Annotated in this window: 57 protein-coding genes and 1 pseudogene; 34 read left to right on the top strand and 24 right to left on the bottom strand. The window is 65.7% G+C overall.

The features are described 5' to 3' along the window. The 6 genes from JWP83_RS04800 to JWP83_RS04775 form a co-directional block, all read right to left on the bottom strand. The coding region (locus JWP83_RS04800; RefSeq protein WP_297726550.1) for a hypothetical protein at positions 1-419 on the bottom strand (419 nt) is incomplete at its 3' end. A gap of 21 nt (positions 420-440) precedes the next feature. Continuing rightward, positions 441-1,151 (bottom strand): hypothetical protein, encoded by a 711-nt coding sequence (locus JWP83_RS04795; RefSeq protein WP_297726547.1) that lies wholly within the window; start codon positions 1,149-1,151, stop codon positions 441-443. After that, complete coding sequence (locus tag JWP83_RS04790; RefSeq protein ID WP_297726544.1) at positions 1,148-1,276, bottom strand: hypothetical protein; 129 nt, start codon at positions 1,274-1,276, stop codon at positions 1,148-1,150. The genes JWP83_RS04795 and JWP83_RS04790 overlap by 4 nt, the downstream gene beginning before the upstream one ends. A gap of 16 nt (positions 1,277-1,292) precedes the next feature. After that, entirely contained in the window at positions 1,293-2,102 is an 810-nt protein-coding gene (locus JWP83_RS04785) for a CbbQ/NirQ/NorQ/GpvN family protein (RefSeq protein WP_297726541.1), read from the bottom strand. After that, complete coding sequence (locus JWP83_RS04780) at positions 2,099-3,628, bottom strand: MorD protein (RefSeq protein WP_297726538.1); 1,530 nt, start codon at positions 3,626-3,628, stop codon at positions 2,099-2,101. Before JWP83_RS04780 ends, JWP83_RS04785 begins: the two co-directional genes overlap by 4 nt. 205 nt (positions 3,629-3,833) lie before the next feature. Then, positions 3,834-4,538 (bottom strand): hypothetical protein, encoded by a 705-nt coding sequence (locus JWP83_RS04775; protein WP_297726535.1) that lies wholly within the window; start codon positions 4,536-4,538, stop codon positions 3,834-3,836. Positions 4,539-4,816: 278 nt separating this feature from the next. Between JWP83_RS04775 and JWP83_RS04770 the strand changes: the two genes are divergently transcribed. Then, complete coding sequence (locus JWP83_RS04770; protein WP_297726532.1) at positions 4,817-5,920, top strand: dihydrodipicolinate reductase; 1,104 nt, start codon at positions 4,817-4,819, stop codon at positions 5,918-5,920. A gap of 54 nt (positions 5,921-5,974) precedes the next feature. On the opposite strand, the gene JWP83_RS04765 is transcribed toward JWP83_RS04770, so the two are convergent. Continuing rightward, positions 5,975-6,574, bottom strand: coding sequence for a TetR/AcrR family transcriptional regulator (locus tag JWP83_RS04765; RefSeq protein ID WP_297726529.1), 600 nt, complete (start codon positions 6,572-6,574; stop codon positions 5,975-5,977). Between the two features lie 210 nt (positions 6,575-6,784). Here JWP83_RS04765 and JWP83_RS04760 point away from each other — a divergent pair, with 210 nt between their 5' ends. The 3 genes from JWP83_RS04760 (at position 6,785) to JWP83_RS04750 (ending at position 9,561) form a co-directional block, all read left to right on the top strand. After that, entirely contained in the window at positions 6,785-7,573 is a 789-nt protein-coding gene (locus JWP83_RS04760) for an SDR family oxidoreductase (protein WP_297726526.1), read from the top strand. A 72-nt stretch (positions 7,574-7,645) separates the two neighbouring features. Beyond that, positions 7,646-8,728: a dihydrodipicolinate reductase gene (locus JWP83_RS04755; RefSeq protein ID WP_297726523.1), complete on the top strand. Its 1,083-nt coding sequence runs from the start codon at positions 7,646-7,648 to the stop codon at positions 8,726-8,728. A gap of 14 nt (positions 8,729-8,742) precedes the next feature. Next, positions 8,743-9,561 carry a mycofactocin-coupled SDR family oxidoreductase gene (locus JWP83_RS04750; protein ID WP_297726520.1) on the top strand — a complete coding sequence of 273 codons (819 nt, stop codon included), beginning with the start codon at positions 8,743-8,745 and terminating at the stop codon, positions 9,559-9,561. Positions 9,562-9,566: 5 nt separating this feature from the next. On the opposite strand, the gene JWP83_RS04745 is transcribed toward JWP83_RS04750, so the two are convergent. After that, positions 9,567-10,193, bottom strand: a complete 627-nt coding sequence (locus tag JWP83_RS04745) for a TetR/AcrR family transcriptional regulator (protein ID WP_297726517.1) — start codon at positions 10,191-10,193, stop codon at positions 9,567-9,569. Positions 10,194-10,419: 226 nt separating this feature from the next. Here JWP83_RS04745 and JWP83_RS04740 point away from each other — a divergent pair, with 226 nt between their 5' ends. Both JWP83_RS04740 and JWP83_RS04735 read left to right on the top strand, forming a co-directional pair. After that, positions 10,420-11,502, top strand: coding sequence for a cytochrome P450 (locus JWP83_RS04740; protein ID WP_297726566.1), 1,083 nt, complete (start codon positions 10,420-10,422; stop codon positions 11,500-11,502). 2 nt (positions 11,503-11,504) lie between these two features. After that, the gene (locus JWP83_RS04735; protein WP_297726563.1) at positions 11,505-12,506 is read left to right on the top strand and encodes an SDR family NAD(P)-dependent oxidoreductase; all 1,002 of its coding nucleotides are present in this window, start codon (positions 11,505-11,507) and stop codon (positions 12,504-12,506) included. A 3-nt stretch (positions 12,507-12,509) separates the two neighbouring features. On the opposite strand, the gene JWP83_RS04730 is transcribed toward JWP83_RS04735, so the two are convergent. Together JWP83_RS04730 and JWP83_RS04725 are read right to left on the bottom strand one after the other, a co-directional pair. Further along, entirely contained in the window at positions 12,510-13,364 is an 855-nt protein-coding gene (locus tag JWP83_RS04730; protein ID WP_297726514.1) for a hypothetical protein, read from the bottom strand. Positions 13,365-13,427: 63 nt separating this feature from the next. Further along, a complete protein-coding gene (locus JWP83_RS04725; protein ID WP_297726511.1) occupies positions 13,428-14,117 on the bottom strand; it encodes a hypothetical protein in 690 nt (229 codons plus the stop codon). Between the two features lie 80 nt (positions 14,118-14,197). Between JWP83_RS04725 and JWP83_RS04720 the strand changes: the two genes are divergently transcribed. The 6 genes from JWP83_RS04720 to JWP83_RS04695 all read left to right on the top strand — a co-directional run bounded on the left by JWP83_RS04720 (position 14,198) and on the right by JWP83_RS04695 (position 19,694). Further along, positions 14,198-15,727 carry a carboxylesterase/lipase family protein gene (locus JWP83_RS04720; RefSeq protein ID WP_297726509.1) on the top strand — a complete coding sequence of 510 codons (1,530 nt, stop codon included), beginning with the start codon at positions 14,198-14,200 and terminating at the stop codon, positions 15,725-15,727. A gap of 19 nt (positions 15,728-15,746) precedes the next feature. Continuing rightward, a complete protein-coding gene (locus tag JWP83_RS04715; protein WP_297726506.1) occupies positions 15,747-17,777 on the top strand; it encodes a phosphotransferase in 2,031 nt (676 codons plus the stop codon). Next, on the top strand, positions 17,774-18,274 hold the full coding sequence (locus JWP83_RS04710) for a gluconokinase (RefSeq protein ID WP_297726560.1): 501 nt from the start codon (positions 17,774-17,776) through the stop codon (positions 18,272-18,274). Before JWP83_RS04715 ends, JWP83_RS04710 begins: the two co-directional genes overlap by 4 nt. Before the next feature lie 3 nt (positions 18,275-18,277). Beyond that, the gene (locus tag JWP83_RS04705) at positions 18,278-18,622 is read left to right on the top strand and encodes a DUF2784 domain-containing protein (RefSeq protein ID WP_297726503.1); all 345 of its coding nucleotides are present in this window, start codon (positions 18,278-18,280) and stop codon (positions 18,620-18,622) included. Between the two features lie 85 nt (positions 18,623-18,707). Beyond that, positions 18,708-19,097, top strand: a complete 390-nt coding sequence (locus JWP83_RS04700) for a hypothetical protein (RefSeq protein ID WP_297726500.1) — start codon at positions 18,708-18,710, stop codon at positions 19,095-19,097. An 18-nt stretch (positions 19,098-19,115) separates the two neighbouring features. Continuing rightward, entirely contained in the window at positions 19,116-19,694 is a 579-nt protein-coding gene (locus JWP83_RS04695) for a zeta toxin family protein (protein ID WP_297726497.1), read from the top strand. A 7-nt stretch (positions 19,695-19,701) separates the two neighbouring features. Here JWP83_RS04695 and JWP83_RS04690 read toward each other — a convergent pair whose 3' ends face one another. Further along, the gene (locus tag JWP83_RS04690) at positions 19,702-20,682 is read right to left on the bottom strand and encodes a DoxX family protein (protein ID WP_297726494.1); all 981 of its coding nucleotides are present in this window, start codon (positions 20,680-20,682) and stop codon (positions 19,702-19,704) included. A gap of 97 nt (positions 20,683-20,779) precedes the next feature. Here JWP83_RS04690 and pncA point away from each other — a divergent pair, with 97 nt between their 5' ends. Next, on the top strand, positions 20,780-21,340 hold the full coding sequence (gene pncA / locus JWP83_RS04685) for a pyrazinamidase PncA (RefSeq protein WP_297726491.1): 561 nt from the start codon (positions 20,780-20,782) through the stop codon (positions 21,338-21,340). Beyond that, positions 21,340-22,158: a ketosteroid isomerase family protein gene (locus JWP83_RS04680; RefSeq protein ID WP_297726488.1), complete on the top strand. Its 819-nt coding sequence runs from the start codon at positions 21,340-21,342 to the stop codon at positions 22,156-22,158. The genes pncA and JWP83_RS04680 overlap by 1 nt, the downstream gene beginning before the upstream one ends. 2 nt (positions 22,159-22,160) lie before the next feature. On the opposite strand, the gene JWP83_RS04675 is transcribed toward JWP83_RS04680, so the two are convergent. Beyond that, positions 22,161-22,511: a DoxX family protein gene (locus tag JWP83_RS04675; protein ID WP_297726485.1), complete on the bottom strand. Its 351-nt coding sequence runs from the start codon at positions 22,509-22,511 to the stop codon at positions 22,161-22,163. Positions 22,512-22,679: 168 nt separating this feature from the next. Here JWP83_RS04675 and JWP83_RS04670 point away from each other — a divergent pair, with 168 nt between their 5' ends. From JWP83_RS04670 to JWP83_RS04650, 5 genes are read left to right on the top strand one after another with little or no spacing between them, the layout of a single operon-like run. Continuing rightward, entirely contained in the window at positions 22,680-23,342 is a 663-nt protein-coding gene (locus JWP83_RS04670; protein ID WP_297726482.1) for a sigma factor-like helix-turn-helix DNA-binding protein, read from the top strand. Continuing rightward, positions 23,332-24,654 (top strand): sugar ABC transporter substrate-binding protein, encoded by a 1,323-nt coding sequence (locus JWP83_RS04665; RefSeq protein WP_297726479.1) that lies wholly within the window; start codon positions 23,332-23,334, stop codon positions 24,652-24,654. Before JWP83_RS04670 ends, JWP83_RS04665 begins: the two co-directional genes overlap by 11 nt. After that, positions 24,651-25,586 carry a carbohydrate ABC transporter permease gene (locus JWP83_RS04660; protein ID WP_297726476.1) on the top strand — a complete coding sequence of 312 codons (936 nt, stop codon included), beginning with the start codon at positions 24,651-24,653 and terminating at the stop codon, positions 25,584-25,586. Before JWP83_RS04665 ends, JWP83_RS04660 begins: the two co-directional genes overlap by 4 nt. Further along, the gene (locus tag JWP83_RS04655) at positions 25,573-26,415 is read left to right on the top strand and encodes a carbohydrate ABC transporter permease (protein WP_297726473.1); all 843 of its coding nucleotides are present in this window, start codon (positions 25,573-25,575) and stop codon (positions 26,413-26,415) included. The genes JWP83_RS04660 and JWP83_RS04655 overlap by 14 nt, the downstream gene beginning before the upstream one ends. Positions 26,416-26,417: 2 nt before the next feature. After that, the gene (locus tag JWP83_RS04650) at positions 26,418-27,488 is read left to right on the top strand and encodes an ABC transporter ATP-binding protein (RefSeq protein WP_297726469.1); all 1,071 of its coding nucleotides are present in this window, start codon (positions 26,418-26,420) and stop codon (positions 27,486-27,488) included. A gap of 78 nt (positions 27,489-27,566) precedes the next feature. Here JWP83_RS04650 and JWP83_RS04645 read toward each other — a convergent pair whose 3' ends face one another. After that, positions 27,567-27,854: a DUF3349 domain-containing protein gene (locus tag JWP83_RS04645; protein ID WP_297726467.1), complete on the bottom strand. Its 288-nt coding sequence runs from the start codon at positions 27,852-27,854 to the stop codon at positions 27,567-27,569. A 212-nt stretch (positions 27,855-28,066) separates the two neighbouring features. Here JWP83_RS04645 and JWP83_RS04640 point away from each other — a divergent pair, with 212 nt between their 5' ends. The 7 genes from JWP83_RS04640 (at position 28,067) to JWP83_RS04610 (ending at position 33,144) form a co-directional block, all read left to right on the top strand. After that, positions 28,067-28,903 (top strand): DUF3097 domain-containing protein, encoded by an 837-nt coding sequence (locus JWP83_RS04640; protein WP_297726464.1) that lies wholly within the window; start codon positions 28,067-28,069, stop codon positions 28,901-28,903. A 327-nt stretch (positions 28,904-29,230) separates the two neighbouring features. Then, positions 29,231-29,755, top strand: coding sequence for an OsmC family protein (locus JWP83_RS04635; RefSeq protein WP_297726461.1), 525 nt, complete (start codon positions 29,231-29,233; stop codon positions 29,753-29,755). Positions 29,756-29,786: 31 nt separating this feature from the next. Further along, a complete protein-coding gene (cynS, locus tag JWP83_RS04630; RefSeq protein ID WP_297726458.1) occupies positions 29,787-30,260 on the top strand; it encodes a cyanase in 474 nt (157 codons plus the stop codon). Continuing rightward, the gene (locus tag JWP83_RS04625) at positions 30,257-31,324 is read left to right on the top strand and encodes an acyl-CoA dehydrogenase family protein (protein ID WP_297726454.1); all 1,068 of its coding nucleotides are present in this window, start codon (positions 30,257-30,259) and stop codon (positions 31,322-31,324) included. Before cynS ends, JWP83_RS04625 begins: the two co-directional genes overlap by 4 nt. 10 nt (positions 31,325-31,334) lie before the next feature. After that, positions 31,335-31,964: an RNA polymerase sigma factor gene (locus JWP83_RS04620; RefSeq protein WP_297726451.1), complete on the top strand. Its 630-nt coding sequence runs from the start codon at positions 31,335-31,337 to the stop codon at positions 31,962-31,964. Further along, positions 31,961-32,230: a hypothetical protein gene (locus JWP83_RS04615; RefSeq protein ID WP_297726448.1), complete on the top strand. Its 270-nt coding sequence runs from the start codon at positions 31,961-31,963 to the stop codon at positions 32,228-32,230. Before JWP83_RS04620 ends, JWP83_RS04615 begins: the two co-directional genes overlap by 4 nt. Continuing rightward, positions 32,227-33,144 carry a formate/nitrite transporter family protein gene (locus JWP83_RS04610; RefSeq protein WP_297726445.1) on the top strand — a complete coding sequence of 306 codons (918 nt, stop codon included), beginning with the start codon at positions 32,227-32,229 and terminating at the stop codon, positions 33,142-33,144. Before JWP83_RS04615 ends, JWP83_RS04610 begins: the two co-directional genes overlap by 4 nt. Positions 33,145-33,300: 156 nt before the next feature. On the opposite strand, the gene JWP83_RS04605 is transcribed toward JWP83_RS04610, so the two are convergent. Genes JWP83_RS04605 through JWP83_RS04595 form a run of 3 tightly spaced genes read right to left on the bottom strand, consistent with a single transcriptional unit; the run spans position 33,301 to position 36,904 of the window. Continuing rightward, the gene (locus JWP83_RS04605; RefSeq protein ID WP_297726441.1) at positions 33,301-34,848 is read right to left on the bottom strand and encodes a bifunctional 3-(3-hydroxy-phenyl)propionate/3-hydroxycinnamic acid hydroxylase; all 1,548 of its coding nucleotides are present in this window, start codon (positions 34,846-34,848) and stop codon (positions 33,301-33,303) included. Then, positions 34,845-35,780 carry a fumarylacetoacetate hydrolase family protein gene (locus tag JWP83_RS04600; protein WP_297726438.1) on the bottom strand — a complete coding sequence of 312 codons (936 nt, stop codon included), beginning with the start codon at positions 35,778-35,780 and terminating at the stop codon, positions 34,845-34,847. The genes JWP83_RS04605 and JWP83_RS04600 overlap by 4 nt, the downstream gene beginning before the upstream one ends. Beyond that, complete coding sequence (locus JWP83_RS04595; protein WP_297726435.1) at positions 35,777-36,904, bottom strand: VOC family protein; 1,128 nt, start codon at positions 36,902-36,904, stop codon at positions 35,777-35,779. The genes JWP83_RS04600 and JWP83_RS04595 overlap by 4 nt, the downstream gene beginning before the upstream one ends. Before the next feature lie 100 nt (positions 36,905-37,004). Here JWP83_RS04595 and JWP83_RS04590 point away from each other — a divergent pair, with 100 nt between their 5' ends. Continuing rightward, entirely contained in the window at positions 37,005-37,658 is a 654-nt protein-coding gene (locus JWP83_RS04590; RefSeq protein WP_297726432.1) for a TetR/AcrR family transcriptional regulator, read from the top strand. Here JWP83_RS04590 and JWP83_RS04585 read toward each other — a convergent pair. Beyond that, positions 37,655-37,876, bottom strand: a complete 222-nt coding sequence (locus JWP83_RS04585) for a hypothetical protein (RefSeq protein WP_297726429.1) — start codon at positions 37,874-37,876, stop codon at positions 37,655-37,657. The two genes, JWP83_RS04590 and JWP83_RS04585, sit on opposite strands and share 4 nt — an antisense overlap. 185 nt (positions 37,877-38,061) lie before the next feature. Next, the gene (locus tag JWP83_RS04580) at positions 38,062-39,417 is read right to left on the bottom strand and encodes an acyltransferase (protein WP_297726425.1); all 1,356 of its coding nucleotides are present in this window, start codon (positions 39,415-39,417) and stop codon (positions 38,062-38,064) included. 83 nt (positions 39,418-39,500) lie between these two features. Here JWP83_RS04580 and JWP83_RS04575 point away from each other — a divergent pair, with 83 nt between their 5' ends. Both JWP83_RS04575 and JWP83_RS04570 read left to right on the top strand, forming a co-directional pair. Continuing rightward, entirely contained in the window at positions 39,501-40,472 is a 972-nt protein-coding gene (locus JWP83_RS04575; RefSeq protein ID WP_297726422.1) for an aldo/keto reductase, read from the top strand. Further along, positions 40,472-41,455 carry an NAD-dependent epimerase/dehydratase family protein gene (locus tag JWP83_RS04570; RefSeq protein WP_297726556.1) on the top strand — a complete coding sequence of 328 codons (984 nt, stop codon included), beginning with the start codon at positions 40,472-40,474 and terminating at the stop codon, positions 41,453-41,455. Before JWP83_RS04575 ends, JWP83_RS04570 begins: the two co-directional genes overlap by 1 nt. A gap of 9 nt (positions 41,456-41,464) precedes the next feature. Here JWP83_RS04570 and JWP83_RS04565 read toward each other — a convergent pair whose 3' ends face one another. Next, positions 41,465-42,559 carry an NAD(P)-dependent oxidoreductase gene (locus tag JWP83_RS04565; protein ID WP_297726419.1) on the bottom strand — a complete coding sequence of 365 codons (1,095 nt, stop codon included), beginning with the start codon at positions 42,557-42,559 and terminating at the stop codon, positions 41,465-41,467. 64 nt (positions 42,560-42,623) lie between these two features. Further along, positions 42,624-42,821 (bottom strand): annotated as a pseudogene (locus tag JWP83_RS04560) (nuclear transport factor 2 family protein); the annotation flags it as partial. A 174-nt stretch (positions 42,822-42,995) separates the two neighbouring features. On the opposite strand from JWP83_RS04560, the gene JWP83_RS04555 reads away from it, so the two are divergent. The 5 genes from JWP83_RS04555 (at position 42,996) to JWP83_RS04535 (ending at position 47,012) form a co-directional block, all read left to right on the top strand. Then, entirely contained in the window at positions 42,996-44,015 is a 1,020-nt protein-coding gene (locus JWP83_RS04555) for an NAD(P)-dependent alcohol dehydrogenase (RefSeq protein WP_297726415.1), read from the top strand. 39 nt (positions 44,016-44,054) lie between these two features. After that, positions 44,055-44,420 carry a DUF1801 domain-containing protein gene (locus JWP83_RS04550; protein WP_297726413.1) on the top strand — a complete coding sequence of 122 codons (366 nt, stop codon included), beginning with the start codon at positions 44,055-44,057 and terminating at the stop codon, positions 44,418-44,420. Positions 44,421-44,675: 255 nt separating this feature from the next. Then, complete coding sequence (locus tag JWP83_RS04545) at positions 44,676-45,548, top strand: hypothetical protein (protein ID WP_297726410.1); 873 nt, start codon at positions 44,676-44,678, stop codon at positions 45,546-45,548. A 249-nt stretch (positions 45,549-45,797) separates the two neighbouring features. Beyond that, on the top strand, positions 45,798-46,139 hold the full coding sequence (locus JWP83_RS04540) for a DUF732 domain-containing protein (RefSeq protein WP_297726407.1): 342 nt from the start codon (positions 45,798-45,800) through the stop codon (positions 46,137-46,139). A gap of 81 nt (positions 46,140-46,220) precedes the next feature. Next, positions 46,221-47,012, top strand: a complete 792-nt coding sequence (locus JWP83_RS04535) for an SDR family oxidoreductase (protein ID WP_297726404.1) — start codon at positions 46,221-46,223, stop codon at positions 47,010-47,012. A gap of 85 nt (positions 47,013-47,097) precedes the next feature. On the opposite strand, the gene JWP83_RS04530 is transcribed toward JWP83_RS04535, so the two are convergent. The 4 genes from JWP83_RS04530 to JWP83_RS04515 all read right to left on the bottom strand — a co-directional run bounded on the left by JWP83_RS04530 (position 47,098) and on the right by JWP83_RS04515 (position 52,288). After that, positions 47,098-49,992, bottom strand: a complete 2,895-nt coding sequence (locus JWP83_RS04530) for an RND family transporter (protein ID WP_297726401.1) — start codon at positions 49,990-49,992, stop codon at positions 47,098-47,100. After that, positions 49,989-50,423 (bottom strand): MmpS family transport accessory protein, encoded by a 435-nt coding sequence (locus JWP83_RS04525; protein ID WP_297726398.1) that lies wholly within the window; start codon positions 50,421-50,423, stop codon positions 49,989-49,991. The genes JWP83_RS04530 and JWP83_RS04525 overlap by 4 nt, the downstream gene beginning before the upstream one ends. 241 nt (positions 50,424-50,664) lie before the next feature. After that, positions 50,665-51,273, bottom strand: a complete 609-nt coding sequence (locus JWP83_RS04520; protein ID WP_297726553.1) for a TetR/AcrR family transcriptional regulator — start codon at positions 51,271-51,273, stop codon at positions 50,665-50,667. Positions 51,274-51,358: 85 nt separating this feature from the next. Beyond that, on the bottom strand, positions 51,359-52,288 hold the full coding sequence (locus JWP83_RS04515; protein WP_297726395.1) for an alpha/beta hydrolase: 930 nt from the start codon (positions 52,286-52,288) through the stop codon (positions 51,359-51,361). Positions 52,289-52,509: the final 221 nt, after the last annotated feature.

Genomic DNA, 52,509 nt, shown 5'->3' with positions numbered 1-52,509 from the left:
GCGGCGGCCTGGCGGGCCAGTCGCTGCTCGTGGATGCGGACGAGTTCGCGGAAGCCGAGCCGGTGATACTTCGGTATCGGTTGAATGCCCCACTGGTCCTGGGCGGTGGCCTTGCCCTGGGCGCCCTCGGGCGGTCCGAGCGGCGGGTACGGGAACTTGCATTCCAAGGTGTCGTCGGAGTAGCGGACCTTGAGCAGTTCGCTGCAGATTTGGGTGAGGCTCAGTGTCGGGTAGCCGTAGTAGATCGCCATGAAGGGCAGCGTGAAGGCGCCTTCGATGACCAGGGCGACCAGGCATACCAGCACTGCCCGCTTGATCCATTTGTGCATGTTCGCGTAATACGGTGTGGTGCCCGGCGGGAGCCCATCGGCCGGGTCCGTGTCTTCGGTGGACGCCGGTGTCGGCGAAGGTGAAGTCATGGTTGTGCTCCTTAAACTTGTTCAGTCGGAGAAGATTTCACGGTTGACCGTGTGCAGATACGGGATCGCGAGGAACGGCGTGATGTAGAAGATGTCGTAAAGCCACCAGCCGATCACCGGGAAAACGACACCGGCGTAGCGCACATCGGCGTACATCGTCATGTTGAACACGTAGGCGGACCAGATCACCACGCCCATCCAGCAGGTGACGACCATCCACTGATGACCCCACCGCTTCATCTGCAAAAACCCGATCGCCGCGGCCACCCGCATGGAGAACACCGTGAGGATCAGCCCTGCCACGTAGGCCTTCTCGCCCGGCCCCGCCGCGCCACCGACCCACAGCTCGTTGTAATGCCAGAAGTAGCCGGCGTCGAACATGTTGCCCCACCCGACCATCAGCACACGGTTGATCAACGTGTGGTTGGCGACCAGGTCCAGGGCCCAGCCCAGGCTGTTGAGCATTCCGTCGATCAGGACCAGATAACCGATCAGAGTCACGATCATGGGCCGGACAGACAGGCCGGCGTGCAGGGCTTGGCGCTGCAGCCACACCCCACGCATGAAAATGGGGAACCCGATCAGCCCCGGCGCCCACATGCCCATCAGGGCGGCGCCGATGATCATCCACTTATCCGCACGCCGCTGCGCTGTGCGGGATTCGTCGTGGTGATCCTCGAGGCTTACGGCGGATCCTCCAGCTGAAAGCCGGTTGAGCAGAGGAAGATTCACAGATCCCACCACCCGCGGGCAAATGACATATAGAGCTGGATTCCGAACATCACCGCCAAGTAGCCGTAGATGAGGATTTGGAAGACGATGAGCGCCGTCTTACGTTTCCGCTCTTTCAGATCCATGCCAACCGGCTCCTTCCTAGCTCAGCGTGTTCGACATGTCGACGGCGGCCAGGCTGGCCGCCGCCACTTCACGTAGACCGTCGGTGACCGCGCCGTCGGTGCTCAGTGGCGCGAGTATGCACGCGTCGGCCGCATCCAATTCGGTTGCGCCTGCGGCGATCAACTGTGCGGCCGTGACCAACACCCTGGTCGACGGCGGCTCGAAGTGAAAGGCTTCCTCGGCGGTGCGGATCGCAACCGCGCATCCGACCAGTCGCCGCGCCGTGGCCGTGGGAATCCCGGCTTCGGCGACGATCACTTCGGCTTCACGGTCGGGAGGCAGATACTTCATCGCGAGCGTGACGAACCGCTGGCGGAACGACGGTTTGAGCTCCTTGAGCGAGCTGCGGTATGCGGGGTTGTACGAACACACCAGCATGAAGGTGTGGGGCGCCTTCACGACCTCGCCGGCGCGGTCGAGGTACAGCGATCGCCGGTGATCGGTGAGCGAATGCAGGATCGCCAACGAGTCGTGGCGCGCCTCGACGACTTCGTCGAGGTAGCAGATCGCGCCGGCTTTGACCGCCCGCGTCAAGGGGCCATCGGTCCACACCACGTCGCCGCCGGTCACCATGAAGCGGCCGACGAGATCGGAGCTGGTGAGATCGTCGTGGCAGCTGATGGTGACGACGGGTCGCTGCAACAGCAGGCCCATGTGCTCGACGAACCGAGTCTTGCCGCACCCGGTCGGACCGGTGAGCATCACGGGCAGGCGCCGCTGAAAGGCCTGCTCGAACAGCTCGACTTCGTTGCCGTTCGCGAAATAGGTATCGGTGGAGGCGTTCATGCGGCGACCAGTTCACGATGGACATGAGCCAATACCCGCGGAAGCTCCTCTACGCGTCGGATCCGTTGCGACCGACGAGGACCGAATACCTCCGGGAGGGGATCGACTCTCGTCGGTCCCACGCCCAGGTAGTACATCGACACACCGGCATCGCTGGCCTCCTCGACGGCGTGCGCGGCGTCCGCCCAGGCATAACGGCCCTCATAACCTTCATCGGAGATCAGGCCGTCGCCGATCATGATCAGCAGGCGCCGTTCGGAGGCCTGCGCCAGCAACCGGCTCGTCAAATGGCGAATTGGCGCACCGAGTCTGGTGTATCCGCGCGTGGACAGTCCCAGCCCGCTCGGCGGCACAAACCGGCGCTCTTGGAAGTCCTTCAGGCAGCGCACTTCGACTCGATGACGGGTATTTCCCGTGAATACGAAGACGCCGTGACGCTCGCGTGCCAGCGTCATGGCACGCGAAAGGGCGTCGGCGCAGGCCAATTCCAGCTTGAAAATTCGCCCGCCGTGCACCCCCAGCGACGAACTGCCGTCGAGCAGCAACGCCGTGGTGACGTCTCGGCCGCCGGGCAGCAAGTCGCGGAATATCCTCGGCTCCTTGGCCTCGCCGGTCGTGAGGTCGATGTAGTGGCTGACGTATTGGTCGACATCGAGGTCGGAGCCGTCTTCGAGGCGGTTTGTCATCGCCCGGTGGGTATGTTCTTCGAACCACTTGCGTACGTCGACGGTGACGGGGGCCGCGCGACGGATGCGCCGGGCATCTGCGCTCTCGACCACGGCGACGTGATCGCGCATGAATCGCTGCGTCCACGCGTTCCATTCGGGGTAGGGAATTCCGGGCCGGTAGTGCGGAGTGAGGTCGAAATCATTGTCTTGGGGCCGGCTCGGTGGCGGCAGGTTGGGGTTGCGGACGCCCCCGTCGCCGCCGACGGGAACTGAATACGGCCGCGGAACCCGCTGCTGCGTTGTCGTCCAGGGCATCCTGCCAAAGCTGCGTCGCAACGTGTCGGCCCATCCCTGCGACATCGTGTAGGCCAGCGGCAAGTTGCCCAGCAGTGGATGAACCACCAAAGCCCGCCCCGTGGCTGCCAGCGCGAATGCCCGGTTGAGCATCTGCTCGGCGTTCATGTCTCCGGCTTCGGTGTGGACGTCCGGTAGTACTCGTTGCGCCTCGGGTAGCAGGCCCGGCCATCGTGACGCTATCCAGCCGAGGGCGACGCCGGCTTCGACAAGTGTGAGCGCCCGCAGTTCGCGGGCGGACAGCTCGTTCAGCCGATATTCGGTGATGCGTTGTTTTGATGGCGAACATTGCAGGGCCACACCGCATGTCAGGGTTCGGCGTGTCCAGTCGGACATTGCGGGGTAGGGGACATGAACGAACGTGAGGGTGCCGTTCAACCCGAAAGCGCGCCGCTCACCGGTGACGAGCCGGGCGCCTTCGCCGCGCCGCTCACTCAACGCCACCGCCGTCACGGCACAACTTCGTTCGAGCGCCATCGCACGGACGTCGGAGCGTTCAGCCATTGTCTGAATCCCAGGCATCCCGGCCGCCCGGCCCGCGGGCACCGCTCAAAACGTGCCGATGTTGGAGAACAGCCAATACCAGAACCAGATAATCAGACCGGTGCCGCCCCAGGCTGCGACGTAGCGGAGGATTTCCCAGAGATAGCCCACGATCCGACCTCCTCGGTCTCATGACGTTCATCGAATTCATCTGCGTTGCGGCGTTTCAGTCGGTGAAGATTTCGCGGTTGACGGTGTGTAGATACGGGATGGCGAGGAAGGGGGTGATGTAGAAGATGTCGTAGAGCCACCAGCCGACGACCGGCAGCACGACACCGGCGAAGCGCACATCGGCGAACATGGTCATGTTGAAGACATAACCGATCCAGATCACCACCCCCATCCAGCAGGTGACGACCATCCACTGATGGCCCCAGCGCTTCATCTGCAGGAAGCCGATGGCCGCGGCAATGCGCATCGTGAAGACGGTCAGGATGAGGCCTACCTCCCAGCCTTTTTCGCCGGGTCCCGCAGCGCCGCCGATCCACAGCTCGTTGTAGTGCCAGAAGTAGCCCGCGTCGAACATGTTGCCCCAGCCGTTTAACAGAACGCGGGCCAGCAGAGTGTGGTTTGCCATCAGGTCAAGCGCCCATCCGACGGCATTGATGGCGGCGTCGATGATGACGAGGTAGCCGAGCAGCGTGACCAGCATCGGCCGAACCGAGAGTCCATCCCGTTGCGCCCGGCGCAGCAACCGAACACCCCAGAGGAACAGCGGCAGCCCGAAGATGCCCAAGGCCGCGGTGCCGATCAGGAGACTGCCGGAGATGAGCCATTTGTCGGCCTGACGCTGCGCGAACTGCGACTGCTCCGTGTGCTCGTCGAACGTCAGCCCCGGTAGGGCAGCGTCGTGCTGTTGCAGCTTCGGCATGTTCACGAACCTCCCCGTCATCGAGGCCGATTGAGCAGGTGCGTGCACTATAACAGGCTGACTGTAGTCAGCAGAAGGGTCGATCTAATAGCGCGGCCAGCCGTGCGTGTAGCGGAGTAGCCGCCACGTCGCAGTGGTATACAACATGGCCGTTGAGAATTGTCGAGCTGATTCCGAAACTTACTACTGACAGAAGTCAAGCATCTAACCGTTGACACGATGTTGAAGAAACGCCTACGCTCAGCGAGCGCTCAGCCGCTGAGGCCTAAGGAGTAGCAATGACGCTCAAATCGCCGGCCGAGAAGAAATATCCTGTAATCCAGTGGGGCGTAGGCAATGTCGGAACGGTGGCGCTGCGTCATTTCGCCCACAACCCTGCCTTCGAGGTGGTCGGGGTGCTCTGCAATCGTCCGGAGAAGGTGGGCAAGGACGCCGGCGAGCTCGCCGGTACGGCGCCGATCGGGGTGCTCGCCACCACCGACAAGGCGGCGATCGAAGCGCTTGACGCCGATTGCGTTTTCTACGCGCCACTGTGGTCGGATCCCGACGAGGTCTGCCGCCTGCTGCGAGGCGGCAAGAACGTCGTGGCCTCGGGCGGCGCGTGGTGGTACCGAACCGAGCACAGCAAGGCCGACATCGACAAGATCGACGCGGCGTGCCACGCGGGCGGTACTTCGTTCCACGCAGGTGGGGTCAACCCAGGCTTCGCCGGAGACCTGCTGGTACTGACGCTGGCCCGAATCGTCAGCCGGATCGACGCGATCCATATCTACGAGGTGGTGAATTTCGGCAAGGACACCCTGAAGTACCTACACGAGATGGGGATGGGGAGCGACCCCCAAGAGTTCTTGGCCGGACCGAATCTGCTGGGCAACGCCTGGCCCTTGTTCGCGCAATCGATGGCCATGGTGGTGGACGGATTCGGGAAGACGGTCGACAAGTACACGACGGACGTCGAGCTGGGGACGGCCACACGCGACATCCCATACGAAGGGGGACCGACGAGTGACATGCCGGGTTTCAAAGGCGTGATCAAGAAGGGCACCGTCGCCTCCCAGCATCACAAGTGGACGACGTGGGTCGAGGGGAAGCCCCTCATCACCTTCCACGAGATGTACACCATGGATGAATACGACGCCATTGAGCCGCAGCCTGATTGGGGCGGACACTATCATTACCGCATCGTGATCGAGGGCGATGAGCCCACAGAGCTGATCCTCCATGCGCCGGCGGATGCGCAGGGCAATTACCCCAAGCCCGGCTACACCTGGACCGCGATGGGTCCGGCGAACACGGTTCCGGCCGTCTGCGAGGCTCCGCCAGGGTTCCTCACCCACAAGGAGCTCGGGCTTGCGCCGTTGCGCGGCCTGGTGCGTTCGTAGCTTCGGGCGCTGCGGCGCAGGCCTTTTCAGACGCCTTTCGAAACGTGAAGTGGGTCAAGGCTGCAAGCTTCGCAACGTCCTCGCTACGTAGTCTTCCAGCAAATCGTGGCCAGTTGGCCAGTGGTTAGTGGTGATCAAGAGAGAGTAGAGACCCAGCAAGAAGAACACTGCGCTGTTCATGGGATTGACTTGCGGATCCGTCTGTCCACGCTCTTGAGCGAGCGCGATTTCCTGGGCGACCAAGACGACCAAGGGGTGATCCCTGCCGTCTTCGTTTGGCGGACGGGTTTGGGAGAAGTGCAGCGCAAGAAAGTCATTGAAGAGCAGATAGCCCAGTCGACGTTCCAGTCCGACCACCACGCTGACCGCCTCGTTCAACGCGGAAGCAAGGTCGTGCTTGGACTTCAGGAATTGCGCGAACTGCTTGGCTATGCGGTCCTCTTCGCGGCGCTCCAGCTCCAGCAGAACATGTTCCTTGGTCGGGAAGTGGAAGAAGAAGGTTCCGTGGGCGACCCCCGCTGCAGCCACGATGGCGCTGACGTCGGCTTCGGCGATACCGGCCCTGGCGAACTCCGCGATCGCGGCGCCCAGCAATCGCTCCCTCGTCTGCAAGCGCTTCGCTTCTCGTGCAGACAGCCTGTCCGTCACAGCCATTTCATTCCTCACAGTTGAGCTGACTCATCCAGGCGTTCCGGGGTATCGCAACCATTATGACGCGTGCGCGCCAGAAAGGCTTGCAAAGCTTGAGCATCGTCGCGTTACAGCCGTCGATGGTTACCGAGATCCCGTGTATTCATTGACTTTAGTCAGACAGCGTTCTTAGAGTGAACCGCGCACGCATCGCACGGGTCGGAAGGAGCCAGCATGGCATTGGAGCAGTTCCGGCTGGATGGGCAGGTCGCGGTCGTCACGGGCGCGGGGCGTGGTGTCGGGGCAGGCATTGCACGGGTTTTGGCAGAGGCCGGCGCCGCGGTCGTCGGGACGGCACGGACAGAGGCTGAAATTGTTCGCACAATCTCGGGCATCGAGGACACCGGCGGCAAGGGGCTGGCGCTCGTCGCGGACGCGATGAGTCGTTCGGACGGAGAGCGCGTGGTGAACACGGCCATCGAGCGCTTCGGCCGCATCGACATCCTCGTCAACAATGTCGGCGGCTCGACTTATGCGCGGTTCCTGGATATCACCGATGAGGATTTCCGGCACACGTTCGACTGGTGTGTGACCTCCGCCTTCATCATGAGTCAGCTGGTGGCCCAGCACATGCTAAGTGCCGGACACGGTTCCATCGTCAACATCTCGTCGGGTTCGGCCCGGTTCGGCATTCGGGCGTTGACCGCCTATTGCGTCGCGAAGGGTGGTCTCGAAGCGCTCACGCGCGCCATGGCACAGGAACTCGCGCCGAAGATCCGCGTCAACGCCATCGCGCTCGGTTCGTTCGCCACGGATGGTCTGCAGAGCAGCCTGGACTTGATGCCCGGGTCGCTGGAAAAGATGCAAGAGGCCACGCCGATGCACCGGCTGGGCGTCGTCGAGGACCTCGGAAGGCTCACGGTGTATCTGTGCACGCGCGATTGTTACGCGACGAACGCGACCTTCCACGTCGACGGCGGCATCGACTCGAACAATTCGCCGCTGTCGATACCTGACTACTGAATGCGCCCTTGACAACGGATCCGAACGCGAAATGATCGGTCATCACCCATCGTTGGAAGGATCGCGGTAACAGTGCGCAGAGTGATTCAATTCTCGACCGGCAACGTGGGGCGGCATTCGTTGCGAGCGATTATCGGAAGACCGGATCTAGAACTCGTCGGCGTGCATGCCGCCAGCGCCGAGAAGATCGGCCGGGATGCGGCGGAGCTTTGCGGGCTGGGCGCACAGACCGGCATCATCGCCACCGACGACATCGACGCTTTGGTAGGCCTCGGCGCCGATTGCGTGGTTTACACATCTCAAGGCGAAACTCGCCCGATGGAGGCCATCGAACAGATGGCCGAATTCCTCGCGGTGGGCACCAACGTCGTCGGTACGTCGATGGTCTGGCTCGTCGCACCCCGCCACGCTGACGACTGGTTGCGAGCGCCCCTGGAGCGCGCCTGTGCGGCCGGCAACTCCTCGCTGTATGTCAACGGCATCGACCCTGGCTTCTCCGGCGACACATTGGTGCACTCTGCGGTCAGCCTGACCACCCGCGTCACGTCGATCACCGTGCAGGAGGTTTTCGACTACGGAAACTACGATGATGCCGAGTTCACAGGTGCCGCAATGGGTTTCGGAACAGCCGTGGACGACGAGTCGCCTATGATGTTCCTGCCCGGGGTAATCGTGTCGATGTGGGGTGGTCAGGTGCGCAGTCTTGCGGACAATCTGGACATCAAACTCGACGAAGTTCGCCAGCGCACCGAACGCTGGTTCACGCCGGAGCGCATTGACTGCACGATGATGACGGTCGAGCCCGGCCAGATGGCCGCGGTTCGGTTCGCCACCGAGGGCGTCCGCGACGGGGAACCGGTGATCACCCTCGAGCACGTGACAAGGCTTACCGCGGCCGCGGCGCCCGACTGGGAGTTTCCGCCGGAGGGCCGTACCGGTGTGCACCGTGTCGTCGTGGAGGGTGAACCGCGGGTGGAGATAAACACCCACGTTTCCCATCCCGTTCTTGATTCCACTGAAGCGGGCTGCATCTCGACGGCGGGCCGGGCGGTCAATGCGATCGATTGGGTGTGCCGCGCACCCCAAGGCCTGATCGCCGTGGAGGACATCCCACTATCCGCGACGATGCGCGGCGTGATGTGGAACGAGCGGTAGGGGGACCCCCAGCCATGACGGCATCGTCCCCGGGCCGCGTTGCCGGTAAACGCATCCTGATCACCGGCGCGGCCCGCGGCATGGGGCGCAGCCATGCGCTGCGGCTTGCCGAGGAGGGCGCGGACCTGATCGTGGCCGACATTTGCCAATCCCTGCCGCAGATTGAATACCCCTTGGCCACAAAGGAAGACCTCGATGAAACGGCACGATTGGTCAGCGAGTTCGGCCGCCGCTGTGTGAGTTACGTCGTCGACGTCCGCGACGACCAACAGCTGCGCTCGGCGGTCGATGACGGCGTCGGGGAACTGGGGGGTCTCGACGGGGCGGTGGCCAACGCGGGTGTGTTGACGGTGGCGCCGTGGGACAGGACGACCGCGGATCAGTGGCGCACGGTGGTCGACGTGAATCTGATCGGGGTGTGGAACACGTGCGCGGCCGCGATACCGCACCTGCTCGAGCAGGGGGGCGGCAGCCTGGTCAATATCAGCTCGGCCGGCGCCCTCAAGGGATTTCCGCTGCAGACGCCCTACACGGCGGCGAAGCACGGTGTGGTCGGCTTGACGCTGGCGTTGGCCAACGAACTGGCCGCACAGAACGTGCGCGTCAACACCGTGCTTCCGACCGGCGTCCCCACCGGGATGATTCCGCCGTCGTTCGGAGCCCTCCTGGGCGAGCAACGGTCCGACCTGATCCCGATCTTCGTCAATGCGATGCCCACGCTAGCCGTCGAGCCCGCCGACGTCAGTAACGCGGTGCTGTTCCTGTTATCCGATGAGTCCAGATTTGTGACGGGGCTGCAGTTCAAGGTCGACGCCGGAGTGACCATCAACTAAACCGATTACACGCGCCAGCTGCTGGGCTCTGAAATGCGCCAAGCGGCGCCGGCGGGCAGCGGCTTTCGCTCGGTGATTGATATCGCGTCGAGAATGAGGGCAACGTAGCGTCGCCAGCCATCGCTGTCCGAATCCATCGTCGGCAGCACGGCATAGAGCATCGCGATCAGGCGCGGAAGATCGTCGGCGACCAGGTCGGCGCGGATGAGCCCGGCCCGCTGGCCCCGGCAAACAAGCTCGTGGAGGGTTTGGTTCAGCGACTCCGAGATGTCGGCGGTCAGCGACCCGGCCCGGTGCGCGGCGGTCAGCAGGTGGTGTTCGCGTGCACCGAGCCCTATTGCCGCTTCGATCAATTGGTTGAGGCCGCACAGCGGGTCGTCCGCGCGCCGGGCGTCCTCGATCGCCGGGGTGAGCTCCTCGGCGATGCTTTGATCCAGGGCCGCCCGGACCAGGTCGGCCTTGGCCGGGAACCTGCGGTAGAGCGTTCGTTCACCGACTCCCGCGCGCCGGGCGACGGCTTCAACGGGCGCATCCGGCCCGAGCTCGCCGTAGACGGCCCGCGCGGCGCGCAGTATGCGCTCGGCGTTGCGGGCGGCGTCCGCTCGCAAGTGCCGGTCTTCAACCGCGGTCATCACCACAGCTTAACTGACGGTTGACTGTCACTTGGTCGGGGTTCTACGCTAATGCAATTGACAGCTATCTGCCACTTATTAGGAAACGCCGGTGACGCCAACAACTTCCGAATTCCGTTCTGATGTCGAACTCCCCGTGCTGCCCGTTCCGCGGGCTGTGCACTGCCCGCTTGCGCCGCCGGCCGAGTTCGTGGACTGGCGGGAACAGCCCGGGCTACGAAGGGCGATGTTCCACGGCCGTCCGATCTGGGTGGTGAGCCGCTACCAGGACATCAGAGCGGCGCTGGTGGATCCGCGCTTGTCCGCGAAGACCATTCCGGACGCGATCATGCCGACGGACGCGGACAACAACATCCCGGTGATGTTCGCGCGCACCGACGACCCGGAGCATCATCGGTTGCGGCGCATGATGACCAGCAACTTCACCTTCAGGCGTTGCGAGGCGATGCGGCCGCAGATCCAGGAAATCGTCGATCACTATCTCGGCGAGATGATCAGCAACGGGCCGCCGGTCGACCTTGTGCGCGGCTTCGGCCTGCCGGTGCCGTCGTTGGTGATCGCGCTGCTGTTGGGAGTACCGCCCGAAGACCTCGGGCTCTTCCAGCGCCAGACCACGGTCGGGCTGGACCAAAAGTCCTCTGAGGAGGAAAAGGCGCAGGCCTTCGGGGCGATGTATGCCTACATCCAGGAGTTGGTGGAGCGCAAGGAGCGCGAGCCCGGCGACGACTTGATCAGCCGCCTGGTCACGGAATACGTGGCGACCGGTCAGCTCGACCACGCGACGACGGCCATGAACAGCGTGATCATGATGCAGGCCGGCCACGAGACCACCGCCAACATGATTTCGCTGGGAACGGTTGCGCTGCTGCAGCATCCCGATGTCTATGCAAGGCTCGGCCAGACCGACGATCCCGCCGTCGTCGCAAACATCGTCGAAGAGCTGATGCGCTATCTCACCATCGTGCACAGCCAGGTCGATCGGGTGGCGACGGAAGACCTCACGATCGGCGGTCAGTTGATCCGTGCCGGCGAATTTCTCATGATGAACCTGCCCGCCGGAAACTGGGACGGCGAATTCGTCGACAACCCAGAAGCTTTCGACGTCGACCGGAATACCCGCGGGCACTTGGGTTTTGGTTATGGCGTGCACCAGTGCATAGGCCAGAATCTGGCCCGCGTCGAAATGCAGGTCGCGTTCGCGACTCTGGCGCGACGGCTACCCCGGCTGAAGTTGGCGGTAGCGCCGGATGAGCTGAATTTCAAAGACTCCGATATCTACGGCATGAAAGAGCTTCCCGTTACCTGGTGAGCATGACCATGGAGCTACGGTTCGACGATCAGGTAGCCGTGATCACGGGCGCCGGTGGGGGTTTGGGCAAGCAGTACGCGCTGCTGCTGGCCTCGCGCGGTGCACGCGTCGTCGTCAACGACACGGGAGGGTCGGTGACCGGCGACGGCTCGAACGTCGCGGCGGCACACGCCGTCGCGGAGGAGATCGGCCAGCGCGGTGGCCGGGCCGTCCCCGATACCCACAGCGTGACGACTCCCGAAGGCGGACAGGCGATCGTCGACACCGCACTTGGCACCTGGGGGCGGTTGGACATCGTGGTCAACAATGCCGGAATCGTCGGTGACGCGCCGTTCGCCGACATGACCGCCGACCGGCTCGAACCCCTCATCGATGTGCACCTGAAGGGCGCGTTCTACGTGACGCGACCCGCCTGGACGGTCATGCGGGAGCGGCGCTACGGCCGGATACTGAACACTTGCTCGGCCGCCGGAATCCTTGGCGCCGAACACATGAGCAACTACGGTGCGGCAAAGACCGGATTGATTGGCCTCACCCGCGTGCTGGCCGCCGAGGGCGCCGGCCACGACATCAAGGTCAACGCCATCGCCCCCATCGCGTACACACGGATGCTGGCGCACTCCGTCGACGGCGTAACCGGTCGGCCGGCCGTCGACGGCACCGGCCGGGAGGACGAGGCGACGGCGCAGGCGGTGTTGGATGACCTTGTGGGCCAATATCTTCAGAGGATCGACCCGGCGCTGGTGGCTCCGGTGGCGGCCTTCCTGACACACCGGCACTGCCCGGTTTCCGGAGAGATCTACACCGTTGGCGCCGGGCATGTCGCGCGCTTCTTCATCGGCAGGACAAAGGGTTTCTACCGTCCCGGCCTGTCCATCGAGGACGTGCGCGATCACCTCGACGAGATTCGCGACCAAGCCGGGTATACCGTTCCGTGCGGGCCCGCGGACGAGATGAGCGAACTGTTCGCAACCTTCAACCGGCCCGCCAACCGGCCCGACTAACAGTCAGCTCGGCTTGCGGAATTGGCGCCAGACTACGAAACCGACGGCCACCGCGGCACCCAACACCAGGGTGACCAGCACGGTCTGGAACGCATCGATCGCGATCCAGCTGGGCTCATACCAACCGGTGGCGCCGACGCACTCGAAGCTCACGCTCGTCCCCGACTGGCCGGGTTTGTAACTGTAGTTGGAGGTGTTGTGCGCCAGCTGGTACCCGCTGTCGCACACGAAGGGGCTCGTCCACAGCGCGCTCGACGGCATCGTCGCGGTCAGTGACGCGGCGGCACCGATGCAGATGCCGACCGCCCCGAGGATCGCCCCGATAAGATCGGGCCACCCCCGCAGGCCCAACGGCCATCGGCGGCCCTGCGCCACTTGCCGCCTCGAGCCGACCTGTTGCGAAAAGCCGGGCGGCGGCCCCATGCCCGCCAGCGGGCCGTCGCCCGGTGCGGCGCCCTGCCCCGAATACACGACCGAGTGCCCCACCTTGAACGTCGCTTTGCCACGTTTGAAGATGTCGTCGATCTGTTCCTGCGACAGGCCCGCTTGGGCCGCGGCTTGCATGAACGCCTCTCGGTGCTGAGCCATCTCGGCTCCGGAAGGTCCGCCGGGACCCGCCGGTCCACCGAAGCGCAAACCGTCCCACAGCGACTCCGCGTATTGGCGGGAGCGGTCGTCACCGCCCTGCGCCGCATTCGCCTGCGCGCCGGAGAGGCCGGGCGGCCGTCCCCCGATGTGATTCTGGTTAGCGGCCGCCTTGGCCTCGGCCAGTTGACGTTCCAGCTCAGCGATGCGCTTCTGCTCGGCGAGCTGACGTTCCAGCTCGGCGATGCACTGTTCGGGATCACCGGAGTCCATCGGCAAATGGTCCCACGCCGGAACCGCGGGTGCAGCAAATTGCGGGCCGGTTACCGACGATGCTCAGCAGCCGAACGCGGTACCGACGCCATCGGGCGGCGGCACCGATTTCAGGCAACCGAACGGCTGGATGCCGGCGGTGGCGAACCTCACCGCCGACTGATGGGCGTAGTTCACGCAGAACAGGCCCGAATCGTCGGCGCGACACCGGTAATCGCCGAATGACAACGAGTCCGCGTTCGCCAGCTCGGGTCCGTTGCCGTTGATGAACGGGCCCGGATCGGCGCGCGTCGACCCGACTTGGAGGTTCGTTCCGTCGAAGTCGACCCAGCCGCCCTTCCATTCGCCGTAGGCCGTGTCGGGGCGGGGCGGGGGATTGGTCAGGGCAACCAGGCATGCCAGCGCGGCGCCGGTGTGCTGGGAATCGGTCATGCACGAAACTTTGCCGGCTTGGGTAGTCAGGGCGATGTCGTTGCCGAGCGGCGTGGTGGCGCCCTCGCGCGTCGCACTGTGATAGCGGCCGGGATCGGCGGGGTGACCAGCCTCGATCCACGCGATGACGTCGGAGATCGCGGCGCCGGCCGCCGGCGCGGTGGACGGCGCCGGCTGTTTGCTGCCCGACGGCGCGCTCGTGGTCGTCGCGGAGGTCCCCGCCGACGTCTGCGCGGTGGTTGATGTCTGCCCCGAGTTGCCGCCAATATGCGAGCATCCGGCAACCAGCAGTGTCACTGCGATCAGGGCGGCGATCCGCATCCCGCCAGGCTAGCCGCCACGCCCCGGGATTCGGCCGCTACCCGCGCATTACGGCCGTGGTGTCGGCTACCGTCACTGGTATGCATGAGCGCACCATTCGCGCCCGCACGACCGCCGGCACCGTCGAAGGTTTCACCCGCGATGGCGTAAACCGCTGGCGATCCATCCCGTACGCCCGCCCGCCCTTGGGACGCCTGCGATTCCGGGCGCCGCAGCCGGCGCTGCCGTGGTCGGGTGTGCGGCACTGCCACGGCTTCAGCAACTGCGCGCCCCAGCAGCGCCGCTACACCATGCTCGGCCTATCGGGTTTCGGAGGCCGCTATCAGCCGATGAGCGAGGACTGCCTCACCCTCAACGTCGTCGCCCCGGAAGCCGCCGCCATCGACGGCACCGACGAACCGTTACCGGTCATGGTCTTCATTCACGGCGGCGGCTACATCCTGGGCAGCTCGGCCACACCGCTGTATGACGGTGCCGCGCTGGCGCGCCGCGGTTGTGTGTATGTATCGGTCAACTACCGCCTGGGCGCGCTGGGATGTCTGGACCTGTCGTCGCTGTCGACGTCCGACATCACCATCGACAGCAACCTGTACCTGCGCGACCTGGTGCTGGCACTGCAGTGGGTTCGGGACAACATCGCCGAATTCGGCGGTGACCCGGGCAATGTCACGATTTTCGGCGAGAGCGCGGGCGCATGCATCACCTCCACGTTGTTGGCCGTGCCCGCGGCCGAAGGCCTCTTCGCGCAGGCGATCTCGGAAAGCCCGGCATCGGGTTTGGTGCGGTCGCAGGAGATCGCCGCCGAGTTCGCGAAGCGCTTCGCCGGCCTGCTCGGCGTACGCCCGCAAGACGCCGCCCACGCGTTGATGCAGGTGTCCGCGGCCCAAGTGGTGGAAACCCAGCACCGGCTGATCGACCAGGGCATGGAGAAAAGGCTGGGCGCGTTCCCGATCGGTCCTGTCGTCGGCGACGACGTCTTGCCCGTCGACCCCGTCGAGGCCATGCGGTCCGGGCGGGCGCATAAGGTGCCGCTCATCGTGGGCACCAACGCCGAAGAGGGCCGCTTGTTCACCCGCTTCCTCGGGATGCTGCCGACGACCGAATCGATGATCGAGGAGCTGCTTGCCGACACGGAACCGGCTGCCCGCGAGCGTATTACCGCCGCCTACCCCGGCTACCCGGCGCCGTCGGCATGCATTCAGCTGGGCGGCGACTTCGCGTTCAGCTCGGCGGCCTGGCAGATCGCCGAGGCCCACGGCGACCACGCACCCACGTACCTCTACCGGTACGACTACGCCCCGCGGACCCTGCGCTGGTCGGGTTTGGGCGCCACGCATGCCACCGAGTTACTGGCCGTCTTCGACGTCTATCGCACCCGTTTCGGTGCGCTGCTGACCGCCGCGGCCGACCGACGCGCCGCGCTGCGGGTCAGCAATCATGTGCAGCGGCGGTGGCGGTCCTTCAGTCGCACGGGGTCGCCGGGCGACGACTGGCCCGCCTATACCCGCGCCGACCGCGCCGTGATGGTGTTCGACCGCAAGAGCCGGATCGAGTTCGATCCGCACCCGCACCGCCGGATCGCATGGGACGGCTTCTCACTTGCGCATTGACCTGGCACGCTAGACCCTCATGCACGCCGACACCGAGCAAATCATCGAGCGACCCGATGACCTCACCGCCTCCTGGTTGAGCGCGGCGATCGGCTCCGGACCCATCGCCGACTTCGTGGTGGAGCGCATCGGCACCGGACAGATGAGCGAGTGCTATCGCGTCCGGCTCACCTATCTTGATTCGGAAGCCGACTCCGATGCCGGGGGGCCGGAGTCGGTGGTGCTGAAGGTCGCGGCCTCCGACCCGGTGAGCCGGCAGACGGGGTCGGCGCTGGGCCTCTACGAACGCGAAGTCCGCTTTTACGGCGACATCGCGCCGCGCCTGGGCGGGCCGATAGCGCCTTGCTACCACGCGGCCGTCGACACCGTTACGGGCGTGTTCGACCTGCTACTCGGGGACGCCGGGCCCGCCGTCGTCGGTGACGAAATCGCCGGTGCCACACCGGAACAGGCCCGCATCGGCGTCCTCGAGTTGGGGCGGCTGCACGGCCCGCTGCTCGGGGACACCGCGCTGGCCGAAGTGCCGTGGCTCAACCGCGAGACGCCACTCAACCAAGCGATGATCGCGTCGCTGTACGCCGGTTTCCTCGACCGGTACGGCGACCAGATCGCGCCCGGGCACCGCGTCGTGTGCGAGCACCTGGTCGCGGCGTTCGACGGGTACCTTTCGGCCGAGTCGGAGCCGGGCCGGATCCAGGGCCTGGTGCACGGTGACTACCGGCTGGACAACATATTGTTCGGCGCCGCCGGGGCCGACCGCGCGCTAACGGTGGTCGACTGGCAGACCGTTTCCTGGGGACCGGCATTCACGGACCTGTCGTACTTCCTCGGCTGCGCGCTGCGGGCGCAGGATCGTCGGGACCATTACGACGACTTCCTGCGGGCGTACCACGCGGCGCTGGGGCCGAAGGCGCTCGTCAGCCTCGCCGACGTCGCCGAAGGTGTCCGGCGCCAAAGCTTTTTCGGCGTGATGATGGCGATCGTCTCGTCGATGCTGGTGGAGCGCACCGACCGCGGCGACCGGATGTTCATGACGATGCTGCAACGCAATTGCGATCACGTGCTCGACACCGACGCGTTGGCGACACTGCCCGCCCCGGTGGCGCCGGAGGCGCTAAGGCCGTCGGAGGACGACGAACTCGCCCACGCCCCAACCGCCGAACCGCTGTGGAGCGAGAGCTGGTACGCCGACTTCGCCGATGCCGCACAGGGATTGGGCGGCTGGTTTCGCATTGGGCTGATAACCAACCAGCAGAAGGCCTGGGTGCACCTTCTGCTGTGCGGACCCGACATGCCGACCGTTGCCGTCATCGATGCCGAAGTCCCGCTGCCGACGGACCCGTGGGTGTTGCGCACCGAGGCCTTCGACGTGGGCCACTCCGTTGGCGTTCCACTGCAGACCTATCGGGTCGACGTGCGTGCGCGGGGCCAGGCTTACCCCGACCCGTCGGCCCTGTTGCGTGGCGAGGCCGGCACTCCGGTCGAGGTGACGATGAATTTGGTCTGGGCCACCGACGGCGCCCCCTACAAGTACCGGCTGGCGACGCGTTACGAAATCCCTTGCAGGGTCTCGGGAAACGTCACGATCGGGGGCACCAGTTACGGTGTCGACTCGGTTCCCGGGCAACGCGACCACTCGTGGGGTGTGCGTGACTGGTGGAGCATGGACTGGATCTGGAGCGCGCTGCACCTCGACGACGGCACCCACCTGCACGGCGTGAACATCCGCATTCCGGGCGCACCGACGTTCAGCGTCGGCTACGTTCAGGGCGCCGACGGCCCGGATCTCGGGGATGTCAAGGTGACCGAGCTGGACACCGTCGCCTCGCGGGAAGCCTTCGACGCCAATGGATTACCGCTGAGCACCACGCTGAATCTGCACCCCGGCGATATCGCCGTGAAGATCGAGGTGCGCGGCCACGCTCCGGTGCGCCTGACCGCCAGCGATGGACGGGTGAGCCAGTTCCCGCGTGCCTGGGTCAGCGTCAGCACCGCGGACGGTCGCAGTGGTATCGGCTGGGTGGAATGGAATCGCAACCTCGCCGGATAGTGGCCGCGTCACCCGTGGTGGTGATGGGTGTATCCGGATCGGGCAAGTCGACGGTGGGAGCGGCGCTGGCGCGACGGTTGGCGGTGCCGTTCGTGGACGCCGACACCCTGCACCCGCCGGCGAACATCGTCAAGATGGCCGCCGGCGAACCGCTCGACGACGATGATCGCTATCCCTGGCTGGAAAGGGTCGGGGACTGGTTGGCGGGCCACCGCCACGGTGGCGTGGTGAGTTGCTCGGCGCTCAAACGCAAATACCGCGACCACCTCCGAGCGCACTGCCCGGGCGTGGAGTTCTTGCATCTCAGCGGTTCACCGGAACTGATCGGCCGCCGGCTGGCCGCGAGGTCGGGCCATTTCATGCCGGCCGCGTTGCTGCGGTCGCAGCTCGACGCGCTGGAGCCGCTCGGTGTCGACGAGGCCGGCGTCACCGCGGATGCCGGTCAGGGTGTCGAAGCGATCGTCGACGCCTACGTGGCGGGGCACCCGGGCGCCTGAGCCATGTACGCAATCGCGGCTGGGCTGCTCGTGGCGCTGCACTTCGCCTTCATCGGCTACGTGGTTATCGGCGGTTTCCTCGCGTTGCGCTGGCGGCGCACGATGTGGCTCCACGTCCCGGCGGTGATCTGGGCGGCGGCCATCGCCACGAAGCGGACGGACTGTCCGTTGACGTGGGCGGAGCGCTGGGCGCGCTACCGGGCCGGCATGGCGCCGCTGCCGCCGGACGGATTCATCGCCCATTACGTCACCGGAACGCTCTATCCCGCCGGCTGGCTGATGGGCGTGCAGGTCGCCGCGTTCGCACTCGTCGCGGTGTCATGGGCCGTGTATTTCCGAGTTCGGTAGGTGCGGGGCCACCCTCGGCGCCCGGCACGGGGTGTAGCATTATGCTACGGTTTGTAACGGAGTGCTGCAGGAGCGGAGGAACGTCATGGCAGAGGCCCTCGATCGCGTCACGCGGGTTGCCGCCGACCTGATGGACAGCGCGGCGTCCGAGGGTGCCCGCCAGAGCCGTTCGGCCAAGCAGCAACTCGACCACTGGGCGCGGGTCGGGCGCGCGGTGTCCACCCAGCACACCACCTCTCGGCGACGGGTGGAAGCCGCGTTGGCCGGTCACTTGGCGACCAGCGACCTCACCGTCGAGGAGGGTGTGGTGTTCAACGCCGAAATCTCGGCGGCCGTCGAGGAGAGCCTGGCGCGCACCAACTACGGGGCGGCGCTGGCAGGGCAGGGAATCACCACAGTCGCCCTCAACGACGCCGGCGAGATCGTCGAGCACCAACCCGACGGCACCGAGGTGGTGCTTGCGACCAGGCGCTGACCCCGACCCGGCGGGACGATGAACCGACTGGACCTGGTGGTCGGGCCGAACGGTGCCGGCAAGTCGACGTTCATCGCCTTCACCCTCTCGCCACTGCTGCCTGGAAGTCTCGTGGTCAACGCCGACGAGATAGCGAGGCAGCGCTGGCCCGAGGACCCGGCGTCGCACGCGTATGACGCCGCACGAATCGCCGCCGACACCCGCGCAAAGCTGATCGAGCTGGGCCGCTCTTTGATTGCCGAGACCGTGTTTTCGCATCCGTCGAAGCTGGACCTGATTCGCGGCGCGCACGACGAGGGCTTCACCGTCGTCCTCCATGCGTTGCTCGTCCCGGAAAACCTTGCGGTCGAGCGCGTCAGGCACCGCGTGCAGGCCGGCGGCCACCACGTGCCCGAGGCCAAAATCCGCGAACGGCACCGCCGCTTGTGGGCACTGGTCGCCAACGCCATCGCGTTGTCCGACATCGCGACCGTCTACGACAACAGCCGCCTGCGCGGGCCGCGCATCGTCGCCCAACTGAGCGGCGGGGAGGTGGTCGGCGGCCCCGATTGGCCGGCCTGGGCAGCCGAGGAACTGCCGTCGCGCTGGCCGAACTGAGCGCGCATTACCAGGGGCGCCGGCGACGACGGGTCGCGACCCCGTCGCCGACCCGATCACGGGCGGCGTCGGCCAGGTGACTGCCGCGCGCGGCCGCCGTGTTGGCGAACTCGCTGCCACGTAGCCGCGCGATCTCGGCGAGCTCCACCCCGCGATCCCGCGCCGTGTCGGCCAGCTCTTCGCCGCGTTTGCGGGCCTTCTTCGCCAGTGGCGCGCTCTTTTCCGCCGCCGTGCTGGCCAGTTCCTCGCCCCGTTTGCGCGCCTTCTTCGCCAGGGGGGCACCCTTTTCCGCGGCGGTGCTGGCCAGTTCGCGGCCGCGTTCGAGGGCGGCCTCGGCGTACGGGGCGCCTCGTTCTGCGGCGGTGCTGGCCAGTTCGCGGCTGCGTTCGAGGGCGGCCTCGGCGTACGGGGCGCCTCGTTCTGCGGCGGTGCTGGCCAGCTCGAGCCCGCGTTCGGCGCCGGCCTGCAGGCCATGCACGATCTTTTCCCCGAGTTCGGCATCATCGGATCCCGGCAGCGCCGACGACACCCGATCGGAGATCCGTTCCGCCGCCCGTCGGCCCCGCCAGCCCAGGGACGGCTTGCCGGCAGTATCGGCGGACGCGATTATCAGCCCCCCCACCAGGCTGAGGTCGGTCAGAAAATCCTTGCGCTTCTGGGCTTTCAGCTGCGGGTCGCTCTCACTCCAGAACATGTGCGCGCCGAGGTTGGCCGGCAGCACCGTGAAGGCGAGAGCCGCCGAGGCGATACGCGGCGCTTTGCCCGCGGCGAGCAGCAGGCCGCCGCCGATCTGAACGGCCGCGTTGATTTGTGCGAATGTCTTGGGGTCGCTGGGAATGCTGCTGCCCACCGGATCCGGCAGGGAGCGGAGACCGTCAACCGCCGGCGCCGCGGCTTCCGCCGCCGGCTTGGGATGGAGCAGCGAGTCGATTCCCTGGCCGATGAACACTGCCGACAATAGGGGCCTCGCGATTCTGCGGATCAACATGGCAGCTGGGTTACCCGGCGGGCCGGCAAGCAAACCGTCGGCCCGTCGGCGCAGCTCGCGGCCGTCCGTTTGGCCCGACGACGATATGGTGGAGCGCGTGCGGGCGTTGATCATCGTCGACGTGCAAAACGACTTCTGCGAGGGGGGCTCGCTGGCGATAGCCGGCGGCGCCGCGTTGGCTTCCGCCATCACCGGATACCTCGCCGGCGAGCCGGGCTACGACCACGTCGTTGCGACGGAGGACTTCCACATCGAGCCCGGTGACCATTTCTCCGACCGCCCGGACTACCGGTCGTCGTGGCCCCCGCACTGCGTCGCCGAAAGCTCCGGTGCGGATTTCCATCCCGCCCTCGACACCAGCCGCATCGAGGCGGTGTTCCGCAAGGGCGCCTACGGCGCGGCGTACAGCGGCTTCGAGGGCGTCGACGACAAGGGGACCCCGCTGCTCGAGTGGTTGCACCAGCGCGGGGTCGACGAGGTCGACGTGGTCGGCCTTGCCACCGACCATTGCGTCCGGCGGACCGCCGAGGACGCGGCGCGGGCCGGCCTGACCACTCGGGTATTGGTGGACCTGACCGCCGCTGTGGCGGCGGATTCGGCCGCGGAAGCGTTGGCACAGATGCGAACCCTCGGCATCGAGCTGGTCGGCGGCCCGTGATGGTGGCGCCGCTGGATCGCGAGCGCCTGCTCGCCGCGGTGGAGCGCTCGCCCCGGGCGGCCGCCGCGAACGACCGCGCCGGATGGGTGGGGCTGTTCGCCGGCGACGGCCGGGTCGAAGACCCGGTGGGATCGCGCCCCCATGTCGGGCAGGCGCAGATCGGCCGCTTCTACGACACCTTCATCGGCCCGCGCGACATCAAGTTCCATCGCGACCTCGACGTCGTGTTCGGCACCGCCGTGCTGCGCGACCTCGAGCTCGAGGTGTCGATGGGCCCCATCGCGAAAATGGATTCCGCGGTGACGATGTACATTCCCGCGTACCTCCGCTACGACCTCCGAGAAGACAACGGCCGCTGGAAGATTGCCCACCTGCGCGCCTATTGGGAGCTGCCGGCGATGATGCTGCAGTTTCTGCGAACGGGGTCGCGAGCGGCGTCGCCCGCCCTGCACCTGTCGCGTGCTTTGTTGGCCAATCAGGGATTGCGGGGCACCGCGGGCTTCGTGGCCGGCTTTCGGCGGGTCGGTGCGCGGCACAAAAGGCTGGCGGAGACCTTCCTCGGCGCCGTCGTCCGAAAAGACATGTCCGCCGCTCTGCGTCCGCTCTCACCAACGGCCCCAATAACTTTGGGTGACGATGACCGGCTCGATATCGCCGAACTCGTCGAACAGCTCGACGGGGCAAGCTGGGCCAAGGTGATCGGCGCGGGGAGCACGGTCGCGGTTTCGGTCAACTCGGCTCACGGGCGCGGTGTCATGCTCGTCGACGTGGCGTGGCCGGGCAACGCGATCAACCGGATTAGGTACTTTCCGGCCTGAGGTCAGTGCGCAACCGTCAGCGCCAGCGTTGCCGCCGACAGGCACAAATAGGCGCCCGGAAACGCGATGTTGTACACGATGTGGGCCCGCAGGTGCGTGATGAACGCGCCGACGAAGAACAGCACCAGGCCGACGGCGGCCGCAATTCCCAGAGCCGGCGCGGTGCGGAGCCCCACGACCAGCCCGGCGGCCCCTGCCAGCTTTACCGCGGCGAGTGGCCGCAACCAAGAGCGCGGCACCCCGACCTCGGCCGAGTTCGCCAGGACGAATCCCGCGGGGATGAGGTCGGCCACGGCTACTCCGGCGGTGACGACGGCGGTTATCAGCGTGATCACGATGTACGTGGTATACATCTGCGTCAATCCCTTGTCCTACAGGTGTTTCCGCAGCGGCGAGCCGAATGGCCGCAATGCACGTTGCGGCGCACAATCGGTAGGGTCATGGTGCTGGTCTCCTTTGCGACAGAGAGTTCGATGGATGCGCTCATCTTCTTGACGACTCCCACGCAGAAAGGGTGACCCTTGAGCGCACCAAAGGATCTTGTGGATCTCGCGCAACGCTTCGACGCAGATCGACGACACCTGAGGTCGGTCGCGTTTCAGCTGCTCGGATCGGTTGCCGACGCCGACGACGCGGTGCAGGCGGCGTGGCTGAAGGCCACCCGTTACGGATTCGACTCCCTGCTCGTCGTGCTCGACCGGCTCTCACCCTCGCAGTGCGTCGCCCTGGTGCTGCACGATGTGTTCGCCATGCCGTTCGAGAAGATCGCCGCCCTCCTGGACCGGTCGCCGGCCGCCGCGAAGAAGCTCGCAAGCCGGGCCGGCGGCCGACTGCACGCCCGTCCGGCCGTCGAGACGAGCCGTGCGGCCGAGCACCTCGCGGTCGTCGAGGGCTTCGCCCAGCGCGCGCGGGCCGGTTCCGTCCTGCTCATCGACGGTGCCCAGGGCATCGTGATCGCGCCCCACGGGCGCGCGCAGGCCCTGCTGCGGATCGGCTTCGGGGCCGACAACCGCATTCACAGCATCGACATCACCCGCGCTCCCGACCGGCTGCGCCGGGCCGTCCTCGCGCTGCCGAGTCGGCGATCGCAGCAACACCACAGTCCCATCGGGTACCAAGGACATCGAAGACAGCCGGCGCGACCGCCGGCCACCGGGCAACATCGGGAGCGCCATGCTCGATAAGCCGTTCGGGCGGCGAAGCCTGCTGCGGGGCGCCGGTGCGCTCACCGCGGCGTCGCTGGCGCCCTGGTCCGCCGGCTGCGCCCCCGACGACGACGCGCTGACCTTCTTCTTCGCGGCCAATCCGGACGAGCGGGATCGCAGGATGCGCATCGTCGAGGAATTCCAGCGCCGTCATCCCGACATCAAGGTTCGGGCGGTGTTGTCCGCGCCGGGCGTGATGCAGCAGCTGTCGACGTTTTGCGCAGGCGGCAAGTGCCCGGATGTGCTGATGGCGTGGGAATTGACCTACGCCGAACTGGCCGACCGGGGGGTGTTGCTGGACCTCAACACCATGCTCGCGCGCGATCCGGCGTTCGCGGCCGAACTGAGGTCCGACAGCATCCCGTCGCTGTATGACACCTTCACGTTCAACGGGGGCCAGTACGCACTCCCCGAACAGTGGTCCGGGAACTACCTGTTCTACAACAAGCGGCTTTTCGCCGAGGCCGGTCTGCCGGCGCCACCCACAACGTGGGAGCGGCCGTGGAATTTCACCGAGTTTCTGGAAACCGCCAAAGCTCTCACCAGGCGAAACGGATTCGGGCGAGCCACGCAATGGGGTTTCGTCAACATGTGGTTCTCGTACTACTCGGCCGGGTTGTTCGCCATGAACAACGGGGTACCGTGGTCCACCCCGCTGACGAACCCGACCCACTTCAATTTCGGCGACGACGCCTTCATCGAGGCGGTGCAGTTCTACGCCGACCTGTCCAACAAGCACAGGGTGGCGCCCGACGCGTCCGAGGTGCAGTCGATGTCCACGCCCGATCTGTTCGCGGCGGGCAAGGCGGCGATCGCGATGGGCGGCCACTGGCGATACCAGACGTTCATCCGAGCCGAGGACCTCGATTTCGATGTCACCGCGTTGCCGGTGGGGCCGCGCCGGCAGGGACGGCCCGCCCGCTCCAATATCGGGTCCACCGGACTGGCTATTTCCGCGAGCAGTCAACGCAGGGAGCAGGCATGGGAATTCGTGAAATTCGCGACCGGCCCCGTCGGCCAGGCGTTGACCGGTGAATCCACCCTCTTCGTGCCGGTGCTGCGCTCTGCGCTCAATTCAACCGGCTTCGCCGAATCACACCATCGGATCGGCAACCTCGCCGTGCTCACCGAAGGGCCGGCGTATTCGGATGGACTGCCGGTCACCCCGGCGTGGGAAAAGATCGTCGCCCTGATGGACCGCAGCTTCGGTCCTGTGCTGCGCGGATCCCGGCCGGCGACGTCGCTGACCGGCCTGTCGCCCGCCCTCGACGAGGTGCTGCGCAATCCATGACACTGACTGATATTCGCAAAGGTGCCGAAGGCGCGGGGCCATTGCGACGCCGTGCCCGGGCCGGTCGCCTCTTCGTCGCGCCCAACCTGGCGGCGGTCGCGGTGTTCATGATCTTCCCACTCGTGTTCTCGCTGTACATGAGCTTCCAGCAGTGGGACGTATTCAGGCCGCCAAAGTTCGTGGGACTGAAGAACTTCAATGAGCTGTTCACCTCTGACCCGCTGTTTCTCATCGCCATCCGCAACACCGTCGTCTTCACCCTGGGCACGGTGGTGCCGACCATCGTCGTCAGCCTTCTCGTGGCCGGCGTGCTGAACCGGAAAGTCAAGGGCATCGGCATCGTCCGGACCATTGTCTTTCTGCCCCTGGCCATCTCGTCGGTGGTGATGGCGGTCGTCTGGCAGTTCGTCTTCAACACCGACAACGGACTGCTCAACATCATGCTCGGCTGGGTCGGGATCGGCCCGGTCCCATGGCTGGTGGACCCGCAATGGGCCATGGTGTCGCTATGCATCGTCAGCGTATGGCGCAGCGTGCCGTTCGCCACCGTCATCTTGCTGGCCGCGATGCAGGGAGTCCCCGAAACGGTATACGAGGCGGCCAAAATCGACGGCGCGGGCGAAATCCGGCAGTTCGTGTTCATCACGGTGCCGCTGATCCGGGGGGCCGTGTCGTTCGTGCTGGTCATTTCGATCATCCACGCGTTCCAGGCGTTTGACATGGTCTATGTCCTCAACGGCGCGAACGGCGGTCCGGAAAGCGCGACCTACGTTCTGGGCATCATGCTGTTCCAGCACGCGTTCTCGTTCCTGGAATTCGGCTACGCGTCGGCACTGGCCTGGGTGATGTTCGCGATCCTGCTCGTGTTGACCGTCGTGCAGCTGCGCCTCACGCGACAGCGTTCTCTGGAGGCTTCTGGTGCTCTCGGCTGAACGAGTGTTCACGCGCAACGTCTTTCGCGCCGTTGTGGTCTACACCGCCCTGCTCGCGATCGCGTGGTGCTGGCTGTTCCCGATCGCGTGGGCCGTGTCCGGCTCGTTGAAGAGGGAAGGAGAGGTGACCGAGCCACGCCTGCTGCCGGCGCATCCGCGGTGGTCGAACTACACCGAGGTGTTCTCGCTGATGCCGTTCTGGCGCATGTTCTTCAACACAGTGCTGTACGCCGGGTGCGTCACTGCCGGGCAGGTCTTCTTCTGCTCCTTGGCCGGATATGCCTTCGCGCGGCTGCAATTTCGCGGCCGCGACACGCTATTCGTGTTATACCTGGGCACCCTCATGGTGCCCCTGACCGTCACGGTGATCCCGCAGTTCATCCTGATGCGGACCCTGGGCTGGGTGGACACGCCATGGGCGATGATCGTGCCGGGCTTGTTCGGCAGCGCCTTCGGCACCTATCTCATGCGGCAGTTCTTCCGGACGCTGCCCACCGATCTCGAGGAGGCGGCAATTCTGGACGGTTGCTCGCCATGGCAGATCTACTGGCGGATCCTGCTGCCGCATGCGAGGCCGGCGGTGCTGGTGCTCGCGGTGCTCACCTGGGTCAATGTGTGGAACGACTTCCTGTGGCCCCTGCTGATGCTGCAACGCGATAGCCTCGCCACCCTGACACTGGGTCTGGTTCGGCTGCGGGGCGAATACGTCGCCCGCTGGCCGGTGATCATGGCGACCTCCATGCTGATCATGGTGCCGCTGGTCATCATCTACGCCGTCGCGCAGCGCTCCTTTGTCCGCGGCATCGCCGTCACCGGGATGAACGGATAGCCATGGCCTCGGTGAGTTTCGAGCAGGCGACGCGGACCTACCCGGGAACGGATCGCCCCGCCCTGGATGGCCTCGATCTCGACGTCGGGGACGGCGAATTCGTCGTTCTGGTCGGACCGTCCGGCTGCGGCAAGACGACGTCGCTGCGGATGGTGGCCGGACTGGAAACGCTGGATTCCGGACGCATCCGGATCGGGGACCGCGACGTCACCAACGTCGACCCCAAGGATCGCGACGTGGCGATGGTCTTTCAGAATTACGCGCTTTACCCGCACATGACCGTGGCACAGAACATGGGCTTCGCGCTGAAGATCGCCAAGGTCTCAAAATCCGAGATCCGCGAGCAGGTATTGGCGGCGGCGAAACTGCTTGATCTGCAACCCTATCTGGATCGCAAGCCCAAAGACCTGTCCGGTGGGCAGCGCCAGCGGGTGGCGATGGGCCGCGCGATCGTGCGGCGCCCGCGGGTGTTCCTGATGGACGAGCCGCTGTCCAATCTCGACGCCAAACTGCGGGTGCAGACCCGCAACCAGATCGCCGCGCTGCAGCGGCGGCTCGGCACCACCACCGTGTACGTTACCCACGACCAGGTCGAGGCCATGACCATGGGGGACCGGGTCGCCGTGCTGTGCGACGGCGTGCTGCAACAGTTCGCGACGCCCCGCGAGCTCTACCGCAACCCCAAAAACGTATTCGTCGCGGGATTCATCGGGTCACCGGCGATGAACCTGTTCACTCTCCCAATCGTGGACTCCGCGGTGTCGCTGGGGGACTGGCCGATCCAGTTGCCACGCGAGATCGACGGCACCGCAAGCGAGGTCGTCGTCGGGGTCCGTCCCGAACACTTCGAACTGGGTGGCCTCGGGGTCGAGATGGAGGTCGACGTCGTCGAGGAGCTCGGCGCGGACGCCTACCTCTACGGTCGAATCACGGGCTCGGGCAAGGTGATCAGTCAGCCCGTCGTCGCCCGCGCCGACGCGCGTCACCCACCGGAAAAGGGCAGCCGCGTGCGCCTGCATCCCGAACCCGGGCATTTGCATTTCTTCGGCACAGACGGCCTTAGGATTTCGTAGACTTCACCGGCCGAACGTGGAGTTGTTCGGCCAAATTGCGCTGATATCGCGCAACGAGTCGACGTTGGGCGCCCGGACTTATCCGCTCGCGCATCCGATCGCATGAAGCCGACGTTGCACGCGCGCGATGTCATCCTCGGAGGGCATCGCGTTGGTGACGTGGGTGATGGCCACCCCGACATCGGCGCTGCTGATCGGCGCGCATCGGCGCATGATGAGGTCTCTTGTGATGGTGGTGATCTCGTCGTTGGATACGCGCCGGCGCGACAGAGCCGCCAGTGGCACATAACCGGTCGCCGGCATACCGGTGGGGTAACCGGCGCGCACAAAAGCGACGATGCTCGACACCCAATGGGACAGGTCCATACGTCCACCTCGCTAACCGCCATACGCTGCGCACTAGCGGCACTTAGCAACCTAGCAGCGGCTACGTCATCAGCCCGGTAAGACCACGCAGTTACTTGCTAATTATTTATGAGTTTCTCAGACTTACACCCGAATCCTCAGTGCTTTACCAAATTTCGACACGGCAGCGCGCCGCAACGACGTTTGGCCGCAAGGCTTCCTAGTATTGCCGGGTGGTGGATCGCTATGGAACCGATGTCCTCGCGGCGGGTCGGCGCAAGCCTCGCTCGACCGAACACCCGGCGGAGCTGGGCCTGGTAGTCGAGGACGTCGAGACCGGCTACGTCGGTGCGGTGGTGCGAGTCGAATACGGTCGCATCGACCTGGAGGACCGCCACGGCCACACCCGTGGCTTTCCCCTCGGCCCTGGGTACCTGCTTGAAGGCCGCCCGGTGATCCTCACCGCAGCTCGACGCCAGGCGCCCAATGCCACGGGCAGGACGGCGTCCGGCTCGGTCGCGGTGTCGGGTGCCCGCGCCCGGGTCGCCCGCGCCAGCCGCATCTACGTCGAGGGCCGTCATGACGCCGAACTGATCGCGCAGGTGTGGGGCGAGGACCTGCGCGTCGAGGGTGTCGTCGTCGAGCACCTCGGCGGCGTCGACGATCTGGTGGGCATCGTGGCGGAGTTCGGACCCGGCCCGGGCCGCCGGTTGGGCGTGCTCGTCGACCACCTCGTCGACGGGTCGAAGGAGGCGCGGATCGCCGATGCGGTCAGGAAGGGACCGGGCGGTCCCGACACTTTGGTTGTGGGGCATCCGTATGTCGACATCTGGCAGGCCGTAAAGCCGCAGCGGCTTGGTCTGGCTGCCTGGCCGCAGGTCCCGCGGCACCTGGAATGGAAGCACGGCGCCTGTGCGGCGCTGGGCATGCCGCACGCCAACCAGGCGGACATCGCTCGCGCCTGGCGGCGCATCCGCTCGAGGGTGCGCGACTGGAACGACCTGGAACCGGCACTCATCGGCCGCGTCGAAGAACTCATCGATTTCGTGACGCAACCGCCCGGGCCCTGAACCTCTGGGTCAAAAAAGATCCGCAGGATTTTATTCGCCTGCCGAACCGGTATGGCGCCCACGACCTGCTCAAGAATGCGGACGCCACCTCGGATCAGCTATCTTGGCTCCGCCGCGCGCGCCTAACGAGGGCCACAACATCGGCAGGGTCGCTTCACCTCAGCAACACCGCACGCCGCGTTCGTAACCGCGGGCGGCCGCGATGTTTCAGAAAAGTGATGTCTCGTGTCGTCCACGTAAAACAATCTCGCCCGCCGTCACGCGTCGGTCGCCGATGAGCACTAAATCCGTGAAGACCCAATAATCAGCGGGAAACGGAGGAAGTTCATGACCGACGCGCTCGTCATCGACGCCGAAGGGCTCGACCGGCTGTCGTGTAACGCCAAGGCCAACCCCAACGCAGGAAAGAAGACGCTGAAAGCCACGACGGTCTGCGAGGCAGGATTCCGCAACATGACCTACGTGCGCGACCTTGTGCCGATGCTGGTCGGTGAGCCGCCCGCGTTGCTGGGAGACGACTCGGCGCCGAACCCCTCCGAAACCGCCCTGGCGGCATTGGGGTCTTGCGTTTCGGTCGGGCTCCTGGCCAACGCCACCCACCGAGGCGTGACCCTCACCAAGATCGAGGTCGAGATGGAAGGCGACATCGACATCTCCGCGGTATGGGGGGTGGGCGACACCCCCGACGGCAAACGCCTCGGCTTCAGCGCGGTCCGCTGCAAGGTAACCCTCGCCGGTGATGCCGACGAAGCGACCCTCAAGGAGATCCACGACAGCGCGATCGCGTGGTCGCCCGTGGTCAACACGTTCCGCAACCCGGTGAGCGTCGGCTCGACGCTGGTCACCGAATAGGTCCCTTGGTAGGAAACTCACTGTGCCAACATTGACGAAAAGTGCCCTTGCCGAGGCCATCAGGCTGGCTCGCGCCAAGCGCGGTGTGAGCTGGGCGAAGATCGCCGAATCGATCGGCAAGGACGCGGTATGGACCGTCGCGGCGCTGCTCGGCCAGCATCCGCTTTCGGCCGGCGACGCAGCAACCGTCGCAGCGCTTCTCGACCTCGACGATGAGGCGGTCGCAGTTCTTCAACTGACGTCGTACCGAGGATCCGATCCTGCCGTGGTGAACGATCCCACGATCTACCGGTTCCACGAGGCACTGGCGGTCTACGGTCCGGCCATCAAGGAACTCATCCAGGAGGAATTCGGTGACGGCATCATGAGCGCCATCAACTTTCAGATGAGCGTTGAACGACGGCCGCACCCGGCAGGCGACAGGGTGGTCGTCACTTTCGATGGCAAGTTCCTCGATTACGCATGGCAGCACGCTGCCCAGCACGCCCAGGAGGTAATGAAATGACGGCGACGATGGATCCCGCTGCCAGCCAATTGGATTCCGGATTGTTAGACGACATTCGGGCCCACGCCGGGGCGCTGGACCGCGGTGAGCACCACTCGCGGCGCAGCTTCGCCGCACTGGGTGCGGCCGGACTCGTCGGCATTGGCGCACCGGGCAACGCCGACGGCAGGCTCCCCGACATGGCTGACGTCATCCGGCGGATCTCGGGAGAGTGCATGAGCACGGGGTTCTCGTTATGGGCCCACCGGATGGCAGTCGAGTACTTGCTCACCGCCGCAACACCTTTCAGCACTGCGGCCGCGCAGCCGCTGGTTGCCGGGACCACGCTCGGGGTCACCGGCATGGCTGCGGCGTTCAAGGAAGCCGCGGGCTGTGGAAGCCTGGAATTGACGGCCAAACCGGTCGACGACGGCTACGAGGTGTCCGGTCCGATCAGGTGGGCCAGCAACCTCTTCACCGACTCGACTTTGGTCACCGCGGTAAGCACCGACGCCGGTGAAAAGCTGATCGTGGCAGTGCCGTTGACTACGCCGGGCGTCGTCGTGGGGGATCACTTCGACCTGTTGGCAATGGGTAGCACCGCTTCGTCGTACCTAAAGCTGCAAGGCGCGTACGTGCCCGCTGAGCAGGTGCTGTCGCGAGACTTCGACGGGTTTCTGCGGGCGGTGCGCCCGACTTTCCTTGTCCTGCAGTCGGCCATGTGTCTGGGGCTGACGAGGACCACAATGGAACAAAGCAGGCTCGGACTGACGGGGGTCAACGCCGTCTTCGCCGCCGACGTCGACCGCATCACCGAGCAGCTCGCCTCGGCGGAGGCAACGTTGGCCCGGCTGGCCGCCGCCGTCGGTGGGGCGACGGCGCCGACAAAGAAGGAGTTGCTGTCTTTGCGGCTTGCCGCCGCCGAACTTTCCAGCGCGAGCGCCGATCTGGAGATCCGAACCGCCGGGGGCAAGGGCTACGCCAGCAAGACTTCGGCGAGTCGGCGTTACCGGGAAGCGGCGTTCATTCCCGTCCAGTCGCCGTCGGAAGCGCAACTGCGCTGGGAACTCGCTGGATGCGCCTGAGCGAGGGTCGATGGTGACTCCGGTGGCGGTGCCACCCGAGGGCACCGAATCTCAACAACTGGTTGGTGGAATCCCGCTGGCCAGTTTGGTGCGCGACTTTCACCGGCCGATGGTGAACTTCGCTCGCACCATGGTCAATTCGACGACGGTGGCCGAAGAAGCGGTCCAGGAGGCATGGGTGCAGGTCCTGCAGTCCTCCGATTCGTTCGAGGGACGTTCCTCGGTGGGCACCTGGCTATTCGGGATCGTCAAGAACACCGCGTCCCGCCACCGCCGGCGCGAGTCGCGCATCCGCGACCATGAGGTCCTAGCCACCACGCCCGTCGAAGCGGCCGACCCACTGTCGGGCCGCATGCACCCCGCGGGGCACCCCGACGCCGGGCACTGGAGCGTCCCGCCGTCGCGGCGCTTTCTGCCCGAGGACCAAACCGTGGCAAGTGAGCTCGTCGGATTCGTGCGCGCCGCGCTGGATGCGTTGCCGGAGCGGCAACGACAGCTGATCATCCTGCGCGACCTCGTCGGCACATCGGCCGAAGAGGCGGCCGAGGTCCTTCAGCTGTCGGCCGAGGCGCAGCGCGCCCTGCTCTACCGGGCCCGCGGAAATCTCCGAAACGAATTGGAAAAGCGGTATCAACGATGACCGTCTCCGACAACACAGTCCCCGCCATCGACTGCGTCGACTTCGTTCGGCTCGTCGACGAGCTCGTCGATGCCGACCCGACGCGGTGGGGACCGATCGTCGCCAAGCACCTCAAGGAGTGCCCGCCGTGCCTGGTCTATCTGCAACAAATGCTCGACCTCAAGATCCTGCTCAACCACGTGTTTGACGGGGAGAAGCTCAGCGACGAGCACGTTTCGGGCGTCATCAGCGCGATCAACGCCTTCAGGAAAGGCCAACCCGGATGACGATCGACGCGCGGGCGCCGCAACGGGAAAGGCAACTGCCGACGGAAGACACGTTGGTTCCCTTGCCCTCCAAGCTGACCGCCGAGGACCCGTTCGAGCCGCTGAGCGTGGGCGCCATGGTGGACCGGGTGGCCGCGATGGCGGTGGAGAAGGCCGCGCACAAGTGGGCGTTGTTCATGCGTTCACTGGTCGGTGGTGCGATGGTGGCCTTCGGGGTGCTGCTCGCGCTGGTCGTGAGCACCGGTGTGAAGACCCCGGGCGTCGCGAGCCTGCTGATGGGCTTGGCGTTCGGCATGTCCTTCGTGTTGATCCTGGTGTCGGGCATGTCGCTGATCACCGCGGACATGGCCGCGGGGTTGCTCGCCGTCCTGAAACGCATTATGAGCCTTGGCGGCTACGCGTCCTTGGTTGTTGTCGGTCTCGTCGGCAATGTCGTGGGCGCGTTCGTGTTCGTCACGATCTGCGGTGCCGCCGGAGGCCCGTATCTGGGCGCCTTCGCCGAGCGGGCGGCAACCGTCGGCGCCTTGAAGGCCGGCCAGCCGCTCGGGACCGCGCTGTTGCTGGCCGTGGTGTGCACCTGGTTCCTGCAGACCGCGATGTGCATGTTCTTCAAGGCCCGCAGCGACGTCGCGCGGATGGCGTTCGCGTTCTACGGGCCGTTCGCGTTTGTGATCGGCGGCACCCAGCATGTGATCGCGAACGTCGGGTTCCTCGGGCTTCCCCTGCTGCTCAACCTGTTTCATCCCGCCGCGCCGCGCGCCGGGATCAGCTGGGGCTTCGGCCACGACGGCTTGCTCACCAACATCGGCATCACCACCGTGGGCAATTTGATCGGCGGCACGGTCTTCGTGGCGTTGCCCTTCTGGATCATCGCGCAGCTGCAGCGGCGTCAGATCCAAACAATCCCCGATTAGCCCGCGACGGGGCGGTTACATCCGAGAACTTGCGGCCCCAAAGTGTTTAGCGACGGCCGCCGGTTCCGTACCCCGATTCCCTGGCAGTGGGCTCCGTCAGCAACACGCCCCTGCATTCGGTCCGGACACCCGTGATCGTCGCGAAGCCGGGGTCGCCTAGCTGAACGCTTCCTCGGTGTTCAGGACGGTGGCCGCCCACGCACATATCGCCGCGAGGTCGCGCCCGGCGCGCATGACCGTCCGGTCCGGGCGCACCAACGCCGCCGTGGCGCGGCCACGGCGCAGCCACGCACTGAGCGCGCTGCCGGGTTGGGCGGCCACGACGACGACGCCGCGGCGCCGGAGTAGCGTTTGGTCGCCGACGCCGGGGTGCTTCGTGGTGATCAGCGCGAAGCCGGTGCCGATGACGTCGTCGAGCCGTTGACCATTGGGCAGCAATGGATTCGGGCACAGCGTGCCGGCGAGTTGGCGCCGCCGGCGGGATTTGCATACCAACGCGGAGGCGCGCAGCGTCGGTGTGGTCGAGTCGACCACCTTGTCGCGCAGTCCGGGGATCAGCCGCAGCCGGGGCAGCACCACGCGGCGTGCCACGTTGCCCACGCGTCCGCCTCCGGTCATCGCCCAGCCGACACCCAGCGCCAGCTGGATCATGGCCCGGGCGTGTGGTTTACGCTCCTGCTCGTAACTGTCGAGGACGTCTGCGGCCAGGGTGCCGTTGCGCACCCCGGCGATCTTCCAGGCGAGGTTGGCCGCATCCCGCAGTCCCGCTCCCATGCCCTGGCCGATGAACGGGGGAGTGAGGTGCGCCGCGTCGCCGAGGATGAACACGTTCCCGCGGCGCCATCGGTCGGCGATCTGCGCGCGGAATGTGTACTCGGTGACGCGCAGCACCTGCAATTCGCTGTTCGCGATGCCGGCGGTCCAGGGCGCGATCAGCGGCCCCAGCGCATCCAAAGTGCGGAAGTCTTCGGCGGACTCGCCGGCCAGCAGCCGGAACTCCCAGCGATAGCGGGCCGGCCCGATCCGCATGTAAGTTCCGGCGCGAACCGGGTCGCACACCTGGTGCACGCCGTCCCACTGCCGCAGGTCGGCGGGGCTGGCGACATCGGCAACAAGCCAGCGCTGCTCAAAGCGCAAATCCCGCATGGCCGAGCCGATCTCAGCGCGCACAATGCTGTTGGCGCCGTCGCAGCCCAGCAGGTAATCGGCGTCCATGTGGTGAACGTGGCCGTCGGAACGGTCGGTGAACGTGACGCGGACGCTCTCCCCGCTGTCCGTCACCTGCGTGACCTCGGCTTCACCGCGTACCCGGGCGTTCGGGTATCGCTTGAGGTTTGTGCGTAGCAGCGCCTCGAGCTCGGGTTGATCGAACATGTTGGCCTGCGCGAAGCCGTTGGGGCTGCGGGCGGGGTCGCGGTTGAACTCGGCAAGCACACTGAATCGCTGCGATCGGTTGTCCAGCAGCCGCAGACCCAGCGTGGGCCGTGAGATCGCGGCGAACTCGTCGGCGATGCCGAGGCGGGCGATGACGCGGTAAATTTCGTCGTCCAGGTGCACGGCGCGTGGCTGCGGGTACACCCCGGGCCAGCGGTCGAGGACGAGGCACTCCAGCCCGTACTGCGCCAGCAGCGTGGCGGCGGTGATGCCGGTCGGGCCGGCGCCCACGATGACGACGGGAACGTGCCGAAGGGGGGTGTCCGTCACGCGAATCGGACTGTGGCGCGCTGAGTTCCGAGGTCGACGGCCCCGTCGTCGGTGGCCACGGATGCCTCGACGACGTCACCGTCCTGCAGATAGTTGCGGTTGCCGGCCTGACGCGTGAAGAACACCTTCCACTTGAGGGACGGCGGCAACAGGTTTCCGATGATCTGCACCGGCTTCGGCGGCGCGCTGAGCGCGGTGCCCGAAGGGGTGCCCGTGAGCACCAGGTCGCCGGGGGCGAGTTCCTGGAATTGCGTGAGCGACTGCAGCGCCTCCAGCGGGCGATACAGCATGTCGCCGTCGACGAGCGCGTTTTGCCGTTCTTGGCCATTGACGCTCAGGCGCAGCCGCAGATCGCCGAATCGCTTGATCTCGTCGGCGGTGAGCAGGACCAGCTCGGGTCCGACCGGCGTGAATGTCGGATAGGACTTGGCCTCGTAGAACTGGGTCTGCGGAAGTTGGATATCCCGAGCGGAGACGTCGTCGGTGACGACGAGGCCGGCGATGAACTCGGCGAGGTTCGCGTCGGAAATGGTTGTGCCGACCGGGATCGCGCGTCCGATCACGAGCCCGATCTCCACCTCGTAGTCGAGCAGCTTGACGTGTGGGGGTTTGACGATGTCATCGAAGGGGCCGTTGATCGACGCCGACGCCTTGCGAAAGAAGGTGAGCGGAACCGATGCCGGGTCCATGCCCGCGTCCTTGACATGCGACTCGAAGTTGGTCATCTGAGCCACCACCCGGCACGGCCTGGTCACCGGTGAGATCAGCTTCAGGCTGTCCACGGCGACGGTGTCGGCGCTGGCGGCGGCCTGGATCGCGGCCCGGTCGGACAGCAGGCCGGCGGTGGTGGTGGCGGTGGTGTCGATCCTCGCGGCGCCGTCGGGAGTCTTGAGCCACCAGGCGTCGGCGGTGTGCAGCACGGAAACGGTCATGAGGTGGGCACTTTCAGTAGGCCGAGGAGGCGGTTGACATCGAACTCGTTGCGTGCGCGTAGCGCGCTGATCATCGAAACCAGTTCGTGGCGAGCGGTTTTCAGGTCGGTTCCGAGGAAGTCTTTAGTCGCCGGCGGTCCCCATTGAGCGAGTCCGGACGCGGTGAAGGGCGCCCAGCCGGGTTCGAGAGTGTTGTCGAACAGGTCACCGTCGGCGAAGTGCTCGACCAGGAAGCCATCGGGATCGCGCCAGTAATCGAAGATTTGACTGCCCTGGATGTGCCTGCCGATTCCCCATGAGCGCAAATAGCCTCGGTCCGTGAGGTATTCGCCTCCGACGGCCATGGCGTCGAGATCGCTGACCTGGTACGCCGAGTGCAGGTAACGGTTGGCCGGACCCAGCGCTATCGCCAGCGTGTGGTGATCCGCCGGAGTCGATCCCCGATCGCACCGGATGAAGCTCATGGTCGGCCCGCGGGGGCGTTGGCCACCGAAGAACATGAAGTCGCTGACTATCAGTCCCAGGTTGTCGAGGTACCAGTCCAGCGCCTCGAGGTACTTCGTCGACTGGACCACCAGGTGGCCCAGTCGCTGCACTCGGGCCGGCACGCGCAGGGGACGCTGGGCGGCGTTGGTCCGCCGCACGTCGCATCCGAAATTGAAGGCGTGGGACTGCTGGCCGAGTAGCTCGGGCAGTTCGTGCATGCCGGCGACGACGCGGACCGGCATGCCGCTGGGGTCGATCAAGTCGACCGAGAGGCCGCCGATGTGCTCCGGCAGCCGCCGCGTGGGGGCGCCGGATTTGTCGGCCAGGCGCCGCACGTCGGCCTCGTCACAGGCCCGAAACGCGGCGCCGGTGAACCGCGTGCGCGGCCCGCTGCGCAGGATTACGCACGGCGCGCCGGCCTGCGTGCCGCGCAAGTAAAGTTCGTCGGGATCGTGCCTCGCCGTTTGGAAGCCGAAGGCGCGGGAGAACGCCTCGGCGCGCGTGAGGTCGGGCTTTTCGAACTCGAGCCACGCAAGGTCGGCGACTTTGATTACCGGATTGCGGGAACGTCCGGGGTGTTCGCCCGGCAGCGCTCCCTGCTCGCTATGCAGGTCCCGGTGGGCGGGTGTCATTTTCATGGGGCATCTCCAAGTTAACTGACGAAATCGTCACATACTTGTGGACGCGCCGTCAAGACCTATCTGACGAAATCCTCAAAAGTGATGCATACTGCTAAAGATGAGCGCGATGCCCGAAGGCCCGGAGCCGCCCAGCCGCTTGGAACGGCGCAAACAGCGCACCAGGGCGGCGCTGATCAAGGCTGCCCAGCGGTTGATCGCCGAAGGAAAGATCAACGTGCCGGTCCTGGAGATCACCCAGGCCGCCGACGTGGGAATGGGCTCCTTCTACAACCACTTCGACAGCAAGGAGCAATTGTTCGAGGCCGCGGTCAGCGACGTGCTGGACGCGCACGGAGCGATGCTGGACCGGCTCACCGAGTCGCTCGACGACCCCGCGGAAACGTTCGCCACCGCCTTCCGGCTGACGGGACGGCTGTTTCGTCGGCGCCCGCAGGAAAGCGAGATCCTGTTGGCCAACGGGCCGGCGCTGCTGTCGTCCGATCGGGGCCTGGCGCCGCGGGCGCTGCGCGACATCAAGGCCGGTGTTGACACGGGCAGATTCACGGTCGATGACCCCGAGCTTGCCCTCTTCATGGCCGGCGGCGCGCTGCTAGGGCTAGGAAAACTGTTGCGTGACAACCCGGATCGCGACGACGCGCGGGCCGCCGACAGCGTCACCGAAAGCGTTCTGCGTCTGTTCGGGCTCAGCGGCGCGGACGCGCAGGCGGTCTGCCAACTCCCGCTGCCCGACGACGCGTTCGCGAAGCCTTAGCGGTTTCGGGTGTCGGTCGACCACACGGTCGTGCAGCCCGGACATTGCAGGTTGACCCGCGTCGCCTGATTGCTTAGCAGGTACTGCCAGTGCGCACGACAGTTGCGCTCGCTGCGGCACTCCGCGCAGGCGCTGCGGCCCCAGGCGCAGTTCGGGCAGGGCAGCCAGGCGCGCCGGGACGGGTCGGCGTGCGGATCGATCGGCAGGGTGGCCGTCACAGTGAGCCTTCCTAATCAAGCATTAGGTTAGGCTACCCATATTCTCTCGATCGGTCTATCGACTGTGACGAAACCCACGGGACCTCCCTGAGCGAGGGTGTCTCCATTGCTCCGGGCGCTCGAATATTCCGGACCTGCCGGAGACGTTCGCAGATACCCTCTGCCACCAGGGCATTACGGCCCTCTCAAGAGGAACGCGGAGGCGCTGGAGTTGCTCCGGTCGTCGGCGCCGGGTCGACCGACCGCCGGCTGACCCGCGTGGGACGAAGCGCCACGAGCAGCGTCCCGATGGCGAAGATGAGTGCGATCATCCACCCGAAATGCCCGTCGGGCGCGAAACCGTCGGCGGCGAGAAACGACAGGCCGAAGGCCGCCATCGCCGCACCGATCAGAATGACGGGTTCGGTCCAGCGATCACTGAGCGGCACCCCGAGCATCGGAAGTGGCGCGGCGAAAACGCGCCGTCCCCACCACAACAGCACCAGCTCGATCGCTACCGCGATGCTGAGGACGACCACCCATTCCAGACGGGCCAGCCACCACTGGCCCGTACCTTCGGTCGGTTGCGGCAACAGTCCCGCCGGATAGGCGACGATCGCGACGACCACGACGGGGATCATGTGCCAGAGGTAAAGGGCCATGACGTTGTTGTTCCCGATGGCCAGCACCCGTTTGACGGGACCCGCGCGCAGCGCGCGGTTGAGCGCGGGCGCGAGCGTCATCACCAATCCGGCCTGCGCGCATCCGAAGGCCAGCAGCGCCGCGGTGGGCGGCGTCGTGTTGTCGATGGTCTGCCCGGGAACGCCGATCATGCTGACCGGGTAGGCGCCCAGCCTGATCAGCAGCGCCAGCGCGATCGCCGAACTGGCGGCCAGCAGCACGGGTCTGCGACCCGCCAGTAGCCCTCCGCGCCAAGCGATTCCGAGCTGGTAGAACGCACCCCAGCACAGCAGATAATTCAGCCAGCCGAGATAGTGCACATGACCGCCGATCGAGATGGCGTCCACCGCCACCACCCCCACCGCCAGCGCCGCCGGCACGAGCAGTCCCCAACGCCGATGTGCCGCAACGGCAGCCGGTGTCAGCGACACCACGACCAGGTAGACAGCGAGGAACCACAGGTGCATGGCCACCGCCCAACCCGCATACTCCAGCGTCGTACCGGCCACGTGGCTGACGTCGAGCACCGCCACCACCACCGAGACCAACGCGACATACACCGCCGTCGGGCCCAGCACCCGGGCCAATCGACGCCGAAGCCAGCTCTGGCGCGACACACCCTCGGTCTCACGCCGATGCGTCCAGGACACCGCGCCGGCATAGCCGGCCACCAGAAAGAACGTCGGGACGGCCTGGAAGGGCCACGTCAGCCACTGGGTCCAAGGCATGTCGACGAGCGGGTTCTGCCGGCCGAAAGATCCGTCGTTGTAGGTCACCGCGCCGGCCAGCCAATGCCCCAACACGATCAGGACCACACCCGACACGCGATAGAAATCCACCGCCAGATTGCGGACCGGTTGCGTCGTGTTGGTCTCGTCCATTAGGCCGCGGGAAGTTTCAAGCCGTGCACTCGCGCCACGGTACCCGTCCAGGGACGCGCCGTCGGTCGGCGCACAATGGGGCCATGAAACGAGCTCATCTCGCCGAACTCGAAGTTGGACGCCTCGGTCTGGGCGCGATGGGCATGTCCGTCGCCTATGCCGGTGCCGGGACCGACGACGCCGAATCCATCCGCACGATCCATCACGCCATCGACCTCGGCGTCACGCTGATCGACACCGCCGAGGTCTACGGCCCCTACGTCAACGAAGAACTCGTCGCCCGCGCCCTGCAGGGCCGGCGCGATCGGGTGGTACTGGCAACAAAGTTCGGCCTGATCTCCCACACCGGCCGTGACGGCCTCGACAGCAGTCCCGCCAACATCCGCATCGCGGTGGACGGGTCGCTGCAGAGGCTGGCGACCGACTACATCGACCTCTACTACCAACATCGCCTCGACCGCGAGACCCCGATCGAAGACACGATCGGAGCGCTGGCCGAGCTGGTCGCCGCCGGAAAGATCCGCCACATCGGTCTTTCCGAAGTGGGTGTCAACACCATTCGCCGTGCCCACGCCGTGCATCCCATCACCGCAGTGCAGTCCGAATACTCCGTGTGGACCCGCGACCCCGAAGTCGGGGTGCTGGACGTATTGCGGGAACTCGGAATCGGGTTCGTCGCCTACTCGCCGTTGGGCCGCGGATTTCTCACCGGCGCAATCCGCTCCAACGGGGAGCTTCCCGACAGCGACTACCGCAAGACCAACCCGCGCTTCTTCGACGAAAACTTCCAGCACAACCTGCAGAGCGCGGACGAGCTGCGTGACATCGCCGCCGACGTCGGCGCCACCCCCGCTCAGGTGGCGTTGGCCTGGCTGCTGGCGAAAGGTCCTGACATCGTGCCGATTCCGGGAACAAAGCGCATCACCCGGCTTGAGGAAAACGTCGCCGCCGACACCGTTGAGCTCGCCCCCGACCAACTGGCGAGAATCGACCGACTCACCCCGCCCGTCGGCGGCCATCACGCCGAGGCGCAAATGGGATGGATCGACCGCTAATGGGTGACAACAAGAAGCTGGTGATCGGGCCCAGCGGTTTCTTGGGATCACATGTCACGCGCCAGCTCGTCGCCACTGGTGCCGACGTGCGAGTCATGTTGCGCCGCACCAGTTCCACTAAAGGGATCGACGATCTCCCCGTCGAGCGCTGTTACGGGGATGTCTTCGACGACGGTGCCTTGCGTGCCGCCATGGCCGGTTGTGACGTCGTCTACTACTGCGTCGTCGATGCCCGGATGTGGTTGCGTGATCCGGCGCCGTTGTTTCGCACCAACGTCGAAGGGCTGCGCCACGTTCTCGACGCCGCCCTGGACGCCGACCTGAAGAAGTTCGTATACACCAGCACCACGGGATCTTTGGCGATCAGCGACAGCCGGCCGGTCACCGAAGACGACCCGCACAACTGGGATCAGGGTGGCGCCTACATCCAAGCCCGATTGGCCGGCGAGAACCTGCTGCTGTCGTACGCCCGCGACAAGGGGCTGCCCGGCGTGGCATTGTGCATATCCACCACCTATGGCCCGGGCGATTGGGCGCCGACGCCGCACGGCTCCTTGATCGCCCTCGTCGCCAACGGGCGTTTCCCGTTCTATTTCGGCTACTCGTCAGAAGTCGTGGGCATCGAAGATGCTGCCACGGCAATGCTTTTGGCTGCGGAACGTGGACGAAACGGCGAGCGCTACATCATCTCCGACCGATACATGAGCATCCGTGAGCTGCATCGGATCGCCGCCACCGCCGTGGGCAGACGGCCGCCGCGCATCGGCATCCCGATGGCGGCGCTGCGCGCCGGTGCGCGCGTCAACGACGTGATGGCGCGCCTGCTGCGCCGAGACCTTCCGTTTGCCTACGCCGGAATGCGCATGGCGGAGCTGATGTCGCCCCTCGACCACGGCAAGGCCGAACGCGAACTCGGGTGGAAACCCGAACCCGTCGAAGACTCGATCCGCAAGGCCGCGGTCTTCTTCGCTTCGCGCAGCTAGCTGCGCGCGTTAGTCCGCAGCGGCCAGCGCCGCCGAGCCATATTTCTTCTCGATCAGCGCCCACGGGTCGGCGTACGGGCCCCGGCCCTCGGCGCGGCGCTGCAGCTTGAGGACGGCGCGCAGCAACGGCCGCAAGATCGGCCCCAATGCGCGCAGGATGATGCGCATACGGCCCTGGGATTCGGCGATCCAGGCTGTGGTCTCGCGCCAGTCATGCTGTTGGAAGTCAAGCAGCGCTTGGGCTTCCGTGGTGTCAAACCATCCGGTGAAACTCCACCCGCGGTCGTCGCCGGGGTCGCCGGGCAGGCTTGCCGAAGGTCCGAGTCGGCCCAGGCCGGCGGCGGTCATCAGGTCGTCCTCGAGGTCGCGTTGCAGCATCACATACGATTCGTTTCCGCCGATGAGCAGTGCCTTGCCGGCGATCGTGGCCTTGCGATCGACGGCGTTGGCGAATGCCAGCGCCACGTCGCGGGCGTCCACGGTGTGGATGCGGTTGTCGCCCGGCATCGAGCGCATCAGGAGCAAGTGGTCGCCGTTGATGCTCGCCTGGGTGTCCGGCGAGATGACTCCGCCCAACCGGAACAGCGCGTACGGCAGACCGCTGGCCCGGATCGCCGCCTCGGCCAGCACCTTATCCTCGCCGTACTGGTCGATGGGTTGCACCGGGGTGGACGGCGCGATCCGCTCGGGATAGCGGTAGGGATTGCGTGACCCGTAGACGGCGGCGCTGGATGCCAACAGGAACAGCGGGGGATCGGGCAGGTCCGCGGCCGCCGCCAGCAGATTCTCCGTGCCTCCCACGTTGACTCGTCTGGCCAGCGCGGGATTGCGATACGACGGGGGCGAAACCACGGCGGCGAGGTGAATGATCGCCTCGGGCCGGTGGGTCGCGACCAGTTCGCGCACCGCCTCGGCATCCAGCAGGTCGATGTAGGCCGGAATCAGCTTCCCGCCGCCCGGGGACAACTCGGCTGCGGCGGCGAGGGTCTTGTCGGTCCGCAGGTCCGTGGCGACGACGGTTCGTCCCCGGTCGAGCAGGATCTGCGCGCATCGCCTGCCGACCTGACCGAACGCGCCGGTGACCAGAATGGTGCCAACACTCATCGACGTATCACTGCTCCATCAGTCGGCCGGCGAGCTTGGTAGCTACCCGCCGGATTCGGTCGGAAACATCGTCTTGCAGGGCCCACACCCCGCGCGCCGTCGTCGCCGATGTCAGTTCGATCTCGGGCGCGTGGACCTGGTGCGTCTTCGCCTGCGCGGGCCGTCCGATGCCCTTGCGGGTTAACGCCAGGAAGTCGTCGGCGGCGACGATCAGCTTGCCGCCGGCCTCGGACGTGTCGCTGACGAAGTCGTCGGTGGGCAGCCTAGCGTGACAGTTCACGCCGAAACTGTAACCCGCGAAGCGGTCGACGCGTCGAGCGGTGCCCAAGGTGTCTGTCACCGCCGCACGGAGTCTCAACGGGGGCCCACCGAGGCCTATGGTCACATGGACCCACGGGTATCGCGCGGGCACAACGGATGAGGAGGCGCGCATCGCATGAGCATTCCGGATCGTCAGCGCGCGGTGGTGATGAACGGCCCCGGAGCGCCCCTCGAGACCGTGGACAGGTCGGTTGACGAACCCGGTCCGGGACAGGCGCTGGTCAGGGTGCGGGCGTCGAGCCTGAACTTTCACGACAACATCAATCTCATGGGGCTCCTGCCTGGGCCGTGGCCGCGTGTGCCGATGAGCGACGGCGCCGGAGAGGTTGTGGCCGTCGGTGCCGGGGTCGACGGGCTGCAAGTGGGTGACCGCGTCATGGGGACGTTCCACCCGAGTTGGTTGGATGGGCCGCCAACCCCGGAAGCCAAAAGGGAACTGCCCGGCGACACGGAAGACGGGTGGTTGCAGCAGTACCGCGTCGCCCACGCCTCGGGTCTGGTCCGCACGCCCGGGCACCTCAGCGACGTCGAGGCCGCGACCGTGCCCTGCGCCGGTGTGACGGCCTGGAGTGCCCTGACGGAAGCCAACATCGGCGACGGCGACGTCGTGGTCACCCAAGGGACCGGCGGGGTGTCGCTGTTCGCGGTGCAGCTCGCCCGGGCGCTGGGCGCCACGGTGATTCTGACGTCGTCGTCCGACGACAAGCTAAAAATCGGATCAGATTTGGGCGCAACGCATCTCATCAACTATCGCGCGGCCCCAAACTGGGAGACCGAGGTGAAGCGGCTGACCGCCGGAAGGGGCGCCGACCTGATCGTCGACCTAGGTGGGCCCGCCACGCTGGCGCAGTCCGTGCACTCGGCGCGGGTGGGAGGCACGGTCGCGGTGATCGGCGTGCTCAGCGGTTTCGACACGGCGCCCATCTCAGTCGCGGAAGTGATGCTCAACAACCTGCGGGTCGTCGGAATCACGGTGGGCAGCGTGCGCGCGCACCGGGCCCTGTGCGAGTTGATATCGAGTACCGGCATCAAGCCCCAGATCAGCCACGTCTTCGACTGGGAACAACTGCAGGGGGCACTTGCGGTGATGCGCGCCGGCGAGCACGTCGGCAAGATCGCAATAACCATCCCCTGACCGTCACCATTGGGAACCATCGGGAAGGTAACGACAACCATGACGGACTCGCCCTCGCGGCTGATAGACGCCCGGATCAAAGAGCTGGGGGATTGGCGCGGCGAAATGCTCGCTCGCATCAGGAAATTGATCAAGCAGGCCGACCCCGACGTGGTCGAGGAGTGGAAGTGGCGAGGTGTCCCGGTGTGGTACCACGACGGGATGATCTGCACCGGCGAGACGTACAAGAGCGTCGTCAAGGTGACCTTCGCCAAGGGCGCATCGCTAGAGGATCCGTCGGGCCTCTTCAACTCCAGCCTCGACGGCAACACCAGGCGAGCCATCGATTTCCACGAGGGTGACAGGATCGACGAGAAGGCATTCAAGGCGCTTATCCGCGCCGCCGTGCAGCTGAACACGTCCTAGCGACCTGTACAGTCGCGAGGCGGTGCTGTACAGTCGCCCAGCACAAGGTCAAGGAGGCCAACGGCGATGACGCGCAGGCGAATTCGGTGAGCGCCGAAGGGTGGGACGTCGCGTCACGACAGCTCTACCACGAGCGCCGCACCATGGGCGACGGCTCGGCGAGTGGGTCTTGAACTTTCCGCGCGAGTACGCCGCCGATCGCGGTGTGCCGTTCAACCAGGTGCGCCGGGGCAGAGCCGCAAAAGGGGACCAACAGTGAGCGACCAACTTCGCGACATCCGAGAGCTGGCCAACGACACCTCCGCCTACCGCGACGAGTTGTTCCGACGCTGGACCGGACTGCTCAGCTACCGCTACATCGGCCGTAACCACTCGTCGATGAACCTCGGCGAGAGCGACGCCACCGTCACCATCCGCCGCGACATGCGCAACGAGGCCGGTGGACTCATGGTGGCGCCGTTGGCCATCTCCTCGCCGGAGGGATGCCAGACCGACATGGTCGCGGTGCCGAACCCGGTCATCGCGTCGGTACAGATCATCGACCCCGGCTACGACGTCACGAGGGTCGAAATCGTCGGGTCCGGCATCGTGCACCAGGGTCGGACCATGGGTTACGGGCGGTGCACGATCGTGGACGCCGACAACCCCAACCGGGTGATCGCCTTCAACGAGGGGCAGGGAGCCGTCATCGGTGTCCCACCGGAAGGCCTTGGCAAGATGGACGTTTCGGGCACCGAGCTGGTGGTCGAAGACTCGCCCGATCTGCCGCCGCTGTGGCAAGCCTTCGGGGCCAGCCAGCGCGGCGACGGCCATTGGGTATTGCCGGCGCTGAGCGCCGAGCTCGCCTCGCCGGATGCCGCGCTGCACATCGGACCTCAACACGTCGTCCTCGAGACCGCGGCGACCGACCTGGCCGCCGAGGTCGCCGGAACCAGAAAGGTGCAGGTCATCAGCTGGCACGTCATGTTCATGTCACGCGGCAAGGTGGGCCCCTTCCGCGTGGAAGGCACGGCGCATGCCGGCGGACCCGGACGCATCGGCGTGCGGATGCTTCTGCACGACGAAGGAAACGCGGACAAGGCCATTACCTCCGCCGCGGCGATCTTCGAGATGGTGAGCTCCCACTAATCCCGTCGGCCGTCGCGCGCGGGATTGAATTCAACCCGAACTAAGAGGGACCGACGGGTAAACCTTTCTTCGGCGACGGCCGTGCCGCGCGTGGGCCCTTGACCGTCGTGACCTCGCGGACAATGATCATTGACATGGGCAACCATCGACGCTAGACACCTTGGATGCTAGAAACAGTCCGATGTGTATTTTCGGGCCACCGGGTCAATCTGTATTTGGTGTCGAGCCTTGAAAGTGATGGGGGAAAAGATGAAGCGGCGCGACCTGACTAAGAAGATTTCCGCGTGCGCGTTCGGCGCTCTACTGGCGGTCATGGTGGTGCCGTCAACCGTCGCGCGCGCCGACCAAACGGGCCAGGACTTCACCAACTTCCTGCAGACGCATGGCGTCAACCTTGGTAGCACGGCACTGGACGTGAAGGCGGCGCAGGTGATGTGCAAAGACCTCTACGCGGGCTACACCGAGAAGGACGAGGTGGACCAGCTGACGGGGGCCAAGCGACTGAATCCGGGGCAGGCGCAGTTGTTCGTCGGCGCGGCCACCGCGGATTACTGCCCACAACACCACCCCGCTAGCAAGCCAAGCACGTAAGGGCCTCTCGACGAAGCCCTGGTCATACGACTGCGCGCATATGTATGGTGCAAGAACCCCCGGCACGACAGGAGAAGCGCAGTGGCAGAACGGTTGGCTGGAAAGGTCGCGCTCGTCAGTGGCGGTGCCCGGGGGATGGGCGCCTCGCACGTGCGGACCCTGGTGGCCGCGGGGGCCAAGGTGGTGTTCGGCGACATCCTCGACGACGAGGGCAAGGCTGTCGCGGCTGAACTCGGCCCCAACTCTGACGCCGTTCGCTACGTGCATCTGGACGTCACCAGACCCGAGCACTGGGAATCCGCGGTGGCCACCGCCGTGAGCGAGTTCGGCGGCGTCGACGTCCTGGTGAACAACGCCGGCATCCTCAACATCGGCACCATCGAGGATTACGCGATCTCCGAGTGGCAAAAGATCCTCGACGTCAATCTGACCGGCGTGTTCCTCGGCATCCGCGCTGTGGTGAAACCGATGAAGGACGCGGGGCGGGGATCGATCATCAACATCTCCTCCATCGAGGGGATGGCCGGTACCATCGCGTGCCACGGTTACACCGCAAGCAAGTTCGCCGTCCGAGGACTGACGAAATCGGTGGCACTCGAACTGGGGCCGAGCGGAATCCGGGTGAACTCGATCCATCCCGGGCTCATCAAGACGCCGATGACCCAGTGGGTTCCCGAAGACATCTTCCAGACTGCGTTGGGCCGGGCCGCCGACCCGCGGGAGGTTTCCAACCTCGTGGTCTATCTGGCCAGCGACGAGTCCAGCTATTCGACGGGCTCCGAGTTCGTCGTGGACGGCGGCACCACCGCCGGTTTAGGGCACAAGGACTTCTCCGCGGTCGACGCCAGCCAGCAGCCCGAGTGGGTCACCTAGCCCTACCACACCGAAACTGCGGCCAGCGCTACAGCATTAGCGGCGAGCACGCGCTGTGCGCAGGCTCGGCGCCCAATTTGAGAACCTATACCGCCGTCAAGGATTCGGTTTTCTTGGTTGGCGCGGGCCAAGGCGAAGGCACCGGCCGTTGCCGCACCCGTTGCGGCCACCAGAACCACTTGCCCAGCAGAGCGGCAATCGACGGCGTCATCAACGACCGCACGACCAGTGTGTCGAACAACAGCCCCAGGCCGATGGTGGTGCCGACCTGGCCGATGACGGTCAGCTCACTGACCGCCATCGTCATCATCGTGAAGGCGAACACCAGCCCCGCCGAGGTGACCACGGATCCGGTCCCACCCATTGCCCGGATGATGCCGGTATTCAGGCCGGCGTGGATCTCTTCCTTGAATCGGGACACCAATAGCAGGTTGTAGTCGGCGCCAACAGCCAGCAGGATGATGACCGACATCGCCAGCACCATCCAGTGCAGTTCGATGCCGACCAGGTGCTGCCAGATGAGCACCGAGAGTCCGAAGGACGCCGCCAGCGAAATTAGGACGGTGCCCACGATCACCGCTGAGGCCACGACACTTCGCGTGATGATCAGCATGATTATGAAAATCAAGCACAGCGAAGCGATTCCGGCGATCAGCAGGTCATAGTTGCTGCCGTCCTGCATGTCCTTGAAGGTTGCGGCGGTGCCGCCGAGGTAGATCTTGGAGCCCTCCAGGGGCGTGCCCTTGAGTGCTTCGTAAGTGGCCTTCTTGATCGCATCGATGTGCGAAATGCCCTCCGGTGTCATCGGATCGCCGTCGTGGCTGATGATGAATCGCACGGCGTGGCCGTCGGGCGGAAGGAAATTCTTCATGCCCTTCTTGAACTCGGCGTTGTTGAAGGTTTCCGGGGGCAGGTAGAACGAGTCGTCGTTCTTGGACGCGTCGAACGCTTTGCCCATGGCGTTTGAGTTTTTCTGCGCCTCGTTCTGCTGATCCTGCAGCCCTTTTTGGGTCGAATACATGGTCAACATGGTCGTTTTCATGTCCTTCATGTTTTCGATCATGGCGGGCATCAGCGCCGTGAGCTGGGGCATCAGTGTATCGAGGTGATCCATGACGGGCAGCAGGCTCTGGATGTCATCGGTCATCGTGTCGATGCCGTCGAGGGTGTCGAAGACGGACCGAATCGACCAGCACACCGGTATGTCGTAGCAATGCTTTTCCCAATAGAAGTAGCTACGGATGGGTCGGAAGAAGTCGTCGAAATCCGAGATGTGGTCGCGTAATTCGGCGATGTCGATGGTCATGTCGTGCATCTTTTTGACCATGATGTGCATGGTGTCGGCCATCTGCTGGGTCAGGCTCTGCATCTTGACCATGCTGTCGATGGTCGTCTGCATCATGTCGGCCTGCTTGCGCATGTCGGCCATCTGATCTGCCTGGTACTTCTGATTCATCTGCTGGGTGACGCTCTGCATGCTGATCTGAAACGGGATCGAGGTGTGCTCGATCGGGGTGCCCTGCGGTCGGGTGATCGCCTGCACGCGCGAGATTCCGGGCACCCGGAAGATCGACTTGGCTATCTTGTCGATCACCAGGAAGTCGGCGGAATTGCGTAGGTCGTGGTCACTTTCGATCATCAGGAGCTCGGGGTTCATCCGCGCATTCGAGAAGTGCCGGTCAGCGGCCGCGTAGCCGGCGTTCGCCGGCAGATCGGCGGGCAGGTACTTGCGGTCGTCGTAGTTGGTCCGGTAGCCGGGCAGGGTCAGCAGACCGACGAGTGCGATCGCGATCGTCATGATCAGAACGGGCCCGGGCCACCGTACGACGACGGCGCCGATCTTGCGCCAGCCGCGAATCCGCTGCGCCCGCTTGGGCTCGAGTGTCTGGCGGAAGCGCGACGCCAACGAGATCACCGCGGGGCCCAGCGTCAAGGCCGCCGCGACCACGACCACCATGCCGATGGCCAGCGGGATGCCCAGCGTCTGGAAGTAGGGCAGGTTGGTGAAGTGCAGGCAGAACGTCGCGCCCGCGATGGTCAGGCCCGACCCGAGTACGACGTGCGCGGTGCCCCCAAACATCGTGTAGTACGCGTCTTCTCGCGATTCGCCGGCCGACCGGGCTTCCTGATATCGCCCGATCAGGAAGATCGCATAGTCGGTGGCGGCCGCGATCGCCAGCGTCACCAACAGGTTCGTGGCGAACGTGGAGAGCCCGATGATCTTGTGGTAGCCGAGGAAGGCCACCATTCCACGGGCGGCGGCTAGTTCGAGCACGACCATCACCAACGTGAGCAGCACCGTGATGATGGACCGGTAGACCATCAGCAGCATCGCGATGATCACTATGAACGTGACGGTGGTGATCACCTGCAGGCTGCGGTCGCCGGCGATGTGCTGATCCGCTTGCACCGCGGAGGGGCCGGTGACGTAGGCCTTGACACCGTTGGGCGTGGGCACGCTCTTGACGATGTTTTGCACAGCCTCGACCGACTCGTTGGCCAGGGCCTCGCCCTGGTTGCCGGCGAGGTAGACCTGGACGTACGCGGCCTTACCATCGTTGCTTTGTGCGCCCGCCCCGGTTAACGGATCGCTCCACATGTCCTGAACGTGTTCGACGTGTTTGGTGTCGGCGTCGAGCTTCTTGACTACCTGGTCGTAGTAGGCGTGTGCGTCGTTGCCGAGCGGATTCTGGCCCTCGAGAACGATCATGACCGAGCTGTTGGACTTGTATTCGCCGAACACCTCACCCACGTGCTTTGTGGCGATGACCGATTGCGCGTCGTCGGGGCTCATCGAGACCGAGCGCATCTTCCCGACCTCGTCCAGCTGGGGGACGACCACATTGAGCACCGCGATGATCGCGATCCAGCCAAGGATGATGGGTACGGCGAACCTTCGGATGATTCGCGGGATCGCCGGGCGCTCGGCGTGTCTGGCGATGGGGAGGGTGTCAGTCGGGTGTTCAGCGCTTGCGCTCATGCGGATTTCACCAAGCAAAAGGTCAGGGCGTGCACGCCGTTGGTTATCTTCTCGTCCTTGACTTCGTCATCGATGGTGATGCGACAGCCGAGGCGGTCACCGTCGCTTTGGGCCGAGAGGTTGGGGAAGACCGAGGGGGCGGTCGTGCTGAGGACCAGCGTCCAGGGGAGTGGCGCATCGTCGACGCGCTTCGGGTCGGCGCTGAGATCCAGGTAGTTCACGTTTGCGTGGCTTGCCGAGCCGAAAATCTCGTACTTGACGACCTTGGGCTTGAACGGCTTGGAATCATCCTGCCGCGGGCTCGCCATGACGCCCGTGTCGTTGGCCGCGAAGAACGACTTGACCCGCGCCACGGTGAACCCGCCGATCACCACCACCGCCACGATCAACAGCGGCAACCACGCATTGCGCACGACCTTGGATAGCTGCACCTGCGTGGATTCCTCTCCTCGTCAATCAACGGTGGTGCGTCGCCCTCTAGGTGATCACCGCATTACGTTGCGCCACAACGAAGTTCATAGGACGTCGTGATCTGCACGGTTTGGGCCGTCGGGCCCCGGGAAGTCTGCCCCTGCATCGCCGAAGCCCCGTCTGATGCCACCAGAGCATAATACACCGCCTGCATAGTTTGCAGACAGTGCAAAAAGGTGATCTAGCTAACTATCCGGCGGTTCATTTCGCGAAGATGCTGTTGACCAGCGCGGCAGCGCTTTCGACGTAGGGCATCGGCGTGTCGTCAGAATCCTTCGGCTCGTCACTGGCCCACCGTTCGATGCCAGAACGCACGGCCGTCAATGCCAGCGCGGCGATCAAGGCGGATATCTCGTCGTCCGGCCGCATGCCCTGGCGGCGGGCAACGATGTCGGTCAACTGGTTCTGGAACCGCTCCAGCTCCGCGAGGAACGCGGCCAAGACGGCGGGGCTGGTTTTGGCGAGCTCGAGCATGCCGGCGGCCTGTTCGCGCCGTGGGGGCAGGTCGCGGAGATGGTGCGCTGCCAGCGTGATCAGTTCGGCCAGGATCACCCGATATGGGGCGGGTCCGGCCGCGACGAACTCTTCGGCCAGCTCAGGGGGCAGGTCGGAGGGTCCGTAGGCGATCGCGGACTCCTTGGTGGGGAAGTAGTTGAAGAACGTCCGCGTCGAGATTCCCGCCTCGACGCAGATCTCCTCGATGGTCACCTTGTCGAAACCGCGGTCGGTCGCCAGGCGCACAGCGGCGTCGCGGATGTCCGCGCTGGTCTGGCGGCGACGCCGCTCGCGCAGACCCATGTGATTGCCCATAACACTCATAGTTGCACGATACGCAAACTTTGCAGTCAACTGGCCGCGGGTGGCGTGGCCCGACCGCATCGTTGCGGCGCGCTGTTCACGGATTAGCAGGGGCGAGGGCGTCGCGCAGGTGATCGCACTGACTGGCGAAGAACTTCACCGAAATCGGTGCGTTGCCCGCGATTTGATCGAACGCGTGAAAGGCGCCCGGAACGATCTCTTCATGCACGGGAACCCCCGCCTCCCGTAGGCGTCGCCCATAGTCCAAGCACTCCTGATAGAACAGGTCCAACGTCCCGACACCGATCCAGGTGGGCGGCAGGCCCGACAGGTTTTCCCGACGAGCCGGCGCGGCCTCCCGAGGATCTGCGCCGTTGAGGTACCACAGCCACGCCTGCTGATTGTCGCTTTCGGTCCACATGAGCCGCCTCTGGCCGCCGTGGTGGGCGCCGGTGCGGTCGTCGAGCATCGGGTAGACCAGCATCTGGAACGCGAGTTTGACGTCGTCGCGATCGTGGGCGCGCTGGGCCACAGCGGCCGCGAAATGTCCACCGGCGCTGGCCCCGCCGACCGCGACGCGCTCCGGGTCGACCCACGGTTGGCGCGCCAGCCACCGCAGCGCCGCATAGCAGTCCTCGACCGGGATCGGATAGGGGTGCTCGGGCGCCAGCCGGTGTTCCACCGCGGCCACCGCGACACCGGTGAGATGCGACAGCTTGCGAAGAAACTTGTCGTCCTGGGCGGCGTGTCCCATGATCGTGCCGCCGCCGTGGATCCACAGCATCGCCGCTGCCGGGTGGGGAAGGCTGACGGGACGGTGCAGGCGAACCGTGACGTGCTCGTTGACCGCGGCCATCGGGACGTTGCGCATCCGGCCCGCGCTCCCCATGAGGTTCATGAGCGCGCGCTGGACCTTGTAGCCGCGGTGAAGGGCGTATCCGCGGGGCAAGAAATGGGCCGCCTTGCGCAGACCGGGATCCAACGCCTGCCGCGACGTGAAGGCGTTGTCGGCGTAAGTGTTTGCCATCGCGTGCCCTCCGGTCCGGTGCGCCGGCTCACGCCGACCATACATGAAGCGAATAATGTCCATAGGCATTCACTGATTGGCCGGCGCGCCGAGAGGGTAAACGCGGTCGTGGCTTCGACCATGACCAAGATCATCAGCGTCCTGGATCCTCGCACCGGCGACAAAGTGACGCAGGTCCCCATCACCGAGCCGGCGGACTGTGACACTGCGGTCCGGCGCGC

Origin of the sequence: Mycobacterium sp. (genome assembly GCF_025965855.1) — a bacterium.
GTDB lineage: Bacteria > Actinomycetota > Actinomycetes > Mycobacteriales > Mycobacteriaceae > Mycobacterium.
Note: the sequence above shows the minus strand (reverse complement) of the source record. Positions and strands in the feature narration are given on the sequence as shown.

Bases quoted from the DNA above. Each gene is read 5' to 3' on its own strand.
- JWP83_RS04790 (WP_297726544.1), bottom strand. From the start codon at position 1,276: ATGGATCTGAAAGAGCGGAAACGTAAGACGGCGCTCATCGTCTTCCAA.
- JWP83_RS04785 (WP_297726541.1), bottom strand. From the start codon at position 2,102: ATGAACGCCTCCACCGATACCTATTTCGCGAACGGCAACGAAGTCGAG.
- JWP83_RS04780 (WP_297726538.1), bottom strand. From the start codon at position 3,628: ATGGCTGAACGCTCCGACGTCCGTGCGATGGCGCTCGAACGAAGTTGT.
- JWP83_RS04775 (WP_297726535.1), bottom strand. From the start codon at position 4,538: ATGCCGAAGCTGCAACAGCACGACGCTGCCCTACCGGGGCTGACGTTC.
- JWP83_RS04770 (WP_297726532.1), top strand. From the start codon at position 4,817: ATGACGCTCAAATCGCCGGCCGAGAAGAAATATCCTGTAATCCAGTGG.
- JWP83_RS04765 (WP_297726529.1), bottom strand. From the start codon at position 6,574: ATGGCTGTGACGGACAGGCTGTCTGCACGAGAAGCGAAGCGCTTGCAG.
- JWP83_RS04760 (WP_297726526.1), top strand. From the start codon at position 6,785: ATGGCATTGGAGCAGTTCCGGCTGGATGGGCAGGTCGCGGTCGTCACG.
- JWP83_RS04750 (WP_297726520.1), top strand. From the start codon at position 8,743: ATGACGGCATCGTCCCCGGGCCGCGTTGCCGGTAAACGCATCCTGATC.
- JWP83_RS04745 (WP_297726517.1), bottom strand. From the start codon at position 10,193: ATGACCGCGGTTGAAGACCGGCACTTGCGAGCGGACGCCGCCCGCAAC.
- JWP83_RS04740 (WP_297726566.1), top strand. From the start codon at position 10,420: ATGTTCCACGGCCGTCCGATCTGGGTGGTGAGCCGCTACCAGGACATC.
- JWP83_RS04735 (WP_297726563.1), top strand. From the start codon at position 11,505: ATGACCATGGAGCTACGGTTCGACGATCAGGTAGCCGTGATCACGGGC.
- JWP83_RS04730 (WP_297726514.1), bottom strand. From the start codon at position 13,364: ATGGACTCCGGTGATCCCGAACAGTGCATCGCCGAGCTGGAACGTCAG.
- JWP83_RS04725 (WP_297726511.1), bottom strand. From the start codon at position 14,117: ATGCGGATCGCCGCCCTGATCGCAGTGACACTGCTGGTTGCCGGATGC.
- JWP83_RS04720 (WP_297726509.1), top strand. From the start codon at position 14,198: ATGCATGAGCGCACCATTCGCGCCCGCACGACCGCCGGCACCGTCGAA.
- JWP83_RS04715 (WP_297726506.1), top strand. From the start codon at position 15,747: ATGCACGCCGACACCGAGCAAATCATCGAGCGACCCGATGACCTCACC.
- JWP83_RS04705 (WP_297726503.1), top strand. From the start codon at position 18,278: ATGTACGCAATCGCGGCTGGGCTGCTCGTGGCGCTGCACTTCGCCTTC.
- JWP83_RS04700 (WP_297726500.1), top strand. From the start codon at position 18,708: ATGGCAGAGGCCCTCGATCGCGTCACGCGGGTTGCCGCCGACCTGATG.
- JWP83_RS04695 (WP_297726497.1), top strand. From the start codon at position 19,116: ATGAACCGACTGGACCTGGTGGTCGGGCCGAACGGTGCCGGCAAGTCG.
- JWP83_RS04690 (WP_297726494.1), bottom strand. From the start codon at position 20,682: ATGTTGATCCGCAGAATCGCGAGGCCCCTATTGTCGGCAGTGTTCATC.
- JWP83_RS04680 (WP_297726488.1), top strand. From the start codon at position 21,340: ATGGTGGCGCCGCTGGATCGCGAGCGCCTGCTCGCCGCGGTGGAGCGC.
- JWP83_RS04675 (WP_297726485.1), bottom strand. From the start codon at position 22,511: ATGTATACCACGTACATCGTGATCACGCTGATAACCGCCGTCGTCACC.
- JWP83_RS04665 (WP_297726479.1), top strand. From the start codon at position 23,332: ATGCTCGATAAGCCGTTCGGGCGGCGAAGCCTGCTGCGGGGCGCCGGT.
- JWP83_RS04660 (WP_297726476.1), top strand. From the start codon at position 24,651: ATGACACTGACTGATATTCGCAAAGGTGCCGAAGGCGCGGGGCCATTG.
- JWP83_RS04650 (WP_297726469.1), top strand. From the start codon at position 26,418: ATGGCCTCGGTGAGTTTCGAGCAGGCGACGCGGACCTACCCGGGAACG.
- JWP83_RS04645 (WP_297726467.1), bottom strand. From the start codon at position 27,854: ATGGACCTGTCCCATTGGGTGTCGAGCATCGTCGCTTTTGTGCGCGCC.
- JWP83_RS04635 (WP_297726461.1), top strand. From the start codon at position 29,231: ATGACCGACGCGCTCGTCATCGACGCCGAAGGGCTCGACCGGCTGTCG.
- JWP83_RS04625 (WP_297726454.1), top strand. From the start codon at position 30,257: ATGACGGCGACGATGGATCCCGCTGCCAGCCAATTGGATTCCGGATTG.
- JWP83_RS04620 (WP_297726451.1), top strand. From the start codon at position 31,335: ATGGTGACTCCGGTGGCGGTGCCACCCGAGGGCACCGAATCTCAACAA.
- JWP83_RS04615 (WP_297726448.1), top strand. From the start codon at position 31,961: ATGACCGTCTCCGACAACACAGTCCCCGCCATCGACTGCGTCGACTTC.
- JWP83_RS04610 (WP_297726445.1), top strand. From the start codon at position 32,227: ATGACGATCGACGCGCGGGCGCCGCAACGGGAAAGGCAACTGCCGACG.
- JWP83_RS04600 (WP_297726438.1), bottom strand. From the start codon at position 35,780: ATGACCGTTTCCGTGCTGCACACCGCCGACGCCTGGTGGCTCAAGACT.
- JWP83_RS04595 (WP_297726435.1), bottom strand. From the start codon at position 36,904: ATGAAAATGACACCCGCCCACCGGGACCTGCATAGCGAGCAGGGAGCG.
- JWP83_RS04590 (WP_297726432.1), top strand. From the start codon at position 37,005: ATGAGCGCGATGCCCGAAGGCCCGGAGCCGCCCAGCCGCTTGGAACGG.
- JWP83_RS04580 (WP_297726425.1), bottom strand. From the start codon at position 39,417: ATGGACGAGACCAACACGACGCAACCGGTCCGCAATCTGGCGGTGGAT.
- JWP83_RS04575 (WP_297726422.1), top strand. From the start codon at position 39,501: ATGAAACGAGCTCATCTCGCCGAACTCGAAGTTGGACGCCTCGGTCTG.
- JWP83_RS04570 (WP_297726556.1), top strand. From the start codon at position 40,472: ATGGGTGACAACAAGAAGCTGGTGATCGGGCCCAGCGGTTTCTTGGGA.
- JWP83_RS04565 (WP_297726419.1), bottom strand. From the start codon at position 42,559: ATGAGTGTTGGCACCATTCTGGTCACCGGCGCGTTCGGTCAGGTCGGC.
- JWP83_RS04555 (WP_297726415.1), top strand. From the start codon at position 42,996: ATGAGCATTCCGGATCGTCAGCGCGCGGTGGTGATGAACGGCCCCGGA.
- JWP83_RS04550 (WP_297726413.1), top strand. From the start codon at position 44,055: ATGACGGACTCGCCCTCGCGGCTGATAGACGCCCGGATCAAAGAGCTG.
- JWP83_RS04540 (WP_297726407.1), top strand. From the start codon at position 45,798: ATGAAGCGGCGCGACCTGACTAAGAAGATTTCCGCGTGCGCGTTCGGC.
- JWP83_RS04530 (WP_297726401.1), bottom strand. From the start codon at position 49,992: ATGAGCGCAAGCGCTGAACACCCGACTGACACCCTCCCCATCGCCAGA.
- JWP83_RS04520 (WP_297726553.1), bottom strand. From the start codon at position 51,273: ATGGGCAATCACATGGGTCTGCGCGAGCGGCGTCGCCGCCAGACCAGC.
- JWP83_RS04515 (WP_297726395.1), bottom strand. From the start codon at position 52,288: ATGGCAAACACTTACGCCGACAACGCCTTCACGTCGCGGCAGGCGTTG.